Here is a 53,917-nt window from a genome sequence, read left to right as displayed (position 1 = left end):
ATCTGACTTAACGGATCATTGCTATTAAACACTTTGTTATACATGATTTTAAGATGAGATTTATCAGTAATTGATGTGATTTGAGTAATATTCATGTATTCACTCCTTGGATAATAACCTATCTTAAAATGTGTTAGTGGCAATTAAAAAATGTAGTGTTTGGCAAATAATTGTTGCCAAAAACACTTAAAATGTTTCTGTTGGTACAAATTTAAGTTTTCTCAGATGTAAAATACTATTAAACGATAGTGTTGGCACTCCTGAGGTAGACCAGCTACGATACGTGATAATTACTCCATCATCATTTTCACCTGTAACGGCACCATTGGATCTTTCCATAATCGTGTCTTCAATTTTTTATACTAATCTCCTAGTAATATACTCGTTTTACATTTTCATACTACCTATAAATTTAACAAAATTCAATCTATTTTAATTGATCCTAGCAAAAGTAGTTTCTGGGTTCACGAAAGTGGCACAGCAGATCGAGCAGCTTTCCGAAATTTCACGTAAGGATAATTTGGTTGTGGAGGAATACCGACAACGCATCGATACGCTCTCCGGTCTAGTGAACGAATACAAAGCTGCCGGTGAAGAAAATCAGCACCTTAAAGCTAGTATCTTCAACTGAGTAATTTAAACTTGGTTCACTATAAAAAAATATAGGTTTGTTTTGTAATGATTTTTGCAAATACAATTCCAAACAAAGAGTTACAAGGAAAGGTGCGATCATGATGTCGTTTAATCGCGTCCAGTCTTGGATCATTACGCTTTGTTTCGTGGTAATAGCGTGTAGCTCAGCTTATCTAGCAATCCGAATAGATAAGATCATTGAACGTTTGGCAACTATTGCTGAATTTATTAGTATTTCAGGAGGTAGCTAAATGAAGGGAGCAGCCACATCTCTCGCAAACATGCCTGTTTGAGGTGGACACGGCTTGAACAAGACCAGCGCTCGGCTTGTCCATTTCTTTGGAGCAGTGGTAAAATAAATAAGTACGGTTGAACGTGATATCGCCAATCCGATACGAACAACAAGCATGCTTGCTAGGACAGGCATGCTTTTTTGGGGCGATCATCAGTAAAGCAGGCATTTCAACAGAAAGGCAACGGAGACAGACAGCGGAGGCCCGGGCCAAAAGACTGGCGAAGCCAAGTTTTCCTCTGGTGAACCGCACATTTTTTTCTTGTGGAAGCGGGGATATACATATGCTAGTAACAGGGCAGCTGATTCATCACTGCGACCGTTTTTTCGGGAGCCGGGGAGAGCTGTATCAGCTTGAAGCGGCGGATGTGCTGATTGGCGTCTATCCGCCGTCGCGCAGGCGGGGCTGGTGGACATACGTGACGCTGGAGCTTCACAAAACGGGAGCGAGCGAATGTATGCTGTATTCGTACCGCTTTCAAAAGGAAATGATTGCGCACCTTGCAACGATTGCCTCGCAGGTGATTCGTCGCTGGGACAAAGAGCGGACGCGCGTGCAGGCAGGAGATGTGTTTCCGCTTGCCGACGTGATCGTGGAGGGCTCTGTGCTGAATCACGCGGTTCTTACTCCCGCCTTTTTTGAGGAAGTCGGCTTTGATTATTATACAAATGGTACGGATGTCATCCGGTTCATGATGCTGCATGCCATTGCGGAATCGGAAGCCCGGTATGTCGAGCGGTTTGGACTGGAGGCATTGCAGGAGCGGTTTGCGGACTCCGGCGTAGATTCCTTGCATGTACGGCGTACCCCTGCCATCTGAGAAGGGAGCGAGCGGGATGAAAGAGATTCGGTTGAGAGTGACCGTAGTGGTTTGGCACGAAGGCAAAATTCTGGTGATTCGGGAAAAGAGCAAGAAGGGGATTGTTTACAGCTTGCCGGGCGGGAATGTAGAGTATTTGGAAGCGATCCCGGAAGCGACGAGAAGAGAAGTGTGGGAAGAGACGGGATTGCTCGTCGAAATGGAGCGTCTGCTGTGGGTCGATGACCGGATTGACCAGGAAGGCGACGGAAAGCACACCGTGGGGATTGCCGTGCTGGCCAAACTGGTGGGCGAGGAGACGACGCCCATCCCTGGTGGGCTGGAGGACGAGGAGATCGACTGGGCGGGCTGGATGACGCTGGAGGAGTGGCGGGCGCTGCCGCAGTACCATAGCGCACGGCCCGACCAGGTATGGCAAGCATTGAGCGACCCGGTTTATCGTCCGGGGTATATGGGAAACATGCTGGATCAGCCCCATTGAACGAAAAAATAGAGACAGGAAGCACCGTCCTGCCACAGCGCGGACGGTGCTTTTGTGTGGGGTGCCTCGACAGATTTGCGTTTCTTTCGACGGGAGGATTTTCCCTATTTCCGCAACCTTTTTCCCGTTCTTACGTATGAAAAATAGAGGTATTTTTGGAAAGGGGTGACAGGTAGATGAACGTGCTCGAAACCGTCTACATGGTCTGTCTGGTGATTGGCCTGATGTATACCGTCTTCTCGCTCTTATTCGGCGATACGGTCTCGGAGTGGCTCGGTCAGCTTCACTTGCCGCTGTTTCAACCGATCACGTTCGTAAGCGGCCTCACTGCTTTTGGCGGAGCCGGGTATATTTTGTCCGGATTTCCTTCCTTGTCTGCTTGGATGGTGTTTGCCTTTGCGGTGGTCATTGGGGCAGGGCTTGCTGTCTTGGCACACTTCCTCTGGGTCAGGCCGATGAGCCGCGTGGAAAACTCGACGGGCTATTCCATGGCCCAACTGGGCGGAAAGCTTGGCGAGGTAGGGACGACGATTCCGGCAGAGGGCTTGGGCGAAGTGTTCTTGCCTATGATTAGCGGGACGACCTATCACATGGCAGCCAGCCTGGAAGGAAAGACCATCCCGCAAGGAACCCGTGTCGTGGTGGTCGAAGTGCGCGATCATGTCCTGTACGTCATCCCTTTCTCTATGGACTCATAACAAAGGAGTGGAGCGAACATGTTTGAACCGGGCATTTTGACAACGGTCGGGGTCGTCGTCGCCGTCTTTCTCGTGTTAGGTATCGCGTTTTGGGCGCGGTACAAAACGGTGGGCGCCGATGAAGCCATGATCGTGACGGGAAGCTACCTGGGAACGAAAAACGTGCTGAGCGATGAATCCGGCCGCAAAATGAAGATCGTCCGCGGGGGCGGTGCCTTTATTCTCCCGATTTTTCAACAAGCGAATTTTTTGAGTCTTCGTTCGCATAAGCTCGATGTGTCCACGCCGGAGGTTTACACCGAGCAGGGCGTACCCGTCATGGCGGACGGCGTGGCGATTATCAAGGTAGGCGGTTCCATTGAGGATATTGCCACCGCAGCCGAGCAGTTCATGGGCAAAACAGACGAAGCGCTCCGTGCAGAGGCGCAGGAGGTACTGGAAGGCTACCTGCGCGCGATTCTCGGCAGCATGACGGTAGAAGAAATTTACAAAAACCGCGAGCGCTTTGCCCAGGAGGTGCAGTCAGTCGCGGCGAAGGACCTGAAAAAAATGGGACTGTCCGTCGTCAGCTTCACCATCAAGGATGTTCGCGACAAAAACGGCTACCTGGCGGCGTTGGGGATTCCGCAGATCGCGGCCGTGAAGCGGGACGCGACGATTTCCCAGGCCGACGCAGACAAGGAAGCGCGGATCAGACAGGCCCAGGCGGAGGAAGAAGCGCGCAAGGCCGAGCTGTTGAAGGAAACGAACATTGCCGAAGCGGAAAAAGAAAAAGAATTGAAGGTGGCCGCCTTCAAGCAGGAGCAGGACAAAGCGCGTGCCAGTGCGGACCAAGCCTACAAGCTGCAGGAGGCTGTCGCCAAGCAGCAGGTAACGGAAGAGGAAATGAAGATCGATCTCGTGCGCAAGCAAAAAGAGATCGAGCTGGAGGAAAAAGAAATTTTGCGCCGCGAGCGGCAATATGACGCGGAAGTGAAGAAAAAAGCCGATGCGGACCGCTACTCGGTGGAGCAGGCGGCAGAAGCGGAAAAGGCGAAAAAGCTGAAAGAAGCGGATGCGCTCAAGTACCGGATCGAGGCAGAGGCAAAAGCGATGGCGGAACAGAAGCGACTTGAAGGTCTGGCGATCGCGGAAGCCGAAAAGGCGCGAGGAACCGCCGAAGCGGAAGTTACGCGGCTCAAGCTGGAAGCCGAAGCAGAAGGGAAGGAAAAGCTGGCGGAAGCATTCGAAAAGTTCGGTCATGCGGCCGTCCTGGACATTATCGCCAAAATGCTGCCTGAGCTGGCGGCCAAAATTGCCGAGCCGATGAAAGCGATCGACAAGGTCACCATCGTGGATGCGGGCGGCGGTCAGGGAGACGGCGTCAACCGGCTGAGCGGCAACGTCACCAAGCTGATGGCCCAACTGCCGGAGATGCTGAAAGACGTCTCCGGTCTGGACATGAACAAAATGATTAGCGATTTCATGCAAAAGGGCGGCTCTGCCCCGGCCAATCCTGCTGCTACCCCTGGTCAGCCCGCTGCTCCATCCGTCTCTAACCTGCTGGCGGGAAAAGCCGCCGAAGACAAGGCCCAAGCAGCCAAACCGACAGATCATCAAGCATAGAAACCAAGTCAAGACCACTCAAAACGCATCGCAAAAATCCCCCTTCGCTTGCAAGGGGGATTGCTGTTTTTAATCGGCCCCGTCCACCTGCTTCAAGTGGCCGGAGTGCTTCATCAGCTCGCTGACGGTCACGAAGCGGTAGCCGCGTTTTTGCAGCTCGGGTAAAATCTGCTCCAGCGCCTGTACAGTCTGCTTCCGATTTCCGCCGTAGTCATGGAAGAGAACGATGTCGCCATTGCGAGCGTTGCCCAGCACCTTGTCGACGATTTTTTTGACGCCGGGGTCTGTCCAATCGCGCGTATCCTGGTGCCACGACCACATGACAATCAAAAAGCCGGCCTGCTTCGCCGTACGAACGACAGACTCGCTGTAGTATCCGCCCGGCGGACGGAACAGCGCAGGTCTGACCCCGGTTGCGGCGAAAATCGTCTCCTGCGTTTTCTCTACCTCGTCGCGCAGTCGTTCGGGAGTAAGCTTGCGTATGTCAGGATGGTTAAAGGTGTGATTCGCGATCTCATGCTGATCCTGGGCGAGGGAGCGAACCACCTCCGGGTATTGGTTCACCCGCGAGCCGACTACGAAAAACGTCGATTTTGCCCCGTACTTTTTCAACAGGGCAGCGATCTGCGGGGTATACGCTGGATCGGGTCCGTCGTCAAAGGTGAGGGCAATGACTTTGCTGTTTGTCGGCACCTCCCAGACGATTTCTCCGCGCGTCTCGTAGTATTCGCGATTTTTTTCGCGCAGGGCGAAAGCGGTCTGGCTATAGGACGAGACGAGCAATACGGCACAGGTGAGCAGCAAAAAACGCAGATGTTTTTTCATCGGTGGCACCTCTTCTCGCATCTATCTCCCGTTACTATGCGCCAACCGCTCGGGATTATTCAATCAGTCCTTGTGGAAAAGACACTTGTGCTTTTTAGGTGGATACATTAAGCTAGTAACAGACTTCCCGAAAAAAGAATGGACAGCAGACAGATGGAGGAGTGGAGAATGAAGGTAGCAAAATTTGGCGGCACTTCCCTGGCGAATGCCGAGCAAATAAGAAAAGTAGGCAGCATCGTGTTGGCTGATCGCGAACGGCGGATTATCGTCGTGTCGGCACCTGGCAAAAGGCAGAAGGACGATACGAAAGTAACCGACCTGTTGATCCGCTACGCCACCCGTTTTTTGCAGGACGGACAGGCGGAGGCGGAAAAGCAGGCTGTTTTTGAGCGCTATCGGGAGATCGTGGCGGAGCTGGGATTGGGAGAGGAAGCCGGACAGCAACTGGAAAGCGAGCTTGAGGCGGTGCTGACCAATCAGCAGGGGCTGTCGGCCGAACGGTTTATGGATGCGGTCAAGGCAGCGGGAGAAGATACATGCGCGAAGATCGTGGCGCACTATTTGCGGAGCCTGGGCGAGGAGGCCAGCTATGTGAATCCGAAAGACGCGGGAATGCTGGTGACCGATGAAGCGGGCAACGCGCACGTCTTGCCGGAGGCGTATGAGAAGCTTGCCTCGCTGCGGGACAGGAAGGGAATTACGGTCTTTCCGGGCTTTTTTGGCTATACCGCGAGCGGCGAGCTGGTGACGTTCTCGCGTGGCGGCTCGGATATTACCGGCTCGATTCTGGCAGCGGCAGTAACAGCGGATGTGTACGAAAACTTCACGGATGTCGATTCGGTGTATGTCGTCAATCCCACCCTGATTGAGAATCCGCGAAAAATCAAAGAAATCACCTACCGCGAGATGCGGGAGCTGTCTTATTCAGGCTTCAGCGTTTTTCACGAGGAAGCGCTGATTCCGGCGTACCGGGCGGACATCCCTGTCTGCATCAAAAATACGAACAATCCGACCGCGCCCGGAACGATGATCGTCGCTGAGCGGTCCTGCACGGCAAACCGGGTGTCGGGGATTGCCAGCGACAGCGGTTTTTGCAGCATCTACGTTAGCAAGTATTTGATGAACCGCGAGATCGGCTTTGGCCGCAAGCTTTTGCAAGTGATCGAGGAGGAGGGAATTGCTTACGAGCATACCCCGTCGGGCATCGACAACATTTCCGTGATCCTGCGCGAGAAAGACCTCACGGAAGACAAGGAAAAGCGGATCATCGCGCGCATTTTCCGCGAGCTGGGGGCCGATGATGTCAGCGTGCAGCGCGGCCTCGCGCTCGTCATGATTGTCGGAGAAGGCATGCGTCAATCGGTCGGCACAATGGCGAGAGCGGCGACTGCCCTTGCTGCGGCGCAAATCAACCTGGAGATGATTAACCAGGGATCGTCTGAGGTCAGCATGATGTTTGGCGTCAAGGCAGCAGAAGCGGATCGCGCCGTCATCGCGCTGTATCAGGCGTTCTTTGGAGACGAGGAAGAATCGGCCGACATGGTTTCGCCCGCTACCCATGCGTCCGTTAATGCGTCCGTGAGCATGTAGTCGCGCGGGAGGAATTCGCAGTCCTGCCATTGATAGACCCGCCAATCCGGAGCATTCGCGGCCAGGCCGACAATCCAGTAGGACAGCGATGGGTAGTGCCAGCCCGCCGCATCCCGCACGGAAGGGATGGGAGCGGTGTGCGGATGGGTGTGCAGGACGCCCAGCCATTGCAGTTGGCGCTTGCGGATGTTGCCAATTGCCTGGAAAAACGCAGGGCCGTCCCAGGAAAAGACGTGCTTGTCCGGGGAGAGCGGCATGGAAATGAAATCGGTAATCACTGCCCCTCTGCCAACGAGCAGGGCCGAATATTCATAGGGAAACGCCTCTTGTGCAGCATACAGGAGGCGTTTCGCTACTTTTCGCTCCAGACATATTTTGTTATCCTTAGACGCAAAGGGTTCACCTAACCAGTCCGTTGATTGCATGAGGAATTGTCCTCCTTCTGCTTATTCCATTCAAATCCGGAGGTTTTTTGTGCCATGAGTACGATCCATGTGGGAGTCTGTGGGTGGGGCGATCACGACACATTGTACGGCCAGGGTGTACGGAGCCGTGACAAGCTGGCCGTCTACGCCAGCCACTTTCCGATTGTGGAGGTGGACAGCTCCTTCTATGCCATTTTACCACAGCGCAATTACGAGTCGTGGGTCCGGGATACGCCGGACCGCTTTGGCTTTATCGTGAAGCCGCATCAAGCGATGACCGGCCATCAGCGAGGGGATGCCCCGGTCAGCCGCCGCGAGCTGTTCCGGCAGTTTGAGGAAAGCATCCAGCCGCTGGTGGAGGCGGGAAAGCTGAAGGCGCTCTTGTTTCAGTTCCCGCCCTGGTTCGATTGTACGCGCGAGCACGTCCAGTATGTGCAAGCATGCCGGCAGGCGCTGGCGGCTTATCCGTTTGCCGTGGAGTTTCGCCACCAGAGCTGGTTTGAAGCGCGTTTTGCGGAGCGCACACTGGACTTTTTGCGCCAGATCCATGCGGTGCATGTGCTGTGCGACGAGCCGCAGGTGGGAAAAGGCTCGGTTCCGATTGTGACAGCCGTCACGCATCCTGCCCTGGCGATTGTCCGGTTCCACGGGCGCAACAAAGCGGGGTGGCGCGATCCGGGCGAAGGCCAAAACTGGCGCGACGTGCGCTACCTGTACCGCTACAGCGAGCAGGAGCTGACAGAGTGGGTCGCCCATATTCGCCAGATCGAGCAGGAAGCGGATGAAGTCTGCATTTTGTTTAACAATAATTCGGGAGGCGATGCGGCAGCGAATGCCAAGCAGTTTTCAGACATGCTCGGACTGGAGCCTGGCGGTTTGAATCCTCGCCAGATGGAGTTGTTCTAAAAGGAAGAAAGAAGGGTAGCCATGCTTGCAGCTATCGCTGTGTTGTTTTTGCTGATTGGGGTAATCGCTGGCGTGATCGGCAGTATTGCCGGGCTTGGCGGCGGCATCTTTTTTGTGCCGGCGCTGATGTTTTTCGCCAACGCGTACGAGCCGAATTCCATGTCTCCGCAGGTGGCCGCTGCCACTTCCCTGCTGGTGATTGCGGTGACAGCCTTGTCGTCGTCCATCTCGTACCTGAAACAAAAAAAGGTCGACAGGCAGAGTGCCCTGCTTTTCTTTATCGGCAGCGCACCGGGTGCTATCGTGGGTGTCTATCTTAATACATTACTAGAAACAGAAGATTTTACGCTGCTGTTTGGCCTGTTTCAGCTGGGCATGTTCGGGGTCCTGATGGTCAAGGACAAACTCCGGCCGCGCCAGATCGACTGGGAAGTGAAGCGGAAGTTTGTCGACAACGAAGGCATCGAATATGCGTATGGATATAGCAGGTGGAGCGTGATTACGATTGCTTTTTTTGTCGGGATTACGTCCTCGCTGTTCGGTGTGGGCGGCGGCGTGCTGATGGTTCCTGCCATGATGCTGCTGTATCGGTTTCCTCCGCATATCGCCACAGCTACCTCTATGCTGGTCATTTTTTTATCGGCGGTGGTCGGCTCGGTGACCAACATGCTTCATGACCATATCAACTGGCTGTACGCCGCTATGCTTGCTCCGGGCGCGTGGGCGGGCGGAAAGCTGGGAGCCATCGCGGCAAACAAGCTGAAAGGGCGCACGATTGTCCTGTTTTTGCGCCTGTTGATTTTGGCGATTGCCGTACAAATGATCATAAAAGCGGTGATCGGATAAGGATGAGAAACAAAGGGAGGGGAAAGTCGTGGCGGACACCTGTACCTTGCATGTGCTGCACACCAACGATTTGCACAGCCATTTCGAAAAAATGCCGCAGATTGCGACTTGCCTGAAAACAAGCCGGGAGCAGTGGGAGAGTCGGCAGGAGCATGTGCTGACGATTGACATCGGCGATCATATGGACAGGATGGACGCCCGGTCGGAAGCGAGCTTCGGCAAAACGAATGTCCGCGTTCTGAACCGATGCGGCTATCAGTACGCGACGATCGGCAACAACGAGGGCATCACGCTGCCGAAAAGCAAGCTCGATGCGATGTACGAGCAAGCCGACTTCACCGTCATCGTCGGAAACCTGCTGGACCAAGCGACGATGGCCCCTCCGGCATGGGCGGTCCCCTACGCCATTCATACGTTTGGAGAGCTGCGCATCGCTTTGCTCGGGATGACGATTCCTTTTTCCACCTATCAGAACTTGGGTTGGGAGATTCGCGAGCCGCTGCCTGTTTTACGTGAGCAAGTTGCCGCCTTGCGTCCCTCTGTCGATATCGTCATCCTGCTGTCCCATCTCGGCTACCAGACGGATTGCCGCTTGGCGCAGGAGGTCGAAGGGATTGATCTGATCCTAGGGGGACATACCCATCATACGCTGCTGCATGGCGAGCGGGTAGGAAACACGCTGATCGCCCAGACTGGCCGCTTCGGCGAGCACGTCGGCCACATCCGGCTCATCTGGGACCGCGCTGCCAAGCGGGTTGCAGACGTGTCGGCAGAGCTGTTGGAAACCGACCGGTACGAACCGGATCAGTCGCTGGCCGCTTTTTTGCAACAGGAGCAGGAGCGGGCTCATGCGAGGCTGATTCGCCCGATCGCCCGGCTGGAGCGGGATTTGCGCGTCAACTGGGCGGAGGAGACTCCGTTCGGCTCTTTTCTGGCAGCCAGCATTCGCAAGTGGACGGGGGCCGAGGTGGGAATGGCCAACGGCGGACTGTTGCTGTCTGATCTGCACCGCGGCAGCCTGTCCTTTGCCCACCTGCTGAAAAGTGTGCCGCACCCGATCAATGTCTGCGCCGTGACGCTCACCGGCAGGCAGCTCGCCGCCGTGCTGGAGCAGGCGATCCAGCCGCAGATCGTGCATCGCGAGCTGCGCGGCTGCGGCTTTCGCGGCAAAATCGAGGGCTGGATGGCGGTAGACGGGCTGCACATCCGCTATGAGGATTCTCCGAAGCCGCACATTGTCGCCATAGAGGTGAACGGCCAGCCGTTGGCAGGGGAGCGGGAGTATCGAGTCGGAACGGTCGACATGTTCATGTACAACCGCCTGTTCCCCGATTTGCTGCAAGGCAAGGAGATCGAGTATTTTCATCCAGAAATGCTTCGCGAGGTGATCGCAAGCACGATTACCGACCCGTCGCTTGTGCAAAACGCTTTTTTGCCCCGGTGGGAAAAAGTGTCCCCGCCCGGTTCTGGGCATGCTATCAAATAGAGGCAGGGGGGATGAGCGATGAGGTTTATCGACGAAGTATACGAGTTGTACAAGGGACACTTCAACGGCGACGAGGAGGATATTACGGCAGTGGTTGTCGGGGTTTTGCACGAGCAGACACGCGAGGACCTTCTCGGGCTGGTGGAAGGAATGGACGAGGAAGAGCTGTTTCATATGCTGGCTACGTATATGATCGAAGTGATGAAGCGCAAAGTCGCAATGGAGGACGAAGCGTTTCCGGCCCTGCTCATGCAGTGAGTGCGCCGAGGTCGAGGGTACACACTTTCTGCTGCTGTGTCATAGGATGGTAACGCAAAGCAGGAGAGAAAAGGAGGGAGCGGGATGGTCGAAGTAGTGCCTATCCACTTTCCGGAAGGGACGGCGATCGCGGTCACCGTGCGGCTGCCCAAGACGACATTGCTTGCGGTGACGACAGACAAGGGCTACATTATGTGCGGGGCATTGGACGTGGGCTTGCTGAACGAACGGTTGGCCAGCCGCGAAATTATTGCGGGCAGAGCCGTAGGCGTCAAAACGATTGACGAACTGCTGGACGCGCCGCTGGAATCCGTGACGACGACAGCGGAGGCGCAGGGCATCAAAGCCGGCATGATCGGGCGGGAAGCTGTCGTCAAAATGCTGTAGAAGAAAAAGGAACACCTAGGGGATGAATAGCCAAGACGCCTTGTCGTCCAGACGAAGGTGTCTTTTTTTGTTGGGTGGCAGGCATCCCGGCGCAGGGGCGTGCGTGCTTCGCTTTCAGGGAGACGAGAAATTTTTTCATGTAGAATGACGTCGAATCACGCTATAATAGGGATACTCTGAGGAAAGGCGAAGATTGGAAATGAGACTGAAATCCATTCACAAGTGCCAGCCAGGCGACAAGCTTGCCCGCTCCATTTACGCAGAAAACGGAACGGTACTCGTCGGGGCAGGGGTAGAGCTGACCCAGCGGATGATCGAGCGACTCAAGAGCAAGAACATCAACAGCTTGTACATAGAAGACAAACGCACGGACGATATCGTGGCGGATACAGTCATTTCCGAGGGGACGCGCAGACAGGCCATGTCCATGATTCACGATACGTTTCGCACGGTGCGGGACACCCCGCAAAAATGGCAGCAGCTGTTTGCCGATAAAAATCTGGGCTACGAGCTGAGACAAGTCATGACGGCTGTAGCGGACGAGCTGAAAAGCAGCCAGTCAGCATTGAACTTGCTGGCAGATGCGTGCGCCTACGATCACTATATTTTCAGCCATTCCTTCAATGTCGCCCTCTACAGTACGGCATTGGCGATCAACACAGGGTGTACGGAAAGAGAAATTCTGGATATCTCCATCGGCGGCATGCTGCACGACATTGGAAAGATGCAGATTCCCGACGAGATTTTAAAAAAACCGGGCCGCTTGACGACAGAAGAATTTGAAGTGATGAAAAAGCATACCGAAATCGGCTTCGAGATGCTGCGCAGGCAGGACGATATCCCGCTGCTCGCCGCTCACTGCGCCTTCCAGCACCACGAGCGCTGGGACGGGTCCGGGTATCCGCGTCATCTGAAGCAAGAAGAGATTCACCCGTTTGGTCGCCTGATGGCCGTCGCTGACGTATTCGACGCGTTGACCGCGGACCGCATCTACCGCCGGGGGATGCTGCCGCACGAAGCGATGGAAGTGCTCTATTCCGGCTCAGGCGTACTGTTTGACCAGGCTTATGTCGAAGCCTTGCGCGACACGATCGCCCTGTATCCGGTAGGCTTGAGCGTCACGCTCAATACAGGGGTATCTGGCGTGGTAGTCGATTCAAACAAAGGCATGCCAACCCGCCCGATCATCCGCATTCTGGTGAATGAAGAAGGGCAGGAGATCACGCAGCCGTATGAATGCGATCTGTCGAAAAAGCTGTCGCTGATGATCGTGGCTTGCGGCGACCTCGTCTAGCCTGTTCACAGCCACTCTTTTTTCTTGAACAGGACGAACATCGTCACCCCGATGGCTGCCATACAGCCAAGCACGATGTAGTAGCCGTAGGGAGAATGCAGCTCCGGCATGAAATCGAAGTTCATGCCGTAAATGCCCGTCACGATGGTAAGCGGCATGAAAATCGTAGTCAGAGCGGTAAAGATGCGCATGATGTCGTTTGCCCGTCCGGCGAGCGCTGCCTGATAGGCTTCGCGCAAGTTTCCGATCAGGTCGCGAAACGTCTCGAAGTTCTCCACAATCTTGCTCGCATCCTCCCAAATATCGCCGAAGTACTTCCGCAGCTTCGGTCGAATCAGGGGAAGTTCTTTTTTGTGCAGGACATCAATCAAATCCCGCTGCGGCAGGAGCATTTTCCGCGCGTACAAAATCTCGCTCTTCAGCCCGATAATCTGTTCGAGATGGGATTTGCGGGTGTTCATCAAAATTTCCTCTTCCAGCGCTTCGATCAAGTCCTCGATCTTCTCCGTCACATCAAAATACCGATCCACAATCTGATCGATCAAATAGTACAAAAACGTGTCCGGGTGGTTCACTTCCTTTTCCCGCACGATGGCGAGCAGGGAAGCGAACTCCGGCGCCTCCTGCTTGGTCACGGTAATAATGGCATGGCTACCGAGAAAAAGGTTGATCTCTCGTTGGAAAATGTCCTGATTGTGAAAGGCGATGCCGTTTAGCACCATGAAATAATGATCGTCGTACATTTGCAGCTTGGGCCGCTGCTCTTCTTCATCGATGCAGTCCTCGACTGCCAGCGGATGGAGTCCGAACAGCGGCTGTAAAATATCGAGGTCGAAGGGAGAAGCGTCGATCCAAAAAAAGCCGTTTCCAGGTGCTGTGACAGCTTCCTCCACGTCATCAATTTCCGTTATGAGGCCGTTTTCGATCAGTCGTATCTTCATGCTCGCCACTCCTGCCTGTAGATTGAGGGGATGGCGGCAGACGCGGCAAAATACGTGTGAGAATCAGCTCGTAAGCGGAGCGCAGCGCTTCGCGGCTGGGAGGAGCTTGTGCGGCCCGCCGTTTTTTTGGCGTATCCACCCTTGTCTCGCCTCCTTCAATTGGCTGTCATTCTCATACGTATGAAAACCGGCTCGTCTGCTTGCCAGGAACGGTCCACGTTCTTTGGAATAGTGTACCGCACTTTCCTGCATCTAGCCATTTGGGAAACGAAGATGTTTTTCCAAAACGAACGGCATGTTCTGGCGATTTCCTTTGCATACTACGAACAAGTGCGAAAACGAAAAAAAGGACAAAGGTGGATGCCTATGTGGAAGGGCAAGCGAGTAGGGATGGCGGCCGTGCTGGCGTGGGCGGTGATCGCGGGAGCGACAGGGCAACCGGCTCTCGCCCAGGAAGCGCGGCAGGTTCAGCCGCCGCCGGGCGTGTATGAGGAAATCCAGATCAAGCGGCAGGATGTCACGGGAGACGGACGTCCGGATATCGTGACGCTGCTCGGTCACCGGTTTGCCGCTGACAGCCCGTATTACGAAAAGCTGAAGGTTATGGTGCAGGATCCGGTTGCGAAAAAGACCGCGTTTTTTACGACACCGTACGGCGGGTATCAGCCGGACATGGCTTTTTGCGATTACCTCGGAAACGGCACGAAACAAATCGTGCTCCAGGCGCCCACGGGCGGCAGCGGCGGAACATCGGAGTTTTACCTGTTTGCCAACAAGGATAACAAGCCCGCCGTCTTGCCGGTGCCGCAGCCGCTGACGATCTCCGGCTCTTATCAGGACAACTATCGAGTGCCGATTCACATCAAAGAGACGAACCATACGACCGTTCTCGACCTGACGGACCGCAAAAACATATACGACGAAAACGGAGTGTACAAAGACGGGAAGCTGTTGAACCCGACCGAGGTGATGCCCAACAGTTTCAGCGTGCTTGCCCCTGTAGACGAGAATCGCGACGGCATCTGCGAGCTGAAAGGCGTTCAGCGGGTGAGCGGCGTAGCCAACGCCGACACGATTGCGTACGTGGAGTCGCTGTGGAAGTGGGACAAGACGGGCTGGAAGCTGCAAAAGGCAGAGGTGAAAAAAGCGGAGATGTAAGTTGGGAGGACGCCTGCCTTTTCAGAAGGGGGCTGTCCTCCTTTGTTTTTGGCGTGGTTTACACGAGAAAAGAATCGGGTATATACTTGATGAGTTATGCCAATTGGTAATCATTTGATATTTCTACCTGCTAGGGCGATCCAGCCCTTTTGGATTCGGTAAAAAGGAGTTCGGCTATGCGTACATGTCCATTTTCCAGCCTGTTTGGATGGAAAGAAAAAGTGAAAAAGAAGTCCTTCTTCCAGGAGCGAAGGGAACAGGGAAAAGTACAGATTCAAGGGCAGACGACCCTCGCCCGGCAGTTGGCTTTGATCCATTTAACAGAGGAAGACTTGGCGATTGTCAAAGAAATTCAGCCGCTTATCGTTCGCAATATTGACAAAATGGTAGATTTCTTTTACTCCAATATCGAAACGGAACCGCTGCTCATGAGCATAGTGGACAAAAACAGCACCATTGCCAGGCTGAAAGGCACCCTGTCCCGCCACATCACGGAAATGTTCAACGGCTGCATCGATGCCGCCTACATCGAGCAGCGGAGCAGGATTGCGATCATTCATATGCGGATCGGACTGGAGCCGAAATGGTATTTGAGTGCGTTTCAAAATCTGTTCATCTCCATTCTCGATATTCTGCATCAAAATATTGCGGATAAGGAAGAGCTTGTGCTGGCGCTTACGGCGGTAAGCAAAGTGCTGAACATCGAGCAGCAAATCGTCCTGGAAGAGTATGAGAACGAGCATGAGCGTGTTCGTCGTGCCGAGCAGGACAAAAAGGACGAGCTGCGCCTTTTACTGACCAACTCCGCCCATGAGCTGGCAGCTGTCTCCGAAGAAAACAGCACGTCCGTCGAGCAGTTGACGGAGCAGTCGCGCGAAGTGCTGCGCTATGCCGAAAACGGCACCGATTTTTCCAGCACGGCGCAGGAGCTGTCTCGGGAGGGCAAGGAAAAGCTGGAGAAGCAGCAGGAGCAGATGAGGCTGATCCAGCAAAGCGTGAAGCAAATCTCGGAAGAAATGAACACGCTGGAGGAGAACGCCGAAAAAATTCGCGGGATTGTCGACGTCGTGACGGCGATCGCCGAGCAGACCAACCTGCTGGCGCTCAATGCCGCGATCGAAGCCGCGAGAGCCGGAGAGCAGGGACGAGGCTTTGCGGTCGTGGCCGACGAGGTGCGCAAGCTGGCCGAGCAGACGAAAAAATCGGTCTTCGGCGTGCGGGAGCTGATTGAGAAAACGAATCAGCAAACCACCGTCCTGTCTACGGTCGTTTTGAACATTCAAAGCCTGGTGCAGTCGAGCACCAAAATGACGGATGAGACGAATGCGTTTTTCGAAGGCATTATCGCTGCTGTTTCGGACAGCAAGGAGCAGAGTTCGCGGATTCAAAAGGAGCTGGAAAATTTCTTCAAGGTCATGGAGGATATGAACCAGGCTGTGGCGCAAGTAGCCAGCTCCGCGGATGAGCTGTCGGAGATCACGGAAAATTTGTAGCCAAAAAAACAGGACGACCGTCAGTGGATGGCGTCCTGTTTTTTGGCAGGTCAGCCGTTGGATCAGGCAGAAGAAAGGGACGGGCGATACTGCCGGGAGTTTTGCAGCGGCGGTGTGTAGACGTTAAGCGCGTATACCGGGGCATCTGTGTTGTTCTGAATGGCGTGAATTTCGCTGGGGGCGACGTAGTAGCATTCTCCGGCGCTGACATGGGTGGTCTGTGCCTGAAATACCTCTCCCTCCCGATCGCCAGGAAGGTAGACGACATTGGTGAGTGTCCCGGCGATGACCCACTCCCAGCCGAACGAATCGCCATGGTTGTGCGGGACAGACCCCTGCTGGCTGGGCAGATGGATCAGGACGACTTCCACGTGCGGCGAAAGGTACAAGATTTTGCGACCGTAGGGGAGATGCTCGGGCTGGGGAATATGAGACGCGATATCTTCCGGGCAGAGCGCGAGAGAAACGAGCGCCTGCCTTAACTCAGCGGGGCTGGGGAACACGAGAGAGCCAAATGCTTGTTCCAAACGTTGCACATTCATGACAAACCTCCCGAGGCGAAAAAGATCTTCCCTTTACCGTATGAAAAACGGGGGCGGTCTGACGTTGGGGGGAGATGTTTTTTTTCGTAGGCGCCCGTGGTGGGGCCATTCCTTTTTTGATTCACCATATGGAAAAAGTTCCATTTCCAACATTCGGCAATGATGGGATCGGTTTGTTTGCCGGGGAGCAACAAGCTGCCTTACCGAGTGCAAAAGAGAAGAACGGATCGAGGACAAGGAGGCTGGCGATGACGAAACGCGTTCGAGCAGGCATCATTTTCGACATGGACAATACGCTGCTGCAATCGAAGATCAACTTTCGGGAGATGAAGCAAGCTATTTTTCACCTGTGGACGGAGCATGGTCTGCTGGAGCCGACTTTCGACTGGCAGAGCCACACGGCCTCGCAGTTGATCGAGATCGGGCGAAAATCAGGCAGGCTGACCAGCCAGCTTGAGCAGAAGATGTGGGAAGCCGTGACCGCGCTGGAAAAGGCGGGAATGCACGAGGCAGTCCTGGAGAACCATGTCCGGGAAGTGCTCGCCCAGCTGAGGGAGCGGTATCCTCTGTTCCTTTTGACCAACAACGCCTACGCTGCCGCCGAGGAAGCTCTGCAACGGACGGGGATTGCGAGCTGCTTCCAGGAGATCGTGGCGCGCGAGCAGATGACGAGCTTGAAGCCGCATCCGTCCGGCATTCGCTACATTTGCAGCCAGTATCCCGCGTGGCCTGCATCGGCCTGGACGATGGTGGGGGACTCCTGGATTGACGGAAAAGCCGCGCAGGATGGGGGAGTGGCGTTTGTCGCCTACCGGGGAAATCGGCGGGAGATGGAGGGCCATGGCGTGGTACCGCAGGCGTATATCGCTGATTTGCGCGAGCTGCTGGACATGTTGTAGCGCCATGGGTGCTGGCGAACAGACACTTTTGCATAAAAAAATGGTAGCAAACGCAAAAAATGTGCTATACTTTGCGTAACTGAATACCAGCCTTCAGGGTAGGGTGAAATTCCCGACCGGCGGTAATGACGAACGCACGTCTGAGCCCGCGACTCGCTATGCGCAATGGATAGCGACTGACTTGGTGCAAATCCAAGGCCGACGGTACAGTCCGGATGGGAGAAGGTATTGGAATCGCCTCGCAGCCGTTTTTTACAAACAGGCAGGTACGAGGTTTCTTTCTCTACGCCCTGAGTATGTCCTCATGGGCGTTTTTTACGGCCAACTTCATAGCGATATCTTCAGGGCAAGGTGAAATTCCTGACCGGCGGTAATGGCGAAACAATCGCCTGAGCCCGCGACTCGTTGACCGTGTGACGGTCGGCGACTGATCTGGTGCAAATCCAGAGCCGACGGTACAGTCCGGATGGAAGAAGATCTGACCGCGCTTTTTGGCACCGTTTTTTTCCAAAAAAACGAATGCGATAAGGCTTCTTTCCCTATGCCCTGAAACGCTGAGGTTTCAAGGGCTTTTTCTTTTTGGCTGGAATCTGGGTAGGAAAGAGGAGGTTTTTCATGGAGCAGGACAGGCGGTTCATGGCATTGGCGCTGGAGCTGGCGCGCTCGGCACACGGTCAGACGAGCCCCAATCCACTGGTCGGTGCAGTCCTGGTGAACAACGGAGCGGTCGTTGGGATGGGCGCGCATTTGCGAGCGGGCGAACCGCATGCGGAGGTACATGCCCTGCGAATGGCAGGCGAAAAGGCGGCTGGCGCTACCTTGTATGTCACGCTGGAGCCGTGCAGTCACTTTGGAAAAACGCCCCCTTGCGCCGATGCCGTAGTGGCGGCAGGTATCCGGAGGGCCGTCATTGCGACGCTCGACCCGAATCCGCTCGTAGCTGGAAAAGGCGTGGAGAAGCTGCGTGCCGCAGGAGTGGAAGTGCTCGTCGGAGTAGGCGAAGCGGAAGCGAAAAGGCTCAACGAAGTGTTTTTCCACTACATCACGACGAGGCGCCCGTTTGTCACGCTGAAAACGGCAAGCACCCTGGACGGCAAAATCGCTTCGGTCACAGGGCACAGCCGCTGGATTACGGGAGAGCGGGCGCGTGTGGAGGTGCACGAACTGCGCAGGCAGCACGACGCGATTCTGGTCGGGGTAGGAACGGTGTTGGCGGATGATCCGCTGTTGACGGCCAGACAAGGGGACAAGCTGTATGGACGCCAGCCCGTGCGGATCGTCCTGGACAGCCAGCTGCGCACGCCGCTTACCGCTCGCGTGATCGAGAATGCGGATGCGCCGACCTGGATGTTCACGACAGAGGCGGCTCCGGCACAGAAGCGTGCGGCATTGGCGGAAAAAGGCGTCAGGCTGTTTGTGGCAAGCGGGCAGATCTCGGTGGAAAACGTACTGGATACGCTGGGGGAGTGCGGGATTACTTCGCTCTTGGTAGAAGGCGGGCAGGCCGTGAACGGAGCGTTTTTGCAGGCGCGCGCGATCCAGAAGATCATCAGCTATGTGTCGTTGAAGCTGATCGGCGGAAGCGGCGCGCCCACGCCGATTGGCGGACAGGGCTTGGCTATGATGGATCAGGCTGTCCGGCTTGGGAATGCGACTGTCGAACTGCTGGAAGAAAAGGATGTGCGCATAAGCGGCTATCCCCTATGGGAGAAGTAGCCGCAGCGGATGCTACGCGTGTTTTGTTCAGAGAAGCAACGAGGAGGAAAGGCCGATGTTTACCGGACTGGTGGAGGAAGTGGGCGTGCTGGCGTCCATCACGGGCAACGAGCAGGCGAGCCGATTGGTGATTCGGGCGCAGCGGGTGCTGGAAGGCGTGCAGCTTGGCGACAGTATCGCCGTCAACGGCATTTGCCTGACGGTTACGTCTTTTTCGGATCGGCATTTTAGTGTGGACGTCATGCCGGAGACGATGAAGAAGACGAGTCTATCGCACTTGCGCCCGGGCCAGCGGGTCAACCTGGAGCGGGCGATGCGGCTGGGCGACCGTTTTGGCGGTCACATCGTCTCCGGGCATGTGGACGGAACGGGTACGATCGTGTCGAGACAGCCGCACGCCAATGCAGTCATGTTTCGCATCGAGGCGGAAGCCGAGCTGTTGAAGTACGTCATCCAGCAAGGCTCCATCTGCGTCGATGGCATCAGTCTCACGGTGGTTGACGTCGCCGATACGTCTTTTTCGGTGTCGATCATTCCGCATACGCTGGCCGAAACCAGCTTGCAGGATCGGCGCGTGGGCGATCAGGTCAACCTGGAGACCGATGTCATCGGCAAATACGTCGAGCGGCTTGTAAGCTATCGCAGCAGGCAATCAGGCGCAGGCGGCAATCAGATCGATGCCAAGGGCTCGAAGATCAGTCTGGCTTTTTTGCAGGAAAACGGATTCGTCTGAACGAGGAGGGAAGCCCATGTTTCACCGTATAGAAGAGGCGCTGGAAGATTTGCGGCAAGGAAAAGCGATCATCGTCGTGGATGACGAGGACCGGGAAAATGAAGGGGATTTCGTCTGCCTGGCGGAAGCGGCTACGCCGGAGATGATTAATTTTATGGCGATGCACGGGCGCGGTCTTGTCTGCGTGCCCGTGACGGAGGAACAGGCGGCGCGGCTGAAGCTCGCTCCCATGGTCGAACAAAATACGGACAAGCAAGGTACGGCGTTTACCGTATCCATCGACGAGGTGGGCACGCATACGGGCATCTCGGCGCAGGAGCGCTCGCAGACCGTGCTGGCGATGCTGGATGAACAGAAAACAGCCGAGGACTTCCGCAGGCCGGGGCATATTTTTCCATTGATTGCCAGAGCCGGGGGCGTTTTGCGGCGGGCGGGCCATACCGAAGCAGCGGTAGACCTCGCTCGGCTGGCAGGGAGCGTGCCCGCAGGCGTTATCTGCGAAGTCATGAACGAAGACGGCTCGATGGCGCGTTTGCCGCAGCTTGTGGAGATTGCCCGCCGCTTCGACTTGAAGCTGATTACGATTGCCGATCTGATTGCCTACCGGATGCGTACCGAATCGCACGTGCGAAAAGAAATCGAAGTGAGCCTGCCGACGAGCTATGGCGATTTTCGGATCGCCGCCTATACGAACGAGCTGGATGGTAAAGAGCACGTGGCGCTCATCAAAGGCGAGATTGACGCAGACAAGCCCGTCCTCGTCCGGGTGCATTCCGAGTGCCTCACCGGAGATATTTTCGGCTCCCACCGCTGCGATTGCGGCCCGCAGCTGCACGCCGCGCTGGAGCAAATCGAGGCGGCGGGCTCCGGCATCCTTTTGTACATGCGCCAGGAAGGCCGCGGCATCGGGCTGATTAACAAGCTGCGCGCCTACAAGTTGCAGGAGGAGGGGCTGGATACGGTGGAGGCGAACGAAAAGCTCGGGTTCCCCGCCGATCTGCGCGATTACGGCATCGGAGCGCAAATTCTCCGCGACCTGGGTGTGCAGAAAATGCGGCTTTTGACCAATAACCCGCGCAAAATCCGTGGGCTGGACGGCTACGGGTTGAAGGTGGAGGAACGGGTGCCGCTGCAAATGCAGGCGCATCCGCACAACAAACGGTATTTGTCGACGAAACAAGAGAAGCTGGGACACCTGCTTCAGATCAAAGGCTAGGAGAGTGGGGAAGATGAGAACATTTGAGGGACATTTGGTAGGAACGGGCTTGCGGGTAGGAATTGTAGCCGGAAGATTTAACGAGCTGATCGTCAGCAAGCTGGTGGGCGGGGCCCTCGATGCCTTGAAGCGCCACGGCGTAGCGGAAGACCACATAGATGTGGCCTGGGTGCCAGGCGCTTTTGAAATTCCGCTGATCGCGAAAAAAATGGCCGAATCCGGCCGGTATGACGCAGTCGTGACATTGGGCGCGGTCATTCGCGGAGCGACTCCGCACTTCGATTACGTCTGCAACGAAGCGGCCAAAGGCGTCGCCTCTTTGTCGCTATCGACCGGGATCCCAGTCATTTTCGGCGTGCTGACGACGGACAACATCGAGCAAGCGATTGAGCGCGCAGGGACAAAAGCGGGCAACAAAGGCTGGGAAGCCGCAACAGCCGCGATTGAAATGGCGAATCTGTCCAAGCAGTTTGCGTAAACGACAGTAAATACAGTGCCATAGGTGCGAAGCGGGGGCTGCGGCTCCCGTTTTTCATTTTTGCATGTTAAGAAACGCCAGATTCACAAAGGATAGGCTCCATGCACCCGGCGACGAAATGACCGAACAAGGCTTGCTACCGCAACCGCTTCAGCTCCCGCCAAATGGCCTTCAGCGCCGGGAGGTCCCATTTGGGCCGTTTCCCGTACAGAAAACGGGTCAAGGTACTGAACATCAGTTGCTGGTCTTCTGTGTACGGATACCAGTTGAACGTGCGGCTTTTCGTGCCGGGATCGTGGATGATCGAGCTGCTGTGCGTGAAGGCTTGCAGTCCGGCTGGACCGCGGTAGCGACCGATGCCGCTCTCTTTTATCCCGCCAAACGGGAGGTGCGGGTTGGCGTAGCTGATGATGACGTCGTTGATGCACACGTTGCCGCTCAACAGCTTTTCCGCTACACGCTGCGCCCGATGTTTGTCAGAGGACCAGACAGACGCATTCAAGCCGTAGGGCGACTCGTTTGCCAGGCGAATGGCCTCCGCCTCGTCGGAGAATGGCATGATCGGCAGGACCGGGCCGAAGGTTTCTTCTCGCATGATCTTCATATCCGGCGTGACGTCTGTCAAGATGGTCGGCGGGATGAACATGCTGTCGGTTGGGGGCAATCCGCCCGTAACCGCTTTGGCTCCGGCGGCGAGCGCTTCCTCGATATGGGCACGGACGATGCCGATTTGCTCTGGCGAAGTCATCGAGCCGACTTCGGCCTGATCGGGAAAGCCTTGGCGCAGCGCTTTGGTTTTGTCTGTGACCAGTCGCACAAACTCGGGATACACGCGCTCGTGTACATACAGCCGCTCGACGGACATGCACACTTGTCCGGCGTTCGTAAACGCTCCCCAGACCGCTCCGTTTGCCGCTCTCTCCAGGTTCGCGTCCTCGAAGACGATCATCGGGTCTTTCCCGCCCAGCTCCAGCGATACCGGGATCAGATGCTTTGCGGCTGCGGCCATGATTTTTTTGCCGGTGGCAACCGAACCCGTGAAAAAGATTTTGTCCGGGCGGGCCTCTACCAGACGGCTGCCGACCTCGCGCCCTCCGTGCAGGACGGTGACGACTCCTTCAGGCAGCCCCGCGATTGCGAACAACTCCTCGATGAGCAGCCCGATGGAAGGGGTGACCTCGGACGGTTTGAGAATGACGGTATTTCCCGCGACAAGCGCGGACAGCATCGGGATGATCGCCAACTGAAACGGGTAGTTCCACGGCGAAATGACGGCAATGACTCCCATCGGCTTGTAGTGGATGGACGATTTTTTCGGCCACAGCACAAGCGGGGTCGGCACAGGCTGGGCTGCCAGCATTCGCTGCGCGTGCTTCTCGTAAAAGCGAATCGTGTCAACGGTGACAAAAATCTCGGTCATGTATGCTTCGATGGTTACTTTTCCCGTGGCCTGGCTGATTTTTTGCGCCAGCTCCTCGCCGTGCTCGACGAGATAATGGCGCAGGCGAGTCAGGTGGCGCAGTCGTGCGGACAGGGAGGTCACCGACCAAGCGGCAAAGGCATGCCGGGCTTTGTCTACGGCCGCATCTACCTGGACGGGACTGGTCTCCGCCACAGAGCCGAACGTTTCGCCAGTGGCCGGGTTGCGCAGAGGGAGGACAGACATTACAGATCACCTCGTTCGACGGAATGGTTGTCAGGAGAATCAGCCGCAAATAGCGACTCCAGAAAAGGGGGAAGAACGAGTTGAAAGCGGGCAATCGCTTCTTCGGCGGTCGGGAATTCGTCCAGCAGGCTTTGCAGGATCATGCCGTCCATCAAGGAGTAGAGGAGCGAGCTTGCGGCGTGGAGGTCCATGGCAAGCGCAGCTTGACGGTCCGCTTGCAGCCGCTTGAGCATGCGGGCGATCAGATCGTGCAGCCGGTGGCGCGTATGGTGTACCTGCTCCAAAAAGACAGGGGTGTACAGTGCCTGCGCCTGCAAATCATACCAAAGCCGGTGCAGCTTGCGGTCTTGATGCAGGCTGCGCCCCAGCACGGCGGTCAGGGCCGGGAACCAGCCGTCCAGGGGGGCGGCCATCACCTCGCGCTCCAGCTCCGCGATAAAGCGTTCCTTGTAGCTGGCAATGACTTCGAGCATCAGCTCTTCTTTGCTGGCAAAATAATAGTGCAGGATGCCGAGCGAGACGCCGGATGCCTTGGCGATATCGCGCAAGGAAACATGGGCGTACCCTTTTTCCGCGAGGCAGATCGTCGCCTGTTCGATCAAGAAGGCCCGCTTCGCTTCGGTTTTGGCCTGGCTTTTCGATGGAGGGTTCATGCTGGGCACCTCATTTTTGGACGGTCGTCCAATTTTGATCTGATTGTACGTCTGCCGCCCGTTCCTGTCAATGCTTTCTTGCACGCGAAAAAGAAGCGGCTGTGCTACCGCTTCCTTTGTCGTTCCCAGCGTTTTAAATACGGGTAAGGGTCGAAAGCCCAGTCTGCTCCCCCGGTTTCCCGATACATGCCGTAATGCAGGTGGGGCGGAAATTTTCCGGCTGTGCCAGGCTTGCCGTATCCGGAGCTGCCGACATATCCGAGCACTTGTCCTGGCTCCACGATGTCGCCGGGCTTCAGTCCCTTTTTAAACGAAGAGAGGTGGGCGAAGTAATGATACACATTGCCCATGTCGCGCATGCCGATCCGCCAGCCGCCATAGCGGTTCCAGCCGATGACTTCGATCACTCCGTAGGCCGTGGAGAGCACGGGGGTACCGTGTTGGGCGAAAATATCGGTGCCTTCGTGAATCCGGCGTCCCCCCCAGCCGCGCGCGTCTCCCCAGGTGCTGCGGTAGCTGTAGTCGTACCTTGCCGGGATGGGAAAATGGCGCTCGTCCAACTGCAAATGCTGGTATTTTTCATACACCTGCGCGAATTGCCGAATCGTTTTCACCGAGCGATCCCGCTGGTAGTAAGACCAGACGCCGATTTGCCAATCATCCGCAGAAAAGCCGTACTGCGCCAAGTAATGAATAAGGGAAGTGAGTGCGTCGAGATCGTTGTTGCGGTCGGCACGTCCATCTCCGTCGCCGTCCATGCCGATCCCGTCGAAAAACTGGATCGAGGCCGGATTGGTGTCGTCCGGGTCGGGATTCAGGCTGCCCGCCCAGCGGTCAGGCGGGATATCCACGGCAGTCAGACGCGAGGCCGCTGCCTGGTTGTTCGCTTGCTTTTGGCGTATCTTCATCGTGCGCTCATACTGATCGATAGCCGCCAAATAACTCCAGGGAATGCCGTACAAAGACTCCATGCGCCAAAAAAGCTGCAGCCGCTCTCGCAGGAGAGGGTCTGCTTGTTTGGCAGGAGAGCCTTTGGCGAAGGCAGATTCCAGCGGCGACAGGATCGCGGCCACGCATAAGCTGATCTGAATGATGAGGCGGAAAACTCGCATGCCGTCTCCCTCCAGCCCGGGTAGTTTCCGTTGTAGGTTTCTGCTGTAGTTTCTGCCAGTTGCTGCAGATTATCCCCGATACTTTTTGGAAGGCGTCCGTGAGTGTTTTGCGCGGGCTGCGGGAGGTGGCTGCTTTGCGCGATCTGATGACAGCCGCTGTGGCTGACGGGTGCGGGGGAGAGCTGTATGTGCAGCCCATCGCGGTGCCGTTCGGGCTGTCGCCGCAGGTTTACCAGGAAGCGCGGGAATTGGCGCTCCGTAAACGTTCTGTAAAAATCTGGTCAGACAAGCAGGAGCGGGATGAGCCTGCACAGAATTGAACACGTGGAGTATCCAACCCAACCTGTATGGAGGAGGCTCGTGTGATGAGTAAAAAAGTGTTGATCGTGACAGGAGATGCCGTAGAAGCGCTGGAGGTGTTCTATCCGTATTACCGTTTGCTGGAGGAAGGCTACGAAGCCGTGATTGCGGCGCCCAGCGTGAAGACGCTGCACACGGTATGTCATGACTTTGAAGCGCACAGCGAGACGTACACAGAAAAGCCCGCCTATCAGTTGCCTGCGCACGCCGCATTCTCTGACATCAATCCGGAAGCTTTCGACGCCTTGATTATTCCCGGCGGGAGAGCGCCTGAATACATCCGGCTCAACGAAAGCTTAAAGCCGATCGTCGCTCATTTTTTTGAGGCAAACAAGCCGGTGGCGGCGATTTGCCACGGCTCCCAGGTGCTTGCGATTGTGCCCGAGCATCTCGCTGGCCGCAAGCTGACCGCCTACCAGGCGTGCAGACCGGACGTGGAGGCGATGGGCGCAATCTACGAGAAAGAAACGCTCCACGTAGACGGCAATCTGGTGTCTGGTCATGCATGGCCGGATTTGCCCGGCTTCATGCGCGAATTCCTCCGCTTGCTGCGCTAACCGATGGACCAAGCACAAACTTCCGCCGAAATGTCGACGGAAGTTTTTTTGTGTCTACCGACGTCCGACCAGGAGCCGCAGCACACGTAGCCGTTGCCTGTCGGGATCGGCCCGCCATACAGCCGTTCGATGCCCAGCTCTTCCAATCCGAGCGCGATGCCTACGATGACGACGATCGAATCGAGCGCCTCGACCTCGTGAAAATGGACCGTGTCCGAGAAACACTCCTTTTCAACCAGGGATTTCCTCTGTATCATAATAGGGAAAGTATGTTCGGCTGTTTGCTGATTCGTTGTCCCAAGTGCAGCATTTGCCGATTCGGTTTGTCATGCAAGGAGTTGATCGCTACGTGTTGTCCTTCATTCATACGGCGGACGTCCATCTGGACGCGCCTTTACATAGGCTCGCCGACCAGTACGAGCTTCGGCAGGATGATTTTCGTCGCACGCTGCAAACGATTCGCGATCTGGTCGCGGAAAAACAGGCAGACTTTTGGCTGATAGCCGGAGACCTGCTGGAATATCACGGGGGCCGACGCCCCACAGCGATGTTTTTGCGCGACCTGTTTGCCAGCATTGCTCCGACCCCGGTGTGCATTGCGCCGGGAAACCACGATCCGTGGCGGCCCGATTCGTTTTACGAGACGTTGGACTGGCCGAGCAACGTGTACTGGTTTACTCCCGAGTGGGGCGCTTTTGAGTTTCCGGAAAAGTCTTGCGTCGTCTACGGGTGGGGATTTGGGCAAGCGCACGTCTACGAGTCGCCACTCGCTTCTTTTCCCGGCAAGCTGGACGGCTATCGGCATCACCTGATGGTCCTGCATGCCAGCGTGTTGAACCGGGCAGGGGACGATCACCAGCCGTACGCGCCGGTCACGCTGCAGGAGCTGGTCGAGTCCGGAATGGATTACGTGGCGCTCGGCCATATTCACAAGCCGGAGCTGTTTGTTCATCCGCAAACCAAGCAGCCGCTTGCCGCCTATCCCGGCTCGCCGGAAGGGCTTTCGAGCAAGGAGACGGGAGAGCGCACTGTGCTGTACGGCGAGCTGGACGATACAGGGAGGCTGACGCTCGAAGCCGTGCCTGTCAGCCGACGCTGCATTCGCAAGGTGACGATTCATGCCGCCGGGGCGGAGACGACAGAGCAGCTGATCGAGAGAATGAACGGACAGCTGGGGGAGATCCCTGAAAGCGATCTGGTGTACGTGACCTTGACGGGAGAGCGGGCCGCCCATTTTGTTCCGGCGCTTCCGGTTTTGGAGCAGCGCTTTGCACGCTTTTTTTTCCTGGCGATCACGGACGAGACGTGGCCGGACATCGACGTGGACAAGCTGGTGGCAGAAGGCGGCGTATGGGGCAAATGGCTTGCCAGGCTGGCCGAGGCCGAAGCGAGCGCCCGCAATGACGAAGAGCGCGAAATGGCCAGGCTGGCGAGGCAGGAGGCGCTCGCGCGGATTGGGGGGAGCATGCGTTGAGGATCGAGGAGATATCGCTTTCGGGCTTCGGAAAATGGCAGGGGGCCGACTTTCGCTTCGCTCCCGGACTGAACCTGTTTTACGCTCCCAACGAAGCGGGGAAGTCGACGCTTCTGCAAGCCATTTTCGCGGCTCTGTACGGGATGAAGCGCGATTACGTCAAGACGGCGCGCTACTTGCCCGCGTATGAAAAATACCGCCCCTGGCACCAGGGGGAATACGAGACGGTCATCACCTACCAGCTGGGGGGCAAAACGTATCGCTTGCACCGGACGCTGGCGAAGGAGAGGGAGCAGGCGCGGCTGTTTCTGGACCCGGAGTGGACGGAGCTGACAGACGTTTACCTGGAGGATCGACGCAAGGAACGGAATTTTTTGGAGAAGCATCTGGGGCTGACGCGCAGTCTGTTCACCGATTTGACCTGGATCAGGCGGGAGCCGTTGGAAGCTGCCGAGCATCTCATGCCTTCCTTTGCGGATGCACAGGAGGCGAGTCCGCTGGTCCATTCCGTTTTGGCGGAGCTGGATCGGGAGTTGGCTGGCATCGGCAAAAAGGAGCGGGCGGAAAATACGTTGTTGGGCAAAGCGGCGTCGCTCGTGGCGAGCAAGGAGCAGGAGCTGGCTCGCGCTGAAGCGGCATGGCGTTTGATCCGGCAATTGACGCAATCGATTCAGCTCTGGGAGGAGGAGTGCGAGCGGCTCGAACAGCGGCGCATGCAGCTCAGGAGTCGTTTGCAGAAAGGGCAGGAGCAGGACCAGCTCTGGCAAGAGAGCTGGCAGCGAAGCTATTTGCCCATGGATGCGCAGGATTGGCAATGGTGGCTTTCGCGGGCTGTGAGCGAAGAGGAGCGGCACCTGCACGAAAAAGCGCGCAGCTCGATCGTGGCATGGGACGAGCAGACGCCAGACGGTGCGCAGGGAACAGCGGTGAGTCAAGCGCTGGGCGAACTCGAAGCGGATTATGAGCGAGGCATTTCGCTGCGAAAAGCGCGGGAGCAGCGGCATATGCGGCTGGCCGAGCTGGCTGTGCTTGCCCTATCCACCGGGACGCGTAGCCAGGTGCGGACGCAGCGGCAAGGGAAGTGGGCCAAACGCAAAAAGGGAGCCGCACGCCTGGGGGGCGTAGCTGGGTTATTTGCCATCCTCGGCGCCGTCGGCCTGACGACGGGGCATCCCGTCCTTGGCGGCAGTTCTCTCGGCTTGAGTTTGCTGTTACTCGCACTCGGGATTTTCGTGCTGCGGGCAAAAGGGGGCGGACATGCGGCCGCGCCTGTTGTCGCCAGCGAGCCTTTGCAAGAAAGCGAACAGCTCCAGCAGGAGATAGCCGCCATTGACGCTGAGTTGGCGACGATTTTGGAGCGCTGGGATGTTCGGGATTGGGATACGTTTCTGGCAAAAAGGGAAGAGCTACAAAGAACCGCCCAGGAGCAGCGGGCGATCCGGCTGGAGAGCGATCTTGCCAAGACAAAGCGGGAGGAACAGCTGTCTGCGAGCTGGGGCGAGGCCGTGCGAGCGATCTTGCAGCAGCAAAAGCAGCAGCGCGAGGAAGAGGAGAACGACTGTCTGGCACAGCTGGCACGTCTGGAGGAAGAACGGCAGGAGCTGCGGGAAAAAATCGCCCGCGCTTACGGGGAGATGGACGCACACGAGGGAGTGTCTGTAGCGAGGGCCAGGGACGAATACGAGGCGGCTGCGACTGCGCTTCACAAGCTGATACAGCGACGGGACGCCCTGCAGCTTGCGCGGGATACGCTGCTTGCGGCCCAAAGCGAATGGAAGCGAGACGTTTTGCCAGATGTGAACCGAACGGCTTCCGAGGTAATGGCGCAGATCACGGGAGGAACCTACCGGGATGTGCGGTTGGACCCGACCGAAGGATTTGCGGTACGGCTTCTGGAGCCGACCCGCCACCTGATTGTCAGCCACGAGCAATGCTCCACGGGCACGGCCGATCAGCTCTATCTGGCCCAGCGGCTCGCCCTGCTGCAGCATGTCAGCAAACGGACAGAGCCGTTGCCGCTGTTTTTGGACGATCATTTTGTCCATTACGATGACGAGCGCTTGCAGCGGACGCTGGCATACATCGCCAAGCTGGCGGAAGAGCACCAGGTCTTTTTGTTTTCCTGCCAGGAACGGGAACGGCGGATGCTTGCGCCGCTCTTGCAGGGATCGAATCGGCACAAGGTGCATGCCATCGGGTAATTGTTACCGGACTGGCGAAAGAGGTTGCCCCTCGGAAACCCAACCTCTATAATGGAGATTGACGAATGTCTCGTACCAAGATACATGAGGAGTGGGCCCCATGACGCAACGCAAGCCGGAGTGGCTCAAGATCAACCTTGTTTCAGGACCAGAACTCGCCAGCTTCAAAGAGCTGAAGCAAACCATGCGCAGCAAGACACTACATACGGTTTGCGAAGAGGCAAAATGTCCCAACATTCATGAGTGCTGGGCCAGCGGTACAGCTACGTTCATGATTTTAGGTGATATATGTACCCGTGCCTGTCGGTTTTGTGCAGTAAAAACCGGATTGCCGACAGAGCTTGATTTGGCCGAACCGGAACGCGTGGCCGAAGCAGCCGAGCAGATGCGTCTGCGGCACGTGGTCGTAACTTCTGTCGCCCGCGATGATCTGAAAGACGGAGGGGCGCAGATTTTTGCGGAAACGATCCGGGCGATTCGCCGTCGTCTGCCATTTGCCTCTGTGGAAGTGCTGATCCCGGATTTCCAGGGAAATTGGGATGCGCTGAAGCTGGTGATGGATGCGAAGCCGGACGTGCTGAACCACAATATCGAGGCGGTCCGCCGCCTGTCTGACCGCGTGCGGGCTCGTGCCAAATACGACCGGACGCTGGAGCTGTTAAAAAAGGCGAAGGAATTCCAGCCGAACATCCCGACCAAGTCCAGCCTGATGATCGGGGTGGGCGAGACGTTGGAGGAAGTGATCGAGACCATGGACGATTTGCGTTCCGTGGATGTCAACATCATGACGATCGGTCAATACCTGCAGCCGACGAAAAAGCATCTGAAGGTCGAGCACTACTACCATCCGGACGAATTTGCCTGGCTGAAGGAAGAAGGCATGAAGCGCGGCTTCAGCCACGTGGAGGCAGGGCCGCTCGTCCGCAGCTCGTACCACGCGCACGAACAGGCGAATGCCGCGAAGGAAACCATCGCCAAGGAAGCCTTGCCACAGGCGCAAGGCCAGTAATAAGAAGAAAAACCCCCTCCTTGCATGCGAAAACATCGCTGCAAAAAGGGGGTTCTTCTCTATACAGGGGAGATGCGCTTAGCGACTGGTTGTACCCATTTTCGCTGGGTGAGTGGCCTTCGCGCTCTTTTGAGCGTTCATGCTTTTTCCTTGCTCGCCGTCTGTTACGCCGCCCAGCCGCTTGATGAGCGTGTCGATGCTGGCCGCATCTTCGTTACGCGCTGTATGCAGGTTGCTGGAACGGCTGGCGACACGGGCAATCTCCTGAATGTCATTCGGGTTGTCCGTCACATATACCTTGTAATAGCGTGGCGAGATCGACTGCGCATTCATTTTCGCCTGGTTTTTCGCTGTGCGAGCATCTACTCCCTGCGTGTGCAGACCGACGAAGATTTCTTCGTCCGTCACCAGGACAGTAGAACGCTGAACGCCTGGGCAGCTCGTTGTGACGTTGCCGACGGCTTGCGCCAGGGCATCGCGGTCTACATAAACGTTTTGGGCGCCAGCAGTGTTCATGCTTGCCCGGCTCGTCTGGGCGTAGCCCATTTTTGGCATGCCGGTTTGCATGATGCCAGCTCCGGCGCGATCCCAGGCCCGCTTTTGATAAATGGAATGGCCCATTCGATTCGGCGTGCCCAACACCCCGTCGTTAGGGCCGGTAAAGGCGTTGTACGGTCGCATGCCACTGGTGTAGGCGTTGTACTGGTTGACGTTCGCCCGTGGATACGTCCCGTTCGGGTACTTGCCATTATCGACGCTCGGCATGTTGTTCAGGCCAACACCGTTGCGGACGTGCATTCCGTCAAAGTTGGCGGAGCGCATGCCGTCGTAGTTGCGTCCATGCAACCCGTCCACATTCGTGACGTGAGGAGCGGTCTGGTTTGGATGCGCGTAGTTTGGCGCAGCGTTGTTCGCACAAGCGGAAGCCAAGAGAGCAATGCCTGCAATCGCAGGATACAACCATGTCTTTTTCAATGGTAACACCCCCTACACGATAGAATGTCCAGGGGGCTTGCGCAGTTTTCGTGGGAATTTTATCTCTTGCGGCTGGAAATGTGATAAGATGGACGAAAGTATACCAGTGTAAGGAGGAAGCGGACTTGATTCGCACGCAAGCCGGTACTTATGAAGTCATGGAAGAAAATCGCGACGGCTGGAATCCGGAAGCATTCAGGGAGCGCTACAGCGATATCCTCGACAAATACGATTACATCGTCGGAGACTGGGGTTACGGCCAGCTCCGTTTGCGGGGATTTTACACAGATTCCAATCGCAAAGTACCGTTCGAGCAGCGGATCGCCGCTTTGGATGAGTACCTGCACGAGTTTTGCAACTTTGGCTGCCCGTACTTTGTCTTGCGCAAGGTAAAGGCGACGGTTGGCAATAACGGCTCCGAACAGGAAGGCCCAAACGAGAATCCAGACAGCATTCTCGATATCCGGCAGGACTCGTCCCGTGGCGAGAACTCTCCGATGATTGTCGAGCGCAAGGAACGGCGCCGTTTTCATCCGCGCCACAACAGGCAGGATCGCCAGGAGCGAAACCACCACAGCGGAGGCGCACACGAACGGTCTGGAGGTCGCCACGAGCGATCGGACAAGCCGAAGTTTCACAAGGATAAGCCGGAGAAAAGCGGCAAGGACGCGCCTTCGCGGGAGAAGCGTCCAAACCAGACGCGCCAAAGCCGCGACCGCGACAAGGTTCCGACCGGACAGAGCCAGAGCACGCCCAAGCGTGACACATAAGGAAAACAGACTAAGGGGCCGTCGAATAAGTCCCGAATAAAGAAGCTTGGAAAAACCACTCGTTTTTCTCAGGCTTCTTTTTCTTTTTCGGAAAGCTTCATAAAACCCGTGTCCATGTCGCCAGTCTGTACCCTAAAAAACCAAATCTTGCAAATCGACGGCTAAGTCTGTAAAATATTTACATAAGGCTCTTGTTAATGTGAAATATAGGTAATGGTGTATGTTTCTTGTGTGTAAGAAGGGGAGATCGAATATGGGGGAATGCAGGACCGTTCAACGATCATTACGTACCGAGATTGAACATCAGCTGAAAGAACGTGGTTACACACTGACTAGACTTAGCGACATAACAGGTATTAATCAGGGAGTATTGAGCGACCTTTTAAATCGGATTCCCCCCCGCTCCATGAAGATTGCTCACTTGGATGCATTTGCTCATGCGTTTGGGCAATCTCAAGGCTGGCTGTATGAACTGTACGAGTCAGAGTGTCTTATGGAAGGAAAAGTGTCGCGGTCCAGGGTTATCCCATACCTAGTTCGATGCGCGGAAATCGGTCGGTGGGATTGTATTGATTCGCTAGTCTCCAAGCTACTGGACGATCAGAAAAACATCCCCATTCTCTTTCTGGTAGCCGAGCAACTCTTTACCAAAGGGAAACGCAAGGAGTCGGTTCCATTTTATCAGTTCGTCATTGATACGGAAAAAAACAGCCATAATGAGCGTTTTGTCATCGCACAATATCGATTATTTCGAGCCCTGCAAGGTACCGATTCAGAAAAAAATTGGAAGGCTGTCATACAATTTGATCCGTATCGAAAGAGACTGCCTGAAAACTATCAACTGGATGCCCTGTTGCATCTTGCCAATGTATGCTTTTCGCTTCACAAATGGCAAGAGGTAGAGCGTTATGCTGATGAGCTAAGGGAGTTGGCAACGGCTGTTTTCCAGGATGAGTTGCGCGGGCGGAAAATGAACAGAAAAATCATTTTGCCAAAGACAGAGCGACATTTCGTCGTATACTACGGGCAGGGATTCCTTTTGAAGAGTGCTGCCTTGGAAAAGCAAGGATTGTATGAAGAGGCGAAGAAATGTATCTCTGGTTATGCTGATCTGAGTGAGTTTGCACTTTTGGATGAAACAGGACGGATAGAGGCCGAAAAGTTTCGACTGTGGGCAACGGCTAATCGCTATACGCTAGATGTTCTCCTGGGGAACATTGATGTTCTGCCTGCCTACACCCGGTTCCTTATCGAGCACCCAAAAGAGATCCTTTCTGGCTTACTAGCCATTTTGGAATCCGCCAATAAGCATAGATTTAAAGTGGACGGAATTCTCGAACAATTTTCAAATCAGATTCATGATTGTAACGAATACGATAACTCCATTCAGATGGATCGTTATTTTCGTTTTCGATATGAGCTAGCTACGTATCGCCAGTACGTGAGCGGAATGGAAGATATTTTACGTTGTCTGGCTTTATCGGCTATCATGAAGAATGACAGTGATTTCGTTCGTTGTGTTACACTATTCGAAGCTTTTCGATCACATGCAACAAATCAACAAAAAATAGAGTACAAGCAAATCATGGAGGGGATACGAAATGAAGAGGTCGATTTTGCTATCAATCGTTTTAGTTTTGGGACTGTATAGTAGCGTTACGGGTGGACAAGCACCAATCCCAAAAGGAACCGTTATCCAATATGAACACGGTGTTGGTGGATAACACGGAGAAAAATCATCCTCTTCTGAGGATGATTTTTTTACTATTCAAATTTTGTCAGTCGCCCGTTTTTTGAATGCCAGTATATAGTTATCCATATACTTTTTTAGTAAGAAAAAGGAGGGATAACTATAGGAGCTATTTCATGTAAAAATGATGTTCCATCCCTTCGCCAGGGTAGAGGAACGCCCGCAGAAGGAGCAGTTATAGCTCCTATTAAGAAATGTGCCACGCTACCTATGGATCGGGAAGGGGAAAGTTCTTTCGATTTCGAGCATTTGGAAAGCAACATGGAACAATTGCGAGAACAACTGGTGCAATTGTTTTTAAAGAAGAAGGACTTTTTGGATGATGAAGTCGTGCATTTAAGCCAAAAACTGGATCAACACATTCTCGTCATTCAATCAAAAATGATGCAAAAAAAGTGAGATTCCCCCAGTCAACGCACGTGGTTTTTGGCAAATTTTTTGCTTGTTAGTAGTCAAAGGGGCCGTCTCAACGTCGATTTCTCGGCTTGAGAGAGGCCCCTTTTCCTTTTCATAGAGCTTGAAGTATCTGGCTAGATTCCATATCCGCCGTAAAACGGGTAGGGCTGATACGGATAGGGATAGTACGGATACGAGTAAGGATACGGGTACGGATAGTAATAGGGCGGATAGTAGCCATAAGGGAGCGGAATGATGAGAGGGAACCCGCCGTCGTTTCTTCTTCTGCGAAAGAAGACGGGATGCGCCTGATCTTCCGGAATCGTCTGGTAGTGGTCTTCCGCCTGATGAGCCTGCAACGGTTGATCGTCAGCTGGATAAGGTTGCATGGTGCGACTGCACTCCTCTCGTTGTCTGTATGTGCAGTAGCAGTATACGAGACATTCGCCGATGTGGAGCGTTGTCCGTATGGATTTGGGCACCGAAAAGCCCATCCGAAACGGCTTGTTTCGAGATGGGCCCGGGGCTGCCGGAAGCAGGGCTAGATAACGGTTTCCAAAAAGGTTTTCAACTCTTCGGCTTCCTCTTCATTCAGATTAAAAGCAAATTCAAGGTAGCCTTCTTCCCCGAGATCGTCTTCCCCGATAATCGCCGATCGGCCGTTTTGAATATTGATGACCAGCTTTTTGCCGTAAAACCGGTTGGTCGTTGTGATGGCCAGATCGAACCGGGTCGATTCGCCCATAAAGCTGACAAAGCGGGTTTTGGTATCCTCCGATTCATCGTACAAGAAAAACAAGTCGTTCGCCATAAATACGCTCCTCTACTTCCATGACAGATTGGGTTTGTGTTCGATATTGTGCAAAGCGCGGACAAAACGGATCGTTTTCGTCTGGGCGCGCATGACGATGGAGTGCGTTTCTACCATGTCGTCGCCCAAGTAGCGCACCCCTTGCAGCAGTTCGCCGTCCGATACTCCTGTTGCCGCGAAGATGGCGTCGTCTCCTTTTACCAGATCGTGCAGCGTCAACAACTGCTCCGGATTGGCAAGCCCCATCTGGATGCAGCGCTTTCGTTCGCTGTCGTTTTGCGGCTTGAGCATCGCTTGCATGTCGCCCCCGAGACATTTGATCGCCGCCGCACTGATGACGCCTTCCGGTGCGCCGCCGATGCCGAGAAACAGGTCAATCCCTGTATGCGGCAGACAGGGGGCAATCGCTGCGCCGACATCGCCATCGCCGAACAGCTTGACGCGTGCGCCTTTTTCCCTTACGGTGTCGATGATGTCCTGATGCCGCTCCCGCTCCTGGATGATGACGGTCACATCCTGAATGCGTTTGTTGTTTGCCTCGGCGACTACTTCTATCATTTTATCCACGGGATCGAAAAGGTTGATTTGTCCCGCAGCCCGCTTGCCAACCGCCATTTTCATCATGTACATGTCGGGGGCATGCAGCAACGTTCCGCGGTCGCCAATCGCGATCACCGACATGGCATTGTTGTGTCCCTTGGCAACGATCGTCGTCCCCTCCAGCGGGTCTACGGCGACGTCTACTTCAGGGCCAATCGCATCCGGGTGACCGAGTTTTTCGCCAATGTACAGCATCGGAGCTTCGTCCAGCTCCCCTTCGCCAATGACGACGGTTCCCCTCATGTTAATCGTGTCAAACATGGCGCGCATGGCGCTGGTCGCCGCTCCGTCCGCTTCCTTTTTCTTGCCCCGTCCCAGCCAGTGCGACGAGGCGAGGGCAGCCATCTCTGTTACCCGCACGATTTCCAATGCCAGTTCGCGTTCCACAGTCGAGTTCCTCCCTTTCTGCCGGCAAAAATGTACCTCATCATTGTAACATAAAGCACAAGCCGATTCGTGACAGCCGGGACAAATTTGGTATACTGTTTGGAGGAAAAGAGGTGAAAGCCGTGAGCAATTCCTATTTGCAGGAAGGGGAATTGGTCCTTGTCGTCCTGGTTCTGACGTTTGTGTTTACCATCTATTATGCCAAGCGAAAAACGAAAAAGCGAAAATAAGGAGAATCTCATGTACGACGTGAATACAAAGCGAATTGACCAAGTACTGGCCTATATGTCTTCCATGCTTGATTTGCTGGACAAGCTCAGGGAACGGGGAGCCGAAGCGGTTTTGGCGGACGAAGTGGCTGTTGCAGCGATGGAGCGAGCCCTGCACTTGTCCATCGAAGGAATCGTCGATGTAGGAAATGCGTTGATTGACGGCTTTATCATGCGCGATCCCGGTAGCTACAGCGATATTGTCGAAATTTTGCGCGATGAACAAGTCATTACAGATGAGCAGGCAGTCACGCTGACCCGTGTGGTCGATTTCCGCAAGCATCTGGTCATTGGCTACACAAGCGTTCCGGCGGGAGAAATGTTCGCGCTCGTGAACGAATCCATCGAAGCGATGCGGCGGTTTGATCCGCAGGTGCGTGCGTTTTTGCAGAAAGAATTGTTCTAAGACAATGGGGAAACGGATTTTTTATACAAAACACTTTCGTTTGTTTACTAAAGCGTACCGATCCGCTACAATAGGTAGAAAGGACGGTGACACGTATGGCAAACGAGGGGACGTCCACTCGTGACCAAATCCTGCACATGCTCAAGGTGAAAGGCTCACTCTCAGTCAGCGACATGGCCGCCGAGCTGGGCATTACCGAAATGGCAGTCAGACGCCATTTGAACACGTTGGAAAGAGACAGTCTGATAACGTCTACGCTTGTGAGACAAGCGATGGGACGACCAACGAACGTATATTCCTTGTCGCAGGAAGCAGATGAGCTGTTTCCGCGCAATTATTCTCATTTAACGCTTGATTTTTTGCAAGACTTGAAAGAGATCGACGGTCCCGGAAAAGTCGAAATGCTGTTCCGCCGCCGCGAAAATCGTCTGGAGGAATCGTATCGCGCCCATATGCAAGGAGACTTGCGAAACCGTGTCGCAAAGCTCGCCGAGCTGCAAAATGAAAAAGGCTACATGGTGGAGTGGGAAGCGGACGCGGACGGAAATGCATTCCGCATTTTGGAATTCAACTGCCCGATCGCGCAGGTAGCGCGTGAATTCAATCAGGCCTGCTCCTGTGAGCTGTCGTTGTTTCGCCGGGTGCTGAATGCCGATGTGGAGCAAACCTCCTGCATGGCAAAAGGCGGAGACAAGTGCGTGTTTGAAATCAAAAAAGCGTAAGAACAATGTCAATGATCGCCACTTTGGTACGATTCGATTCGGTACAGGGTGGCTTTTTTGCTGCCAAAAAGGCTGTCTTCCGCAGGGGGGAGCATGGGGGCAGAGTTCGTGGAGCAGCCAAACGGACGGGCGGCTCGTCAAATGGCGCAAAAACGAGTATCGTAAGGAAGAGTGGCTGTTTTGCCAAAAAGAGAGAGGAATCGGGATGGAGGAGAAGCAACATGAACCCATACAAAGGCTATCTGATTGATCTGGATGGAACGATTTACCGCGGCCGCGAGCCGATTCCCGGCGCTGCCGAATTTGTTCGTTACTTGAAAGCGAACGGGATTCCGTACCTGTTTTTGACCAACAATTCGTCCGCAACGGCCGAGCAAGTGGCAGCGAGACTGAGCGGGATGGGAGTGGAGGCAACCGCCCAGGATGTCTATACGACCAGTATGGCGACTGTGAAGTATTTGCAAGAAAAGGCACCCGCAGGAGCAAGCGTGTATGCGATTGGCGAGGAAGGCTTGCTGTCGCAGCTGGAAGCGGCAGGCTTCAGGCTGACAGCTGACCATCCTGCCTACGTCATCGTCGGAATCGACCGTGCCTTCACGTACGAAAAGCTGTCGATTGCTGCTTCCGCCATTCGCGCAGGCGCTACTTTTATCGCGACCAATGCGGACGCCGCGTTGCCGACGGACAACGGCTTGTTTCCAGGAAACGGCTCGCTCGTTGCCGCCGTTTCCGTCGCATCGGGCACCAAGCCGCTCGTCATCGGCAAGCCGGAGCCGATCATCGTGCGCTACGCGCTTTCCGTCCTTGGAACAAAAGCGCGCGAGACGTTGATCGTCGGCGACAACCTGTTCACCGACATTGAAGCCGGAGCTAACAGCGGCCTGGACAGCCTGCTCGTCCTGACCGGCTATTCGACGCGGGAAGAAGCGGCTCGCCACAAAGTGCAGCCGACGCATATCGCCGACGATCTGCGGGAGTGGCAGCTACGCATCTCGCTCTAGGCACTCCTCCTGCTGCTTCTGGCGAATTGGGCTGGTTAGAGGCGAAGCAATTTTAACCCGCATGCCGCTACGGAATGGTTGGCAAGCAATCATGAGTGGGGGCGGATGAAATGGTTTCGGGTGTAGTCGTTACGATAAAAGCAAGGAAAGGAGAGACGATCATTTGAGCCGAAAATGGACGTACTTGTTATCCCTCCTTGGACTTTCCCTCGCTGTATTTTTGGGTGTCGGCGGGATACTAAAGACGGATGAGCCTTACTTGAGCTTCATGGCAACGATTATTGCGGTTCATTTCGTAATAGACAAGTTATGGAAGGAATGATTATATTGCCTTCCCGTCATAAGCATGGGCATGTTGCTCGTGCTTTTTTGTTATCGGCACAGATGCATCCCAGACGTTGAGCGTCGGCGACAACCTGTTTACCGACATTGAAGCGGGAGCAAACAGCGGCCTGGACAGCCTGCTTATTCTGACCGGCTATTCGACGCGGGAAGAAGCGGCTCGCCACCACGTACAGCCGACGCATATCACCGACGATCTGCGGGAGTGGCAGCTACGCATCTCGCTCTAGGCACTCCTCCTGCTGCTTCTGGCGATGGGCCTTTCTTTTCTGAACGGGTGAACAGTTTGTCGAACGTGCTCTTCCGTGTACTGCTATTGCGCTGTGGCATCATCAAAGCCATTCTCTAGCTCAGAGACAGTCGATTTCGAAAACGCTGTTCCGCACAATTCCTCCGTATCTTGGATTCATCAGCATGTTTCTTCTGTACTTATCGCTAACTACGGAAACATCATGCCCTTTGGTTGTGGATGTTACGGAATTTTTAGGTATATTGTAGTGATTATTCCTGAATTTGGTCTAAAATTATTGAATAGCAACAATAAATCACAAAAAAATGGAGGTCAACAATGAAAAGGGTAGCAACGATTACCTTTATGTTGTCGCTCATTCTTTCTGGTTGCGCTGGAGGTACAGCGATGGTGTCTAGTGAACAATCTACAACTCAACAAGCAAACGAACAAACACAGACATCGAATTTCAAAATTCACCCGGAGTTATTCAAGGATCGGGACGCCTTGTTAGAGGTAGCCCAAAAAACGAATGATTATGCGACTATTGAATTTAAACCAGAACAAATTCAACAGCTGAAAAATGATGAACAATACAAGGATTATAAAAAAGTTCTTAAAAAGTTTGTAGCGGATCAGTTAAAGTCTGAGGTCGTCACATTTCAAACCATCTCTTCTCATGGTCATAGCCGCATGATTTTGGTAACAACCAAAGATGAAAAGGTATATAAGATTTGCATGAAACAAACAGACAGTGTTTGGTTAGCAGAATGTTATGCGGAAATAGAGTGGGTAACATATCCTGTTAATTAGAGTTAAGACACCCTTAACACATGGGTTCTTCACCTCGTCCAGAACAGAGTTTGCTTTACCTTGGTTAACTTTCTTGCCAGAACTCTACACTACCATGTGGACAACCACTTTCTTTACATATATGTCTGGGCTGATCTGTGGCCTTCTTAAAGTTGGCTTCTTCTCTGATCTGGTTGGCTTAAAATTTGCGTGCACACCATAGTGCATTTGCTTTACTTGCAATAACAATTGCAAGTAAGTAAAAGCTTTTTTGTTATGAAACGCTCATACACGATTCGTAACACATAAAAAAGGAAGCCGGAGCAAATAGCGGCCTGGACAGCCTGCTCGTCCTGACCGGCTATTCGACGCGGGAAGAAGCGGCTCGCCACAAAGTGCAGCCGACGCATATCGCCGACGATCTGCGGGAGTGGCAGCTACGCATCTCGCTCTAGGCACTCCTCCTGCTGCTTCTGGCGATGGGCAATCCGGCTGGAAGCGGCAGCGGCAATCGCTCCAACCAGATCGTCCAGAAACGTGTGGACGCCGAAGCGTTTGTCGTTGAGCTGGGCCAGCTTGCCGTGCTTGAGCTTGTCGACGTAGCCGAAGTTGGTAAAGCCAATGCTGCCGTACAGGTTGACGATGGCAAGTGCCAATACCTCGTCCACCCCGTAGAGCGGCTCGTCCGTCTCGATAATGGTTTGAAGCGGCGGCAGCAGCTGCTTTTGCTCGGCGAGCATGTCCAACTGGATGCCCGTCAACAGCGCGTTTTGCACCTCCCGCTTTTTCAGCACCGCCTTCACGCTGTCCAGGCACAGCTCCATCGTCAGATCGGGGACGTATTTCGTTTGCAGGAAAAACACAATCTCAGCGATATCATCGAGGGAAACGCCCCGTTTTCCCAAAAGCCCGATGACCACTTCCAGGCAGCTCTCGCTGTTGAGCGGGTGCTCGCTCATCTGGTTTTCCTCCTTTTCCGGCGCTCATCAGTTCCTCTAGTATTTGCAGCGAGATAGGCACCTATCCCGGTTTTGCGACATACAATGCGCCAAGAGAAGGTGTGCAAGGAGGATGGACCCGTATGGAGGAAAAAGAACTGCTCCAGGAGCGATATGGATTCCAGTTGCAAAACTACCGCGTGGCGGGCGCCAGCAAGGTGCTCGAAACCGACCAGGGCCTGTATTACATGTTTGAAGCGCCGGCCGGTTATCGCTACAAAAGCAAGTTCATCGAGCGGGTGCGCAAGCATCTCAGCCAGCAGCAAGACATCCGGCTGCTGAAGCTGGTCAAAACCACGGGCGGGCAGTCCCATTTTGTCGAGGATGAGCAGCTTTACTATTTGTACCGAGGAGTGCGCGAAGCCACTCCGGAAAATACGTCCTACGCAAGCGGGCAGTCGCTCGCGCAATTTCACCAGGCGACGAAAAATTTTTCCGGAGATAAACTGTTTATTCCGTTCAGCTCGCTGGGGAACTGGCCCAGCACGTGGCGCAGAAAACTGCGGCATTACAGCGAGTACCGGGATAAGCTGGACGAATCGGATGTCGAGCTTACGCCGATGGATGAGTTGCTTTTGACCTGCTATACGTATGTGCATCAACTGGGGGAAATCTCCGTCCAGTATTTGCTGGAAGCGGGCTACGATAAAGTCGTGAAGGAAACAGCCGGTCTTGGAAAAGTAGCCTACCAAAATTTTGACCAAGGGTATATGCTATGGAATGAGAAGGATGTACGCCTGATGGCGGGAGAATGGAACTGGGTACTCGATATGCGGGCTCGCGATCTTGGACAATGGCTGAAAGCCGAAACCAGGCGCAACGGCTGGAATGACGAGGCCGCGATCAGCTTTTTCGACGGCTATAACAGTGTTGCGCCTTTGCTTTCCGGGGAATATGCCGTGATCTACGCGCTGATGTTCTATCCGGGCCGCTTTTTGAAGCTGGTGGAAGCCTACAAGGAGCTTCCCCTGGAGGAAAAGCAGCAAGTAAACGTGGAAGCATGGCAATCCCAGCTGGAAGACGAGCTTGTGAAAATGGAAGAGGGACTCCGGCACTATCCCCGTCTGGTCGAAGAGCATTACGGCGTGTCCATTCCGCAAATCGATTGGCTGTGGAGGCAATACAATGAGCAAACCGCAAGTATTCGTCACGAGGAAACTACCCCATGAAGTGTTAGCCATGCTGGAGGAAGTAGCGGATGTCAACGTGTGGGAGGGAGATACACCTGTGCCGCGCGCGAAGCTCTTGGAGGAGATCGAGCATGCGGACGCGGTGCTGACCATGCTGACAGAACGGGTGGATGAGGAGCTTTTGCACCGTGCGAAGAAGCTGCGGATCGTCGCCAACATGGCGGTCGGCTATGACAATATCGACGTGGCCGCCTGCAAACGACAAGGGATCACGGTGACCAATACGCCCGATGTGTTGACAGAGGCGACGGCGGATCTGGCGTTCGCGCTGCTCTTGGCGACGGGCCGCAGACTGACGGAAGCGAACCGTTTTTTGCTCGCCGGAGAATGGACCTCGTGGAGCCCGTACCTGATGGCCGGGCAAAGCGTGTACGGAACGACCCTGGGCATTATCGGCATGGGGCGGATCGGCGAGGCGGTGGCTCGGCGAGCAGCAGGTTTCAACATGCGCATTTTGTACCATAACCGCCACCGCAAGGAAGAGGCGGAGGCGAGGACGGGAGCGCGGCTGGCCGGACTGGATGAGCTGCTTCAGGAGTCGGACTACGTCGTGCTGCTGACGCCGCTGACCGAAGAGACGCGGCACTTGATGGGAGCCAGAGAATTTGCCCTGATGAAAAAGTCCGCTGTCTTCGTAAATGTGTCTCGCGGCGGAACCGTAGACGAGGCTGCGTTGTACCAGGCTTTGGTGGACGGACAAATATGGGCGGCGGGACTGGACGTATTTGCACAGGAGCCGGTTTCGCCGGATCATCCGCTTTTGTCTTTGCCAAACGTAGTGGCTCTCCCGCATATTGGCAGCGCCACGATCCAGACGCGAAATGAAATGGCACGGCTGGCGGCAGCCAATATCGTTGCTGTGCTGAGCGGAAAGGAGCCGTTGACAGCGCTATGAGCACCGTTTTCATCCTGGCAGCGGGTCTTGTGCTGGCAGCCGTCGTAGCGGCTTCCGCTGTTGCTTTGCATGTCACCTGGCGTCTGACTCATCCCGTGCGCAAGCCGATCGACATGGACCCGCAGGAGTTCGGAATCGAGGGGGCGGAGGCGGTGGTGTTCCCGAGCAGAGAAGCGGGAATCTCACTGGCGGGCTGGTATTTGTCCGCTGCCCAAAACGGCCGAACGCCAAAGGGACGGACGCTCATTTTTGCCCACGGCTACAGCCAGAACAGGCAGGAGCCGCATCTGCCGGCGCTGGCGCTCGCGGCAAAGCTGGCGCATGCCGGCTACGATGTGTTGATGTTCGATTTCCGCAACAGCGGACAGTCCAGTCCATCGTTGACTACGATCGGGTTGCGCGAGCAGCAAGATTTGCTTGGAGCGATTGATTTTGTCGAAGCGAAAAAGCCGGGACAGACAATCGGTCTGATCGGCTTTTCCATGGGGGCAGCGACATCGCTGCTCGTCGGAGGAGCGGACCCGCGGATTGCGGCTGTTGTGGCAGACTCTCCGTTTTATTCGCTGCGCGAGTATTTGGAAGAAAATTTGCCGCAATGGACGGGCCTGCCCCGTTTTCCCTTCAACTGGCTGATTCTCACCCTCAGTCCGGTGCTGCTCCGGGCGAATCCACGCCATGTCAGGCCGTACCAGGCCGTGTGCCGGGCGAAAAAGCCGATGATGTTCATTCATGGGACGGGAGATTCCACCGTACCTGCGGAAAACAGCAAGCGGCTGCATGCGCTGGCTCAGGATGAGGATTCGCAAATCTGGCTGGTTCCGCAGGCCGGGCACGTGCGTAGCTTTGCTTTGTTGCCGGAGGAGTACGCCGAGCGGGTGACCGCCTTTTTGGAAAAAGGGATGAGAAAAGCAGGCGAGAGGGCTGAAGCATTCGCCTTGCGAAAATGAAAAAAGCAGCTACGCCGAAGACGGTAGCTGCTTTCATGGCTGTGCGCCTGGATTAGAATACTTGTTGCACTTCTTTGATGCCCGGGATTTCTTCCACCAGGGCACGTTCAATCCCTGCTTTCAGGGTGATGGTGGAAGAAGGGCAGCTGCCGCATGCACCCATCAGGCGCAGCTTTACGATGCCATCTTCTACGTCGACGAGTTGCACGTCTCCGCCGTCACGTTGCAGGTATGGGCGCAGTTTATCGAGAACTTCTTGTACTTGATCCATCATATCCATGTTCCATTCACTCCTTTCCAACCTCTCCTTTATTATAATCGTACGCTGGCGATAAATCCATGGCTTACATGCCCTGTTGACACTTTCCTGCTCGCGGGACGAAGGAGATTCAATGTGCATCGCATGGACTTTTTGCAAGAGCAGCATGTTATAATGAAACAGCAAGTACTTCAACATAAGGAGTCAGATTTTCGTGAACGTATTTCGCAATGTGAAGGAACTGATTGGCAATACGCCGATCGTCGAAATGACACAGTTCGAGCTTCCCGAGGGAGTACGCTTGTTTGCCAAGCTGGAATATTTTAATCCAGGCGGCAGCGTGAAGGACAGACTGGGAATGGAATTGATCCGTGCCGCAGAGGAAAAGGGTCAACTGAAGCCAGGCGGAACCATTATCGAACCGACAGCGGGAAATACAGGAATTGGGCTTGCCCTTGCCGCTGTCGGAACCGGGTATAAAGTCATTTTTTGCGTGCCAGCCAAGTTTTCCGAGGAAAAGCAGGAGCTGATGCGTGCGCTTGGGGCCGAGGTTGTAAATACGCCGACCGAGTTGGGCATTAAAGGAGCAATCGCCAAGGCGCAGGAGCTGGCCGCGTCGATTCCAGGCTCGTTCGTGCCGCAGCAGTTCGCGAATCCGGCGAATCCCGATGCGCACTACAAGACCACAGGCCCGGAAATCTGGAGCCAAATGGACGGCCAGGTGGACGTATTTGTCGCAGGCGCCGGGTCCGGCGGTACATTCATGGGCGTAGCCCGCTACTTGAAGGAGCAAAATCCGAACATCAAGACCGTGATTGTGGAGCCGGAAGGGTCGATCCTGAACGGGGGAGAGCCTGGCCCGCACAAAACGGAAGGCATCGGCATGGAGTTTTTGCCGCCGTTCATGGACACCAGCTATTTCAATGCGATTCACACCATCCTCGATGTGGAAGCATTCGATCTGGTCAAGCAGCTCGCCGCCAAAGAAGGCTTGCTCGTCGGCAGCTCGGCGGGAGCAGCGATGGCAGCGGCGTTGCGCGAAGCGAGAGAGGCAGCGCCAGGAACGAATATTGTTACCTTGTTCGCCGATGGCAGCGAACGCTATCTGAGCAAAAAAATTTACCAGGGAGGAATCTAAGATGCGCATCAAAACTCGGCTGATCCACGGCGGAATTGAGGGAGATCCCCATACAGGAGCGGTTTCCGTTCCGATTTACCAGGTGAGCACGTACAAGCAGGAAGCCATCGGCGTGCACAAAGGCTTCGAGTATTCCCGGACCGGGAACCCGACTCGCCACGCGCTGGAAACGTACATCGCAGAAATCGAAGGCGGCGCCCGCGGCTTTGCTTTTGGTTCCGGCATGGCGGCTTTGTCGACGATTCTTTCCCTGTTCAACAAGGGCGATCATCTCGTTGTCGGTGACGATGTGTACGGCGGTACCTATCGCGTCATCACCCGCGTATTTTCCCGAATGGGTCTGGAAGCAACCTACGTCGATACGAGCAACCTGGAAGCGGTAGAGGCAGCGATTCGCCCGGAAACAAAAGCGATTATCATGGAGACGCCGACCAACCCGCTGCTGAAAGTAAGCGACATTCGCGCGCTGGCTGACATCGCCAAGGCAAAAGGTGTGCTGCTCGTCGTCGACAACACGTTCATGACGCCATACTGGCAAAATCCGCTCGATCTGGGCGCAGACATCGTATTCCACAGCGCAACGAAATATTTGGGCGGCCACAGCGATGTCGTCGCAGGTCTGGTTGTCGCCAAAGATGCGAAGATCGGAGAAGACCTGCATTTCGTGCAAAATGCAATCGGCGGCGTCCTCGGTCCGCAAGATTCCTGGCTGCTTCTGCGCGGCATGAAAACGCTCGGCATCCGCATGGAAGAGCACGAGCACAATGCGCGCACATTGGCAAAATGGCTGTCCGAGCGCAGCGACATCAAACGGGTCATCTATCCGGGCTTGTCGAGCCACGCCGGACATGAGCTGATTCAAAAGCAAGCGCGCGGCTTTGGCGGCATGATCTCCTTTGATGTCGGCAGTGCGGAACGTGCCGATGAGGTTTTGGCAAAAGTGAAATATTACACACTGGCTGAATCGCTGGGCGCGGTTGAAAGCCTCATCAGCGTGCCTGCGCGCATGACGCACGCTTCCATCCCGGCAGAGCGCCGTGCCGAATTGGGCATCACGGACGGTCTCATTCGCATTTCGGTAGGGATCGAAGATGTGCAAGACCTGATCGAGGATCTCGACCAGGCGCTGTCCTAATCCTGCAAGAGAGCGCGCACAGCTACGGAACCGAGAGGAGGCGGATGAGATGAGTGTGGAAATCAAAGTGTTTGGAACCGAACAACTCTGCGCCAGCTGCGTAAATTTGCCATCTGCCAAGGAAACGGCAGAATGGCTGCAAGCTGCCCTTTCCCGCAAATATGGAAGCGACAGCATCCGCATCGTCTACAGTGATTTTCAACACCCGCAGACAGACGATGACAAAAGCTGGGCGACACGCATTATCGAGGAAGATTTGTGGTATCCGCTTGTCGTAATTTCCGGGGAAATTGTCGGCGAAGGAAATCCTAAGCTCAAAGATATTTGCGAAAAGCTGGAAAGCATGGGCGTCACTCCGGTGGCTGTGCAGGCAGACAGCGAATAGGCAGCCTAATCGGCTCGAACCGATTGCGAAACCGATCAGATGAGAATATCTGGTCGGTTTTTTTGTATCGAGCAGGCGATTTTTCCATTTTTTTCATAGCAGGCCAAACTTTTTCTGTTCTTCTGCGTCTAACTGACAGAAGAACAGAAAGAAGAGGATGGTCATTCCATGAAAGGAAAACAAATGGTGGTCAGCTTGCTGGCTTGCACTGTCTGCTTGTCTGCTGTGCCGGCGGAGGCTCCTGCCTGGCTCGTGGCCGAAGCGGCCGCTTCCAGCTACCGGATTACCTACAAGCTGCCCCCGAATCCTGAGAAGTATTTATTTTTGAATGTGCAGATGGTACATATTGACAATCCGCAAGAGCTCGCCACGCAGAGGCTCTATCCGGTCAAGCAATACTTGATCGACTCGACAGGAAATGTCGGTCATTACAAAACGGAGTTTGATGACAACCGCAAGTTCGTCACTTCGAAAAAAGGCTTCCTGTGGAATTTGTATCACATGATCGGGATTTTTCCGCCCGCTTATCCGGCCAATGTCAACCTGGCGGAACTGGATCAGCAGATCGAAGCACAGCCTGTTTTTTCAGAGGAAGCTTTGCGCTTGAGGAAATGGCGGGCTGAACTGGAGTGGAATGCCCGGCTGCAGCCGCTTCTCGACGCCGGATACGTCAAGCCGGAGGAAATCGATGACGGAGTAGCTACGCGAGAATTCGTAGCGACGGTGCTGTATCGCGCATTCCACGAGGTTCGTTCTTATCACGGCGGCATTGATCTGAAAGATTCCGAAAAAGAAGCGGTACGCTGGGCGGTGGAGGTTGGGCTGCCGGGCTTTGTCGTCGACCGGCAAGGCTATGTGTACCCAGAGTCGCCGCTCGACATGGAACCAGGTCCGATAACGTTTCCGCAGGAATACGCCTATGATCGCCTTTTTCAGTTTGTCCAACTGATTTTGCCAGGGAAAAAGACGGCTACAGGCTGGGAGTATTACCAGGTGAAGCTGTTGCCCGGCATGGTGCCGATGCAGCCGCGAGAGATTCTTGTTGTCAACGGTACGCCAGCGAACGAGGTTGCGGATTCCTCCGTTGTCTATACAAAGGAATACCAATATGCCAGCCAGAAAATCGGGCAGTATTTCATCGCGCGGTTTCCCCACATGCTCGATCAGGCGCGCAAGGACGCAAGGAAGCCGCGGGTCTGGGATTGGAGCCGCGATCTGATCCACCATCCAAAATTCGCCAAGCAAATCGCTGCCTATCGCAAAAACAAAAGCACTCTCCACCTGAATGCTATCTATCAGGCCGTGCGTGCCCATTACAACCTGAGTATTCGCCAGGACTCGGCAGCGAATCTGAAAAGCGTGCTCGACAACGTGAAGTAGCCCATGCCCGGCTGTCCTGAAACGCTTTTCCTCGTTTATTTCTGATACGTAAACCGTCTGTAACGAAATCCACGCGGCTTCCCTCTCAAGTTCGTGGATGGCTTCCGGGTAGAGGGCAAAAGCCCCCAGCTGGATAAATCGGTGAATATTGACGTGAGTGCCAATCAGGATGCTTACGTGGCGGCCAAGCTGTACGACAAGGCTGAAAACTGGCAGGCAGACGGCGAGACGCACCCGTGTATTCGTATCCGTTTGGCTCGCTGAAACCTATCGACACGGATGGAAATGGAACCTATGAACTCGTAGGCGAGCAACGAATCGTGGGCATGGACAACACGGATACCGTATCCCGCATCACCTCCGTCTGGAGCTACCAGGGCGATGGCAAATGGAAGCCGCGGGAAGTCGAGTATTCTACCTTCCTGGTGAAACAGCAAGAGGAAGCGGTCCCTGCCACGCTCGGCAAGTAAGCGGGGAGAATGGCTTGGGGACAGGCTGCCCGGTTCTACTGTCTGCTGCTTCCTCATATCCTGTTTGGGGAACAGCCCAGACCGAGGAGGCCGAGAGATGGAGCAGCTAATCGCCCGCTTTTATGAGTTGAAAGCCATTCAGAAGCAGGTAGAGGAGGAGCTTGGCGCATTGCGAGGCAAGCTGATCGACACCTACGCGGAAGCCGGAAGCGTCGAGGAAGGCGGATTCCAGTTGTCGATCAGCTATCAGGAGCGGCGGGAATACAGCGATGATCGGCTCTACAACTCCTTGCCCGATCCGACGCTGTGGCGGCTCATGTCGCGGGCCGACAGCGGGAAAATCGCCAGCCTGCTGAAACTGAACGTCATTCATGAGCGGATATTGGACGGCACGTATGAGCAGAAAAAGGTGCCGGTTTTGCGGGTGCAAAAGCAATGAAGAAGAAGAACACGCCAGGTGAATCCAGAGTGCGACCGTCAGGCAGAGCCCTGGCGGTTTGTTTTTTCCTCTCTACTCTGTTTCTCCTTTTTCCTGTTTTCTCTCGCGCTTTTGAAAGCTTCGTTCCAGCTGTTTTCGGATCATTCTCGGCTGCTCTCTCTTCAACAGGTCGATAATATAGAACAGCGTGCCCGCGATGATGCACATTCCTATAAACAAAGCGATTTGCGGGGGAATCATAAGGAGAAATAGAATGCCTATTGTCATCGTTAGCAGAATGTAGGAAAACAGTTTTCCCATCTTTTTCGTCCTCCCCTCCCGTACCATGCAACGAATTTCACATCTTCTGGCTTCAAAAAGCGCTTCAAAGCCCTGTACCCGTCCTGATAGTCAAAATTAGTATATAATGGAAGAATTTTTCTGGCAATAGATAGGGGAAACGGAAGGAAACTCGCGGCAGACAGGAATGATCGGAGCGCTACCGGTGCGGGGAAAAAGAAAAACCTGTTTGACCGACTGGCCAACAGGCTTGACGATTATCCCAGATGCTTTTTGTACATCCAAAGCTGTCCGCTTTTGATGACACGGGCCATCTGACCGACCAGAGATACTTTCCCCATGCTGGCAAAGCCTTCTTTTTTCCCGAGGGAGCCGAGGAAGCCTTTGTGCTTGAGCGGTGGCAGAGAAGCCGGATACTCTTCGCCTTTGATGTCTTTTTTCAGCATCAGGGCGATTTGATCCCCCTGGAGCTCGGCTGTCTGGGCACTCGGAGCAATGATCGTGCTCGCACAGTCGCCTACGACGTAGACGTTTGGATGGGTAGGAATCTGGTGATACTGATTCAGCTTGGCACGTCCGATGTTGTCTGTCTCGATCGGCAGGGAACGAACGATGCGGTTGGCCTGAATACCGGCTGTCCAGACGATCACATCGGTTGGAACAGGCTGGTTATGGTTATAGACGACGCCAGGCTCGACTCCTGTGACGTTTGCCATGGAGACAAGCTGTACTTCGTGCTCGATAAACCATTGAGAAGCGTACTCCTGCAGCTTTTTCGGGAACGGGCTCAAAATGCTCGGGCCGCGGTCGATGATCCGCACATTCAGGTCAGGACGGCTTTCGCGCAGCTCTGCCGCCATTTCCACGCCGGAGAGGCCGCCCCCCACAACGGTAACCGTACCATATGGATTCACATTATTGATCGCCATGTATGTGTTGCGGGTAGCTCCCATGGATTGAATCGAGCACGTATACAGATCGGCACCGGGGATGTCATGATAACGGTCCTCACAGCCCAATCCGATGACGAGCCAATCGTACGAGAGGGCGTCCCCGTTCGCAAAGTTGACGACCTGCTCGTCCAAATCCACTGCGGTCACTTCGCCGTATTTGACGGTCAGGCGAGGATCGCTGGGAAAATTGACCCGCAAGTGGGCTTCCGGCGTAGTGCCCGCAGCCAGAGCGTAATACTCTGTTTTCAGGCCGTGAAACGGCATCCGGTCCACGAGGGTAAGAAACACGTCGTCTGGTAAATCAGGGGACAGGACTCGCTCGATAATACGAAGACCCCCGTATCCTCCACCAAGGATCACAAGTCGTTTCATAGAAGGTCTAGTCCTTTCTTCTGTCCGTTTTTTACAGCACCCATTCTATTTTTAGTCTCTTTCCGCAAAAATGCAAGCAGAATCTTTTTCCCGTTTTCTCCGCTGGATTTTTGGAAAAGGAGCGGTACAATAAAGTACGTGACGATGTCGGTATAATCGGTAGGTGAAGATAGATGAAAGCATTGGTAGAATTTTGCGCGAGCAATGTTTCTTCCTACACGCAGGCGGTCGTAGATGCGTTGGAACAAGACCCTGAGCTGGATGTCGATGTGCTCGAATACGGCTGTCTTGGCTATTGCGGAGAATGCTACATGGAGCCGTTCGCCTTGGTGAACGGCAAGCTAGTGAAAGCTCCGTCAGCCGATGAATTGCTGGTCAAAATCAAGGACTGCTTGCGCGAGGAGGAAGAAAGCCTGGACGCAGATTTTCCTTTGTAAGCCGTTCTCTTTAGGATGTTCATTTCTGTCGGCGAAAAAACGCGCGCGTGTGGAAATAAAAAAGCTGATGCCTCTTGTTTGCCGGGCATCAGCTTTTTGTCGTGTTAGTGCTCCTTGATGACGTTGTAGAAAGTGTCGCGTTCCAGGGCGCGTTTGCCGGCGCCTTTAATCAGCCAGACCAGCTCATCGACAGTCAGGGCCTGCTGGGTGAGGGCACCTGCCGAGTGGCTGATCCGTTCCTCGATCAAGGTCCCGTGCGCATCGGAAATGCCCATCGTCAGCGACAGCTGGGTCAACTGCGTCCCAATATTAATGAAGTAAGCCTTGATGTGCTGGAAGTTATCCAGCATGAGGCGGCTGATCGCCATCGTTTTCAGGTCGTCGATCGCGGAGTTGCGGCGCTTGATGCCGGCCGACGCCTTGATCGGCTGTACCGCGAGCGGGATGAAGACCATGAAGCCGTTCGTTTCGTCTTGCAGCTCGCGCAGGCGGAGCATATGAATCACGCGCTCCTCCAGCGTCTCGATGGAGCCGTAGAGCATGGTCGTGTGCGTTTTCAAGCCCAGTTCATGAGCCGTGCGGTGAACTTGCAGGTACATGTCGGTGCTGGCTTTTTCCGGGCTCATTTTCATGCGGTAGCGCTCTGTCAAAATCTCGGCGCCGCCACCTGTCAAGGTTTCCAGTCCGACTTTCATCAGCTCCTGCAACACCTCGCGAATGGAGAGGCCGGAGATGCGGGAGAAGAACTCGATTTCAGCCCCTGTGTAAGCTTTCATGGTGACATCGGGATAAGCCTGTTTCAAGATGCGAACGTTGTTCAGATAGTACTCGAACGGCTTGTGAGGGTTGTGGCCGCCGACGATATGAAATTCACGGATACCAGGATGGAAGCGGGTTTCTACATAATGAAGCAGTTCTTCCTCGTTCATCGTGTAAGCGCCCTCGTCGCCCTCATCTCGACGGAATCCGCAAAACCTACAGCGAGCTTCGCAAACGTTTGTTGGATTGATGTAAAGGTTCTGCAAAAAATAAACCTTATCTTCGTTTTTGCGAGTATTGACGATATTTGCCAATTGACCAATCGTCAGCAGATCGTTGGAGTGAAAAAGAGTCACGCCGTCTTCCAGGGTGAGGCGTTCGCCGTGCAAAACCTTTTCCGCAATGCCGGCGAGTGATTTGTCTTGGATGGCAAGCGTTTCAAGCGCCATTCCAAACACTTCCTTTCTAAATCGAATGATAAGGGATAAGAGCTGTACATCCGGCCCTACCCAATCCAAAAACGTTCCTTGGGAGTGGAGAAAGCTCTGATGAAAAAAGAAAATCTCGGGCAACAAGGCATCTATATTATAAACCTCTTAGAAAGGACGAACAATAACAGAAGTTCTCCAACTCTCTTTTGTAAGATTATGGAAAATTTCCGCCTGTTTTTGCAGGGTTTTTGGGGAATGTGGGAAATTTTGTTTGCGAAATGATCGCTTTTCTTGTAAAATATAGTAAGAAAGCCTGATCTACTATATAGGAGGAGTTTCACCATGCGGGACGTTTTGCTCGAAAAAATCGAACTCCTTCGACAGCGTATGGTAAAAATGGGGTTAGAGTTTGGGTTGGATCATCCAGAAGTCCTAGAATACAGTATGCAAATTGATCAACTACACAACGAACTGAACCAAATAGATCATAATCTGTCTAAGGTGGGCCGAAAGAAGAAGTATCGCTTTTATTTGACCGAGAATCATGCCTTTTTTGCATAAAGGAGGGGAAGCCCTTCTTTTTTTGTGCCCGGCCAATGGCTTGGCGCAGCCGTAGCTTCGAATTGCCTGAGCACGACAGCAGCGCCCGAAGTGCAGGGGAACCTTGTGGGAAGGGTTGCTTCTTAGGTATACTGAACGTATAGAATGTGTAAAAGTAGCCTGCAAAGGAGGGAGTCAAGCATGATTACATTGACGGAAAGAGCCAGCCTGAAAGTAAAGGAAATGTTGGCGGCAGAAAATAAGCCCGGGTTGTTTTTGCGGGTAGGGGTTCGACCTGGCGGATGCAGCGGCTTTACCTACGGCATGGGCTGGGATCAAGAGATGAAGGAAGGCGACGCAACCTTCGAACAGCATGGCGTCACCATTGTTGTCGACAAGGACAGTTATCCATACATCAAAGGAACCGAAATCGATTTCAAGGAATCCATGATGGGCGGAGGCTTTTCCATCGAGAATCCGAATGCGATTGCTTCCTGCGGCTGTGGCTCGTCATTCAAGACGGCGCTGGCAGAGGGCAAGGCGGAGAAGTGCGACGACTAAGCTGTCCTGGACAGGATGAATAGCAAGAAGATCAGACCTCTTTGGCTTGTGCACGCTCGATGCACAGTGGTCAAGACCCCAATTTGTAGACAGTAAGAAAAACCCCGGCCGTTAGGCCGACAGCTGACGTCTGAATTCAACAGG

66 protein-coding genes, 1 pseudogene and 2 riboswitches (1 of these 69 cut by a window edge) are annotated in these 53,917 nt (G+C 54.6%); of the genes and pseudogenes, 48 read left to right on the top strand and 19 right to left on the bottom strand.

Features of this window, described 5'->3' with window-relative positions; genetic code table 11:
* Positions 1-95, bottom strand: the 5' end (the start) of a protein-coding gene (locus tag ACTHO6_RS05550; RefSeq protein WP_440240229.1) for a hypothetical protein. Its footprint begins 475 nt before the window's first position; only the first 95 of its 570 coding nucleotides appear in the window; the start codon lies at positions 93-95; its stop codon lies beyond the left edge, outside the window.
* Between the two features lie 377 nt (positions 96-472).
* On the opposite strand from ACTHO6_RS05550, the gene ACTHO6_RS05545 reads away from it, so the two are divergent.
* From ACTHO6_RS05545 to ACTHO6_RS05525, 5 genes are all read left to right on the top strand, one after another.
* Positions 473-631 (top strand): hypothetical protein, encoded by a 159-nt coding sequence (locus ACTHO6_RS05545; RefSeq protein WP_440240227.1) that lies wholly within the window; start codon positions 473-475, stop codon positions 629-631.
* Between the two features lie 578 nt (positions 632-1,209).
* Entirely contained in the window at positions 1,210-1,746 is a 537-nt protein-coding gene (locus tag ACTHO6_RS05540; protein WP_440240225.1) for a suppressor of fused domain protein, read from the top strand.
* Between the two features lie 16 nt (positions 1,747-1,762).
* A complete protein-coding gene (locus tag ACTHO6_RS05535; protein WP_440240223.1) occupies positions 1,763-2,227 on the top strand; it encodes an NUDIX domain-containing protein in 465 nt (154 codons plus the stop codon).
* A gap of 176 nt (positions 2,228-2,403) precedes the next feature.
* Positions 2,404-2,925, top strand: coding sequence for an NfeD family protein (locus tag ACTHO6_RS05530; protein WP_440240221.1), 522 nt, complete (start codon positions 2,404-2,406; stop codon positions 2,923-2,925).
* Positions 2,926-2,943: 18 nt separating this feature from the next.
* Positions 2,944-4,530 carry an SPFH domain-containing protein gene (locus tag ACTHO6_RS05525; protein WP_440240219.1) on the top strand — a complete coding sequence of 529 codons (1,587 nt, stop codon included), beginning with the start codon at positions 2,944-2,946 and terminating at the stop codon, positions 4,528-4,530.
* 69 nt (positions 4,531-4,599) lie between these two features.
* On the opposite strand, the gene ACTHO6_RS05520 is transcribed toward ACTHO6_RS05525, so the two are convergent.
* Positions 4,600-5,355, bottom strand: a complete 756-nt coding sequence (locus tag ACTHO6_RS05520) for a polysaccharide deacetylase family protein (protein ID WP_440240217.1) — start codon at positions 5,353-5,355, stop codon at positions 4,600-4,602.
* A 168-nt stretch (positions 5,356-5,523) separates the two neighbouring features.
* Between ACTHO6_RS05520 and ACTHO6_RS05515 the strand changes: the two genes are divergently transcribed.
* Positions 5,524-6,945, top strand: coding sequence for an aspartate kinase (locus tag ACTHO6_RS05515; RefSeq protein WP_440240215.1), 1,422 nt, complete (start codon positions 5,524-5,526; stop codon positions 6,943-6,945).
* Here ACTHO6_RS05515 and ACTHO6_RS05510 read toward each other — a convergent pair.
* A complete protein-coding gene (locus ACTHO6_RS05510) occupies positions 6,858-7,370 on the bottom strand; it encodes a M67 family metallopeptidase (protein WP_440240213.1) in 513 nt (170 codons plus the stop codon). The genes ACTHO6_RS05515 and ACTHO6_RS05510 overlap by 88 nt on opposite strands.
* A 54-nt stretch (positions 7,371-7,424) precedes the next feature.
* Here ACTHO6_RS05510 and ACTHO6_RS05505 point away from each other — a divergent pair, with 54 nt between their 5' ends.
* The 6 genes from ACTHO6_RS05505 (at position 7,425) to ACTHO6_RS05480 (ending at position 12,547) form a co-directional block, all read left to right on the top strand.
* Complete coding sequence (locus ACTHO6_RS05505) at positions 7,425-8,276, top strand: DUF72 domain-containing protein (RefSeq protein WP_440240211.1); 852 nt, start codon at positions 7,425-7,427, stop codon at positions 8,274-8,276.
* Between the two features lie 21 nt (positions 8,277-8,297).
* The gene (locus ACTHO6_RS05500; RefSeq protein ID WP_440240209.1) at positions 8,298-9,122 is read left to right on the top strand and encodes a sulfite exporter TauE/SafE family protein; all 825 of its coding nucleotides are present in this window, start codon (positions 8,298-8,300) and stop codon (positions 9,120-9,122) included.
* A 28-nt stretch (positions 9,123-9,150) separates the two neighbouring features.
* A complete protein-coding gene (locus tag ACTHO6_RS05495) occupies positions 9,151-10,608 on the top strand; it encodes a bifunctional metallophosphatase/5'-nucleotidase (RefSeq protein ID WP_440240207.1) in 1,458 nt (485 codons plus the stop codon).
* An 18-nt stretch (positions 10,609-10,626) separates the two neighbouring features.
* On the top strand, positions 10,627-10,866 hold the full coding sequence (locus ACTHO6_RS05490; protein WP_440240205.1) for a DUF6154 family protein: 240 nt from the start codon (positions 10,627-10,629) through the stop codon (positions 10,864-10,866).
* Positions 10,867-10,950: 84 nt separating this feature from the next.
* Positions 10,951-11,253, top strand: a complete 303-nt coding sequence (locus ACTHO6_RS05485; protein ID WP_440240203.1) for a YunC family protein — start codon at positions 10,951-10,953, stop codon at positions 11,251-11,253.
* Positions 11,254-11,452: 199 nt separating this feature from the next.
* Complete coding sequence (locus tag ACTHO6_RS05480; RefSeq protein ID WP_440240201.1) at positions 11,453-12,547, top strand: HD-GYP domain-containing protein; 1,095 nt, start codon at positions 11,453-11,455, stop codon at positions 12,545-12,547.
* A 5-nt stretch (positions 12,548-12,552) separates the two neighbouring features.
* On the opposite strand, the gene corA is transcribed toward ACTHO6_RS05480, so the two are convergent.
* Complete coding sequence (corA, locus tag ACTHO6_RS05475; protein ID WP_440240199.1) at positions 12,553-13,488, bottom strand: magnesium/cobalt transporter CorA; 936 nt, start codon at positions 13,486-13,488, stop codon at positions 12,553-12,555.
* Positions 13,445-13,627: a hypothetical protein gene (locus ACTHO6_RS05470; protein WP_440240197.1), complete on the bottom strand. Its 183-nt coding sequence runs from the start codon at positions 13,625-13,627 to the stop codon at positions 13,445-13,447. The genes corA and ACTHO6_RS05470 overlap by 44 nt, the downstream gene beginning before the upstream one ends.
* Positions 13,628-13,848: 221 nt before the next feature.
* Between ACTHO6_RS05470 and ACTHO6_RS05465 the strand changes: the two genes are divergently transcribed.
* Positions 13,849-14,646, top strand: coding sequence for a hypothetical protein (locus ACTHO6_RS05465; RefSeq protein WP_440240195.1), 798 nt, complete (start codon positions 13,849-13,851; stop codon positions 14,644-14,646).
* Positions 14,647-14,822: 176 nt separating this feature from the next.
* On the top strand, positions 14,823-16,139 hold the full coding sequence (locus ACTHO6_RS05460; RefSeq protein ID WP_440240193.1) for a globin-coupled sensor protein: 1,317 nt from the start codon (positions 14,823-14,825) through the stop codon (positions 16,137-16,139).
* Between the two features lie 62 nt (positions 16,140-16,201).
* Here ACTHO6_RS05460 and ACTHO6_RS05455 read toward each other — a convergent pair whose 3' ends face one another.
* Positions 16,202-16,681 (bottom strand): cysteine dioxygenase, encoded by a 480-nt coding sequence (locus ACTHO6_RS05455; protein WP_440240191.1) that lies wholly within the window; start codon positions 16,679-16,681, stop codon positions 16,202-16,204.
* A 248-nt stretch (positions 16,682-16,929) separates the two neighbouring features.
* Here ACTHO6_RS05455 and ACTHO6_RS05450 point away from each other — a divergent pair, with 248 nt between their 5' ends.
* The 5 genes from ACTHO6_RS05450 to ribH all read left to right on the top strand — a co-directional run bounded on the left by ACTHO6_RS05450 (position 16,930) and on the right by ribH (position 21,723).
* Positions 16,930-17,580 (top strand): HAD family hydrolase, encoded by a 651-nt coding sequence (locus ACTHO6_RS05450; RefSeq protein ID WP_440240189.1) that lies wholly within the window; start codon positions 16,930-16,932, stop codon positions 17,578-17,580.
* 85 nt (positions 17,581-17,665) lie between these two features.
* Positions 17,666-17,811, top strand: a riboswitch (FMN riboswitch).
* 102 nt (positions 17,812-17,913) lie between these two features.
* A riboswitch (FMN riboswitch) is annotated at positions 17,914-18,062 on the top strand.
* A 133-nt stretch (positions 18,063-18,195) separates the two neighbouring features.
* Positions 18,196-19,296, top strand: a complete 1,101-nt coding sequence (gene ribD / locus ACTHO6_RS05445; RefSeq protein ID WP_440240187.1) for a bifunctional diaminohydroxyphosphoribosylaminopyrimidine deaminase/5-amino-6-(5-phosphoribosylamino)uracil reductase RibD — start codon at positions 18,196-18,198, stop codon at positions 19,294-19,296.
* A gap of 55 nt (positions 19,297-19,351) precedes the next feature.
* Positions 19,352-20,029: a riboflavin synthase gene (gene ribE / locus ACTHO6_RS05440; protein ID WP_440240185.1), complete on the top strand. Its 678-nt coding sequence runs from the start codon at positions 19,352-19,354 to the stop codon at positions 20,027-20,029.
* 16 nt (positions 20,030-20,045) lie between these two features.
* Positions 20,046-21,245 (top strand): bifunctional 3,4-dihydroxy-2-butanone-4-phosphate synthase/GTP cyclohydrolase II, encoded by a 1,200-nt coding sequence (locus ACTHO6_RS05435; protein WP_440240183.1) that lies wholly within the window; start codon positions 20,046-20,048, stop codon positions 21,243-21,245.
* Positions 21,246-21,258: 13 nt separating this feature from the next.
* Positions 21,259-21,723 (top strand): 6,7-dimethyl-8-ribityllumazine synthase, encoded by a 465-nt coding sequence (gene ribH, locus ACTHO6_RS05430; RefSeq protein ID WP_440240181.1) that lies wholly within the window; start codon positions 21,259-21,261, stop codon positions 21,721-21,723.
* 136 nt (positions 21,724-21,859) lie between these two features.
* Here the strand turns inward: ribH and ACTHO6_RS05425 are convergent, their stop codons facing one another.
* From ACTHO6_RS05425 to ACTHO6_RS05415, 3 genes are all read right to left on the bottom strand, one after another.
* The gene (locus ACTHO6_RS05425; RefSeq protein ID WP_440240179.1) at positions 21,860-23,389 is read right to left on the bottom strand and encodes an aldehyde dehydrogenase family protein; all 1,530 of its coding nucleotides are present in this window, start codon (positions 23,387-23,389) and stop codon (positions 21,860-21,862) included.
* Positions 23,389-24,042, bottom strand: a complete 654-nt coding sequence (locus ACTHO6_RS05420) for a TetR/AcrR family transcriptional regulator (protein WP_440240177.1) — start codon at positions 24,040-24,042, stop codon at positions 23,389-23,391. Before ACTHO6_RS05420 ends, ACTHO6_RS05425 begins: the two co-directional genes overlap by 1 nt.
* Positions 24,043-24,146: 104 nt before the next feature.
* Positions 24,147-25,154, bottom strand: a complete 1,008-nt coding sequence (locus ACTHO6_RS05415) for a M23 family metallopeptidase (protein ID WP_440240175.1) — start codon at positions 25,152-25,154, stop codon at positions 24,147-24,149.
* Between the two features lie 98 nt (positions 25,155-25,252).
* On the opposite strand from ACTHO6_RS05415, the gene ACTHO6_RS05410 reads away from it, so the two are divergent.
* Positions 25,253-25,474 carry a hypothetical protein gene (locus ACTHO6_RS05410; RefSeq protein WP_440240173.1) on the top strand — a complete coding sequence of 74 codons (222 nt, stop codon included), beginning with the start codon at positions 25,253-25,255 and terminating at the stop codon, positions 25,472-25,474.
* 45 nt (positions 25,475-25,519) lie between these two features.
* Positions 25,520-26,071, top strand: a complete 552-nt coding sequence (locus ACTHO6_RS05405) for a DJ-1/PfpI family protein (protein ID WP_440240171.1) — start codon at positions 25,520-25,522, stop codon at positions 26,069-26,071.
* On the opposite strand, the pseudogene larC reads toward ACTHO6_RS05405, so the two are convergent.
* A pseudogene (gene larC / locus ACTHO6_RS05400) lies at positions 26,068-26,367 on the bottom strand (nickel insertion protein); the annotation flags it as partial. The gene ACTHO6_RS05405 and the pseudogene larC sit on opposite strands and share 4 nt — an antisense overlap.
* A 53-nt stretch (positions 26,368-26,420) precedes the next feature.
* Between larC and ACTHO6_RS05395 the strand changes: the two are divergent.
* The 3 genes from ACTHO6_RS05395 to lipA all read left to right on the top strand — a co-directional run bounded on the left by ACTHO6_RS05395 (position 26,421) and on the right by lipA (position 30,755).
* Positions 26,421-27,545 (top strand): metallophosphoesterase family protein, encoded by a 1,125-nt coding sequence (locus ACTHO6_RS05395; RefSeq protein ID WP_440240169.1) that lies wholly within the window; start codon positions 26,421-26,423, stop codon positions 27,543-27,545.
* On the top strand, positions 27,542-29,746 hold the full coding sequence (locus ACTHO6_RS05390) for an ATP-binding protein (RefSeq protein WP_440240167.1): 2,205 nt from the start codon (positions 27,542-27,544) through the stop codon (positions 29,744-29,746). The genes ACTHO6_RS05395 and ACTHO6_RS05390 overlap by 4 nt, the downstream gene beginning before the upstream one ends.
* Before the next feature lie 100 nt (positions 29,747-29,846).
* Positions 29,847-30,755, top strand: coding sequence for a lipoyl synthase (lipA, locus tag ACTHO6_RS05385; RefSeq protein ID WP_440240165.1), 909 nt, complete (start codon positions 29,847-29,849; stop codon positions 30,753-30,755).
* Positions 30,756-30,833: 78 nt separating this feature from the next.
* Here the strand turns inward: lipA and ACTHO6_RS05380 are convergent, their stop codons facing one another.
* Positions 30,834-31,739 (bottom strand): YhcN/YlaJ family sporulation lipoprotein, encoded by a 906-nt coding sequence (locus ACTHO6_RS05380; RefSeq protein ID WP_440240163.1) that lies wholly within the window; start codon positions 31,737-31,739, stop codon positions 30,834-30,836.
* A gap of 116 nt (positions 31,740-31,855) precedes the next feature.
* Between ACTHO6_RS05380 and ACTHO6_RS05375 the strand changes: the two genes are divergently transcribed.
* From ACTHO6_RS05375 to ACTHO6_RS05365, 3 genes are all read left to right on the top strand, one after another.
* Positions 31,856-32,500, top strand: a complete 645-nt coding sequence (locus ACTHO6_RS05375; RefSeq protein ID WP_440240161.1) for a YutD family protein — start codon at positions 31,856-31,858, stop codon at positions 32,498-32,500.
* Positions 32,501-32,753: 253 nt separating this feature from the next.
* Complete coding sequence (locus tag ACTHO6_RS05370) at positions 32,754-34,151, top strand: helix-turn-helix domain-containing protein (RefSeq protein ID WP_440240159.1); 1,398 nt, start codon at positions 32,754-32,756, stop codon at positions 34,149-34,151.
* Between the two features lie 309 nt (positions 34,152-34,460).
* The gene (locus ACTHO6_RS05365) at positions 34,461-34,649 is read left to right on the top strand and encodes a Spo0E family sporulation regulatory protein-aspartic acid phosphatase (RefSeq protein ID WP_440240157.1); all 189 of its coding nucleotides are present in this window, start codon (positions 34,461-34,463) and stop codon (positions 34,647-34,649) included.
* Positions 34,650-34,780: 131 nt separating this feature from the next.
* Here ACTHO6_RS05365 and ACTHO6_RS05360 read toward each other — a convergent pair whose 3' ends face one another.
* From ACTHO6_RS05360 to glpX, 3 genes are all read right to left on the bottom strand, one after another.
* Complete coding sequence (locus ACTHO6_RS05360) at positions 34,781-35,035, bottom strand: hypothetical protein (RefSeq protein WP_440240155.1); 255 nt, start codon at positions 35,033-35,035, stop codon at positions 34,781-34,783.
* A 152-nt stretch (positions 35,036-35,187) separates the two neighbouring features.
* Positions 35,188-35,457 (bottom strand): DUF3055 domain-containing protein, encoded by a 270-nt coding sequence (locus ACTHO6_RS05355; protein ID WP_440240153.1) that lies wholly within the window; start codon positions 35,455-35,457, stop codon positions 35,188-35,190.
* Positions 35,458-35,469: 12 nt separating this feature from the next.
* Positions 35,470-36,444, bottom strand: coding sequence for a class II fructose-bisphosphatase (glpX, locus tag ACTHO6_RS05350; RefSeq protein ID WP_440240151.1), 975 nt, complete (start codon positions 36,442-36,444; stop codon positions 35,470-35,472).
* Between the two features lie 113 nt (positions 36,445-36,557).
* On the opposite strand from glpX, the gene ACTHO6_RS05345 reads away from it, so the two are divergent.
* The 7 genes from ACTHO6_RS05345 to ACTHO6_RS05315 all read left to right on the top strand — a co-directional run bounded on the left by ACTHO6_RS05345 (position 36,558) and on the right by ACTHO6_RS05315 (position 40,660).
* On the top strand, positions 36,558-36,674 hold the full coding sequence (locus ACTHO6_RS05345; RefSeq protein ID WP_440240149.1) for an amino acid ABC transporter permease: 117 nt from the start codon (positions 36,558-36,560) through the stop codon (positions 36,672-36,674).
* Positions 36,675-36,684: 10 nt separating this feature from the next.
* Positions 36,685-37,119 (top strand): DUF86 domain-containing protein, encoded by a 435-nt coding sequence (locus ACTHO6_RS05340; protein ID WP_440240147.1) that lies wholly within the window; start codon positions 36,685-36,687, stop codon positions 37,117-37,119.
* 95 nt (positions 37,120-37,214) lie between these two features.
* Entirely contained in the window at positions 37,215-37,841 is a 627-nt protein-coding gene (locus ACTHO6_RS05335) for a helix-turn-helix transcriptional regulator (protein ID WP_440240145.1), read from the top strand.
* 221 nt (positions 37,842-38,062) lie between these two features.
* Complete coding sequence (locus tag ACTHO6_RS05330; RefSeq protein ID WP_440240143.1) at positions 38,063-38,842, top strand: TIGR01457 family HAD-type hydrolase; 780 nt, start codon at positions 38,063-38,065, stop codon at positions 38,840-38,842.
* A 398-nt stretch (positions 38,843-39,240) separates the two neighbouring features.
* Complete coding sequence (locus ACTHO6_RS05325) at positions 39,241-39,414, top strand: HAD hydrolase-like protein (protein WP_440240141.1); 174 nt, start codon at positions 39,241-39,243, stop codon at positions 39,412-39,414.
* Between the two features lie 338 nt (positions 39,415-39,752).
* Positions 39,753-40,226 (top strand): hypothetical protein, encoded by a 474-nt coding sequence (locus tag ACTHO6_RS05320; RefSeq protein WP_440240139.1) that lies wholly within the window; start codon positions 39,753-39,755, stop codon positions 40,224-40,226.
* Positions 40,227-40,510: 284 nt separating this feature from the next.
* Positions 40,511-40,660, top strand: coding sequence for an HAD hydrolase-like protein (locus ACTHO6_RS05315; RefSeq protein WP_440240677.1), 150 nt, complete (start codon positions 40,511-40,513; stop codon positions 40,658-40,660).
* Here ACTHO6_RS05315 and ACTHO6_RS05310 read toward each other — a convergent pair.
* The gene (locus ACTHO6_RS05310) at positions 40,643-41,164 is read right to left on the bottom strand and encodes a phosphatidylglycerophosphatase A family protein (protein WP_440240137.1); all 522 of its coding nucleotides are present in this window, start codon (positions 41,162-41,164) and stop codon (positions 40,643-40,645) included. The two genes, ACTHO6_RS05315 and ACTHO6_RS05310, sit on opposite strands and share 18 nt — an antisense overlap.
* A gap of 122 nt (positions 41,165-41,286) precedes the next feature.
* Between ACTHO6_RS05310 and ACTHO6_RS05305 the strand changes: the two genes are divergently transcribed.
* From ACTHO6_RS05305 to ACTHO6_RS05295, 3 genes are read left to right on the top strand one after another with little or no spacing between them, the layout of a single operon-like run.
* Positions 41,287-42,372: a hypothetical protein gene (locus ACTHO6_RS05305; RefSeq protein ID WP_440240135.1), complete on the top strand. Its 1,086-nt coding sequence runs from the start codon at positions 41,287-41,289 to the stop codon at positions 42,370-42,372.
* Entirely contained in the window at positions 42,329-43,288 is a 960-nt protein-coding gene (locus ACTHO6_RS05300) for a 2-hydroxyacid dehydrogenase (RefSeq protein WP_440240133.1), read from the top strand. The genes ACTHO6_RS05305 and ACTHO6_RS05300 overlap by 44 nt, the downstream gene beginning before the upstream one ends.
* Complete coding sequence (locus ACTHO6_RS05295) at positions 43,285-44,235, top strand: alpha/beta hydrolase (protein WP_440240131.1); 951 nt, start codon at positions 43,285-43,287, stop codon at positions 44,233-44,235. Before ACTHO6_RS05300 ends, ACTHO6_RS05295 begins: the two co-directional genes overlap by 4 nt.
* A 52-nt stretch (positions 44,236-44,287) precedes the next feature.
* Here ACTHO6_RS05295 and ACTHO6_RS05290 read toward each other — a convergent pair whose 3' ends face one another.
* Positions 44,288-44,515, bottom strand: coding sequence for a NifU family protein (locus ACTHO6_RS05290; RefSeq protein WP_007777871.1), 228 nt, complete (start codon positions 44,513-44,515; stop codon positions 44,288-44,290).
* Between the two features lie 193 nt (positions 44,516-44,708).
* Here ACTHO6_RS05290 and cysK point away from each other — a divergent pair, with 193 nt between their 5' ends.
* The 7 genes from cysK (at position 44,709) to ACTHO6_RS05255 (ending at position 49,441) form a co-directional block, all read left to right on the top strand.
* Positions 44,709-45,632, top strand: coding sequence for a cysteine synthase A (gene cysK / locus ACTHO6_RS05285; RefSeq protein WP_440240129.1), 924 nt, complete (start codon positions 44,709-44,711; stop codon positions 45,630-45,632).
* A gap of 1 nt (position 45,633) precedes the next feature.
* Positions 45,634-46,767, top strand: coding sequence for a bifunctional cystathionine gamma-lyase/homocysteine desulfhydrase (locus tag ACTHO6_RS05280; RefSeq protein WP_440240127.1), 1,134 nt, complete (start codon positions 45,634-45,636; stop codon positions 46,765-46,767).
* Between the two features lie 49 nt (positions 46,768-46,816).
* Entirely contained in the window at positions 46,817-47,152 is a 336-nt protein-coding gene (locus ACTHO6_RS05275; RefSeq protein ID WP_440240125.1) for a YuzD family protein, read from the top strand.
* A 168-nt stretch (positions 47,153-47,320) separates the two neighbouring features.
* A complete protein-coding gene (locus tag ACTHO6_RS05270) occupies positions 47,321-48,532 on the top strand; it encodes a hypothetical protein (RefSeq protein WP_440240123.1) in 1,212 nt (403 codons plus the stop codon).
* A 141-nt stretch (positions 48,533-48,673) separates the two neighbouring features.
* Positions 48,674-48,796, top strand: a complete 123-nt coding sequence (locus ACTHO6_RS05265) for a hypothetical protein (RefSeq protein WP_440240121.1) — start codon at positions 48,674-48,676, stop codon at positions 48,794-48,796.
* Entirely contained in the window at positions 48,769-49,002 is a 234-nt protein-coding gene (locus ACTHO6_RS05260; protein ID WP_440240119.1) for a hypothetical protein, read from the top strand. Before ACTHO6_RS05265 ends, ACTHO6_RS05260 begins: the two co-directional genes overlap by 28 nt.
* A 97-nt stretch (positions 49,003-49,099) precedes the next feature.
* A complete protein-coding gene (locus tag ACTHO6_RS05255; RefSeq protein ID WP_440240117.1) occupies positions 49,100-49,441 on the top strand; it encodes a hypothetical protein in 342 nt (113 codons plus the stop codon).
* A 72-nt stretch (positions 49,442-49,513) separates the two neighbouring features.
* On the opposite strand, the gene ACTHO6_RS05250 is transcribed toward ACTHO6_RS05255, so the two are convergent.
* Both ACTHO6_RS05250 and ACTHO6_RS05245 read right to left on the bottom strand, forming a co-directional pair.
* Positions 49,514-49,741, bottom strand: coding sequence for a hypothetical protein (locus tag ACTHO6_RS05250; RefSeq protein WP_440240115.1), 228 nt, complete (start codon positions 49,739-49,741; stop codon positions 49,514-49,516).
* 236 nt (positions 49,742-49,977) lie between these two features.
* Positions 49,978-51,045, bottom strand: coding sequence for an NAD(P)/FAD-dependent oxidoreductase (locus ACTHO6_RS05245; RefSeq protein ID WP_440240113.1), 1,068 nt, complete (start codon positions 51,043-51,045; stop codon positions 49,978-49,980).
* A 173-nt stretch (positions 51,046-51,218) separates the two neighbouring features.
* Between ACTHO6_RS05245 and ACTHO6_RS05240 the strand changes: the two genes are divergently transcribed.
* A complete protein-coding gene (locus ACTHO6_RS05240; protein ID WP_440240111.1) occupies positions 51,219-51,482 on the top strand; it encodes a DUF1450 domain-containing protein in 264 nt (87 codons plus the stop codon).
* A 104-nt stretch (positions 51,483-51,586) separates the two neighbouring features.
* Here ACTHO6_RS05240 and mqnE read toward each other — a convergent pair whose 3' ends face one another.
* Positions 51,587-52,690 carry an aminofutalosine synthase MqnE gene (gene mqnE / locus ACTHO6_RS05235; RefSeq protein WP_440240109.1) on the bottom strand — a complete coding sequence of 368 codons (1,104 nt, stop codon included), beginning with the start codon at positions 52,688-52,690 and terminating at the stop codon, positions 51,587-51,589.
* Positions 52,691-52,789: 99 nt separating this feature from the next.
* On the opposite strand from mqnE, the gene ACTHO6_RS05230 reads away from it, so the two are divergent.
* The 3 genes from ACTHO6_RS05230 to erpA all read left to right on the top strand — a co-directional run bounded on the left by ACTHO6_RS05230 (position 52,790) and on the right by erpA (position 53,773).
* On the top strand, positions 52,790-52,954 hold the full coding sequence (locus tag ACTHO6_RS05230) for a hypothetical protein (RefSeq protein ID WP_440240107.1): 165 nt from the start codon (positions 52,790-52,792) through the stop codon (positions 52,952-52,954).
* Positions 52,955-53,014: 60 nt separating this feature from the next.
* Entirely contained in the window at positions 53,015-53,233 is a 219-nt protein-coding gene (locus tag ACTHO6_RS05225; protein ID WP_440240105.1) for a Spo0E family sporulation regulatory protein-aspartic acid phosphatase, read from the top strand.
* Between the two features lie 180 nt (positions 53,234-53,413).
* On the top strand, positions 53,414-53,773 hold the full coding sequence (erpA, locus tag ACTHO6_RS05220; protein ID WP_440240103.1) for an iron-sulfur cluster insertion protein ErpA: 360 nt from the start codon (positions 53,414-53,416) through the stop codon (positions 53,771-53,773).
* Positions 53,774-53,917 lie beyond the last annotated feature (144 nt).

The organism is Brevibacillus sp. SAFN-007a, assembly GCF_051967035.1.
GTDB lineage: Bacteria > Bacillota > Bacilli > Brevibacillales > Brevibacillaceae > Brevibacillus.
The sequence above is the reverse complement of the archived record's forward strand: the minus strand, read 5'-3'. Positions and strand labels throughout refer to the sequence as shown.

Coding starts and splice junctions, on each gene's coding strand:
- ACTHO6_RS05330 (WP_440240143.1), top strand. CDS start 38,063: ATGAACCCATACAAAGGCTATCTGATTGATCTGGATGGAACGATTTAC.
- ACTHO6_RS05505 (WP_440240211.1), top strand. CDS start 7,425: ATGAGTACGATCCATGTGGGAGTCTGTGGGTGGGGCGATCACGACACA.
- ACTHO6_RS05360 (WP_440240155.1), bottom strand. CDS start 35,035: ATGCAACCTTATCCAGCTGACGATCAACCGTTGCAGGCTCATCAGGCG.
- ACTHO6_RS05225 (WP_440240105.1), top strand. CDS start 53,015: ATGCGGGACGTTTTGCTCGAAAAAATCGAACTCCTTCGACAGCGTATG.
- ACTHO6_RS05290 (WP_007777871.1), bottom strand. CDS start 44,515: ATGGATATGATGGATCAAGTACAAGAAGTTCTCGATAAACTGCGCCCA.
- ACTHO6_RS05540 (WP_440240225.1), top strand. CDS start 1,210: ATGCTAGTAACAGGGCAGCTGATTCATCACTGCGACCGTTTTTTCGGG.
- ACTHO6_RS05305 (WP_440240135.1), top strand. CDS start 41,287: ATGGAGGAAAAAGAACTGCTCCAGGAGCGATATGGATTCCAGTTGCAA.
- ACTHO6_RS05245 (WP_440240113.1), bottom strand. CDS start 51,045: ATGAAACGACTTGTGATCCTTGGTGGAGGATACGGGGGTCTTCGTATT.
- ACTHO6_RS05370 (WP_440240159.1), top strand. CDS start 32,754: ATGGGGGAATGCAGGACCGTTCAACGATCATTACGTACCGAGATTGAA.
- ACTHO6_RS05250 (WP_440240115.1), bottom strand. CDS start 49,741: ATGGGAAAACTGTTTTCCTACATTCTGCTAACGATGACAATAGGCATT.
- ACTHO6_RS05515 (WP_440240215.1), top strand. CDS start 5,524: ATGAAGGTAGCAAAATTTGGCGGCACTTCCCTGGCGAATGCCGAGCAA.
- ACTHO6_RS05490 (WP_440240205.1), top strand. CDS start 10,627: ATGAGGTTTATCGACGAAGTATACGAGTTGTACAAGGGACACTTCAAC.
- ribE (WP_440240185.1), top strand. CDS start 19,352: ATGTTTACCGGACTGGTGGAGGAAGTGGGCGTGCTGGCGTCCATCACG.
- ribD (WP_440240187.1), top strand. CDS start 18,196: ATGGAGCAGGACAGGCGGTTCATGGCATTGGCGCTGGAGCTGGCGCGC.
- ACTHO6_RS05295 (WP_440240131.1), top strand. CDS start 43,285: ATGAGCACCGTTTTCATCCTGGCAGCGGGTCTTGTGCTGGCAGCCGTC.
- ACTHO6_RS05480 (WP_440240201.1), top strand. CDS start 11,453: ATGAGACTGAAATCCATTCACAAGTGCCAGCCAGGCGACAAGCTTGCC.
- ACTHO6_RS05420 (WP_440240177.1), bottom strand. CDS start 24,042: ATGAACCCTCCATCGAAAAGCCAGGCCAAAACCGAAGCGAAGCGGGCC.
- ACTHO6_RS05425 (WP_440240179.1), bottom strand. CDS start 23,389: ATGTCTGTCCTCCCTCTGCGCAACCCGGCCACTGGCGAAACGTTCGGC.
- ACTHO6_RS05280 (WP_440240127.1), top strand. CDS start 45,634: ATGCGCATCAAAACTCGGCTGATCCACGGCGGAATTGAGGGAGATCCC.
- ACTHO6_RS05415 (WP_440240175.1), bottom strand. CDS start 25,154: ATGCGAGTTTTCCGCCTCATCATTCAGATCAGCTTATGCGTGGCCGCG.
- ACTHO6_RS05300 (WP_440240133.1), top strand. CDS start 42,329: ATGAGCAAACCGCAAGTATTCGTCACGAGGAAACTACCCCATGAAGTG.
- ACTHO6_RS05525 (WP_440240219.1), top strand. CDS start 2,944: ATGTTTGAACCGGGCATTTTGACAACGGTCGGGGTCGTCGTCGCCGTC.
- ACTHO6_RS05230 (WP_440240107.1), top strand. CDS start 52,790: ATGAAAAAAGAAAATCTCGGGCAACAAGGCATCTATATTATAAACCTC.
- ACTHO6_RS05435 (WP_440240183.1), top strand. CDS start 20,046: ATGTTTCACCGTATAGAAGAGGCGCTGGAAGATTTGCGGCAAGGAAAA.
- mqnE (WP_440240109.1), bottom strand. CDS start 52,690: ATGGCGCTTGAAACGCTTGCCATCCAAGACAAATCACTCGCCGGCATT.
- erpA (WP_440240103.1), top strand. CDS start 53,414: ATGATTACATTGACGGAAAGAGCCAGCCTGAAAGTAAAGGAAATGTTG.
- ACTHO6_RS05240 (WP_440240111.1), top strand. CDS start 51,219: ATGAAAGCATTGGTAGAATTTTGCGCGAGCAATGTTTCTTCCTACACG.
- ACTHO6_RS05340 (WP_440240147.1), top strand. CDS start 36,685: ATGTACGACGTGAATACAAAGCGAATTGACCAAGTACTGGCCTATATG.
- ACTHO6_RS05365 (WP_440240157.1), top strand. CDS start 34,461: ATGGATCGGGAAGGGGAAAGTTCTTTCGATTTCGAGCATTTGGAAAGC.
- ACTHO6_RS05355 (WP_440240153.1), bottom strand. CDS start 35,457: ATGGCGAACGACTTGTTTTTCTTGTACGATGAATCGGAGGATACCAAA.
- ACTHO6_RS05270 (WP_440240123.1), top strand. CDS start 47,321: ATGAAAGGAAAACAAATGGTGGTCAGCTTGCTGGCTTGCACTGTCTGC.
- ACTHO6_RS05310 (WP_440240137.1), bottom strand. CDS start 41,164: ATGAGCGAGCACCCGCTCAACAGCGAGAGCTGCCTGGAAGTGGTCATC.
- ACTHO6_RS05255 (WP_440240117.1), top strand. CDS start 49,100: ATGGAGCAGCTAATCGCCCGCTTTTATGAGTTGAAAGCCATTCAGAAG.
- ACTHO6_RS05335 (WP_440240145.1), top strand. CDS start 37,215: ATGGCAAACGAGGGGACGTCCACTCGTGACCAAATCCTGCACATGCTC.
- ACTHO6_RS05320 (WP_440240139.1), top strand. CDS start 39,753: ATGAAAAGGGTAGCAACGATTACCTTTATGTTGTCGCTCATTCTTTCT.
- ACTHO6_RS05275 (WP_440240125.1), top strand. CDS start 46,817: ATGAGTGTGGAAATCAAAGTGTTTGGAACCGAACAACTCTGCGCCAGC.
- ACTHO6_RS05460 (WP_440240193.1), top strand. CDS start 14,823: ATGCGTACATGTCCATTTTCCAGCCTGTTTGGATGGAAAGAAAAAGTG.
- ACTHO6_RS05405 (WP_440240171.1), top strand. CDS start 25,520: ATGAGTAAAAAAGTGTTGATCGTGACAGGAGATGCCGTAGAAGCGCTG.
- ACTHO6_RS05500 (WP_440240209.1), top strand. CDS start 8,298: ATGCTTGCAGCTATCGCTGTGTTGTTTTTGCTGATTGGGGTAATCGCT.
- ACTHO6_RS05530 (WP_440240221.1), top strand. CDS start 2,404: ATGAACGTGCTCGAAACCGTCTACATGGTCTGTCTGGTGATTGGCCTG.
- ACTHO6_RS05450 (WP_440240189.1), top strand. CDS start 16,930: ATGACGAAACGCGTTCGAGCAGGCATCATTTTCGACATGGACAATACG.
- lipA (WP_440240165.1), top strand. CDS start 29,847: ATGACGCAACGCAAGCCGGAGTGGCTCAAGATCAACCTTGTTTCAGGA.
- ACTHO6_RS05520 (WP_440240217.1), bottom strand. CDS start 5,355: ATGAAAAAACATCTGCGTTTTTTGCTGCTCACCTGTGCCGTATTGCTC.
- ACTHO6_RS05485 (WP_440240203.1), top strand. CDS start 10,951: ATGGTCGAAGTAGTGCCTATCCACTTTCCGGAAGGGACGGCGATCGCG.
- ribH (WP_440240181.1), top strand. CDS start 21,259: ATGAGAACATTTGAGGGACATTTGGTAGGAACGGGCTTGCGGGTAGGA.
- corA (WP_440240199.1), bottom strand. CDS start 13,488: ATGAAGATACGACTGATCGAAAACGGCCTCATAACGGAAATTGATGAC.
- ACTHO6_RS05455 (WP_440240191.1), bottom strand. CDS start 16,681: ATGAATGTGCAACGTTTGGAACAAGCATTTGGCTCTCTCGTGTTCCCC.
- ACTHO6_RS05510 (WP_440240213.1), bottom strand. CDS start 7,370: ATGCAATCAACGGACTGGTTAGGTGAACCCTTTGCGTCTAAGGATAAC.
- ACTHO6_RS05535 (WP_440240223.1), top strand. CDS start 1,763: ATGAAAGAGATTCGGTTGAGAGTGACCGTAGTGGTTTGGCACGAAGGC.
- ACTHO6_RS05465 (WP_440240195.1), top strand. CDS start 13,849: ATGCCTATGTGGAAGGGCAAGCGAGTAGGGATGGCGGCCGTGCTGGCG.